Genomic DNA, 55,508 nt, shown 5'->3' with positions numbered 1-55,508 from the left:
TCCATTCGCCCTGCTGCAGGCTCTGCAGGATGAGCCCCTTGATCTGCTGGTAGAGCGGGCTGAAGGCCGGCGTCGGCACGCCCGTGCCGCCGGCCGTCGGGGCGGGGCTGTCGGGGGTGGCTGCCGGTGGGGTGGACATGCGGTTCGTGGGGGCTCGGGCGCCGTGTGCGGCGGTCCGCATCATATCTTATATAAGACATAAGACAAATTGACCCTTGTCGGAAATCGGCGGTACACTCGGGAGCTGTTCTGCAGGACCCTGGCTGCTTGGATCGACTGGCGCTGGTGCCCCTGCACCGACACCCGTTCCATCCCATCATCTGGAGTTCCCCTCATGAGCAAGAAGCCCGTCCGCGTCGCCGTCACCGGTGCAGCCGGTCAAATTGGTTACGCACTGCTGTTCCGCATCGCCTCCGGCGAAATGCTCGGCAAGGACCAGCCCGTCATCCTGCAACTGCTGGAGATCCCCGACGAGAAGGCCCAGAAGTCGCTCAAGGGCGTGATGATGGAACTCGAGGACTGCGCGTTCCCGCTGCTGGCCGGCATGGAAGCCCACAGCGACCCGATGACCGCCTTCAAGGACACCGACTACGCCCTGCTGGTGGGTGCCCGCCCGCGCGGCCCCGGCATGGAGCGCGCCGACCTGCTGGCCGCCAACGCCCAGATCTTCACGGCCCAGGGCAAGGCCCTGAACGCCGTCGCCTCGCGCAACGTGAAGGTGCTCGTGGTGGGCAACCCCGCCAACACCAACGCCTACATCGCGATGAAGTCGGCCCCCGACCTGCCGGCCAAGAACTTCACCGCCATGCTGCGCCTGGACCACAACCGCGCCGCCAGCCAGATCGCCGCCAAGACGGGCGGCAAGGTCGGCGAGATCGAGAAGCTGACGGTGTGGGGCAACCACTCGCCCACGATGTACGCCGACTACCGCTTCGCCACCATCGGCGGCAAGAGCGTCAAGGACGCGATCAACGACCAGGTCTGGAATGCCGACGTCTTCCTGCCCACGGTGGGCAAGCGCGGCGCCGCCATCATCGAGGCGCGCGGCCTGTCCTCCGCCGCCTCGGCCGCCAACGCCGCGATCGACCACATGCGCGACTGGGCCCTGGGCTCCAACGGCAAGTGGGTGACCATGGGCGTGCCTTCCAAGGGTGAGTACGGCATTCCCGAAGGCATCGTCTTCGGCTTCCCCGTGACCACCGAAAACGGCGAATACAAGATCGTCGAAGGCCTGGAGATCGACGCATTCAGCCAGGAGCGCATCAACAAGACGCTGGCCGAGCTGCAAGGCGAACAGGACGGCGTGAAGCACCTGCTGTAAGGCGGGCCTGCCTGGCGGCTGCCGTACCCGAGATGACCATGAACGACTGGAACCCCGCGCTCTATCGCCGCTTCGAGGACGAGCGCACCCGTCCGGCCCGTGAACTGCTCGCCCGGGTGCCGCTGGCCGCTGCCTCCCATGTGGTGGACCTGGGCTGCGGCCCGGGCAACTCCACCGAACTGCTGGCCGCGCGCTTCCCCGGGGCGCGCGTGACCGGCATCGATACCTCCGCCGCCATGCTGCAGAGCGCCCGCGAGCGCCTGCCCGCGGCGGAATTCCTGGAGGCCGATATCGCCGCCTGGGCGCCGCAGCCGGGCGAAGCGCCCGACCTGCTCTATGCCAACGCCTCCCTGCAATGGGTGGGCGGGCACGAATCCCTCATTCCCCGGCTGTTCGCCGCGCTCGCGCCGGGCGGCGTCCTGGCCATCCAGATGCCGGACAACCGGCAGGAGCCCTCGCACCGCACCATGCGCGAGGTGGCCGCCCAGGCGCCCTGGCGCGACGCCATCGGCGACGTGGCGGCGTTGCGCACGCGCATCCTGGGCATCGCCGACTATTACGACCTGCTGGCACCCATCGCCCAGGGCGTGGATGTCTGGCATACCGTCTACCAGCATCCCATGGCCTCGGCGGCCGCCATCGTCGAATGGGTGAGCGGCACCGGGCTCAAGCCCTTCGTCGATCCGCTGCCCGAAGCGCAGCGGGCCGGCTTCCTGGCCGCGTACGAGCGCGGCATCGACGCCGCCTATCCCGTGCGGGCGGACGGGCAGCGCCTGCTCGCCTTCCCGCGCATGTTCATCGTGGCGCGGCGCTCCGCATGAACTCCGCGGTGGCTGCCCCCTCCAGGCTCCATCCCGCCGAGGTGCTGCTCGGCGCGCAGGCCGCGGCCGCGCGGCTGCCGGTGTGCGACCACTACAGCGGCGTCGAGGTGCGGATGCGCAAGAGCCTGCAATTGCAGGCCGAGATGGCGGCCGAGTTCGGCCGCTGCGTGTTCGACGTGACGCTCGACTGCGAGGACGGCGCTCCTGCCGGCCAGGAGCGCGCCCATGCCGAATTGGTCGCCGCGCTGGCATGCGGCGCGCAGTCCGGGGCCCGGGTGGCGGCCCGGGTGCACACGGTCGATCATCCCGCCTTCGCGCACGACGTCGCCACCATCGCAGGGGAGGCCGGGCACCGGCTGTCCCACCTCATGGTGCCGAAGGTCGAGTCCGTGGACGACGTGCTGCGCGCCGAGCGGGCCGTGAATGCCGCGGGCGCCACCGCGCTGCCGCTGCACGTGCTCATCGAATCACCCGCGGCCGTGCACCGCGCCTTCGAGATCGCCGCCCATCCGCGCGTGGAGTCGATCAGCTTCGGCCTCATGGACTTCGTGTCCGCGCACGGCGGGGCGATCCCCGCGCGCGCCATGGGCGCGCAGGGCCAGTTCGAGCACCCGCTCGTGGTGCGCGCCAAGCTCGAGATCGCGGCCGCCTGCCATGCGCACGGCAAGGTGCCCTCGCACTGCGTGGTGACCGAGTTCAGCGACGCCGCGGCCCTGCGCGCCGCCGCCGGCCGTGCCGCGCGCGAGCTCGGCTACACCCGCATGTGGAGCATCCACCCGGCCCAGATCCGTCCCATCCTGGAGGCCTTCGCACCCGCCCGGGACGAGATCGTCCAGGCCGCCTCCATCCTTTCCGCCGCCGAGCACGCCGCATGGGCTCCCATCAGCGTGGACGGCGTTCTGCACGACCGCGCCAGCTACCGCTATTTCTGGCAGGTGCTGGAGCGTGCACACCAGACCGGCCGCGCGCTGCCCCCAGGGGCGCGAGGCTGGTTCGATTCCACCGCGGCAGCGGTCGCCTGACGCACCGGCTGCCCTCCACGCCCCCCGTTCCCACGACCCCACTCCCTTGCTGGAGCTTCCATGAAACAACTCGTCGCTTCCGCCCTGATGCTGCTGAGCCCCGTCCTGGTGATGGCGCAGGATGCCGCCCCGGCTCCGGCCAAGCCCGCTCCCAAGGCCGCTGCGAAGGCCGCGCCTGCCAAGGATTCCAAGGAGGCCAAGAAGCCTGCCGCCAAGTCCACCCAGAGCGCGAAGGCCGCCCCTGCCAAGGATGCCAGGAAGCCCGTGCACGTGGCCAAGGCGCATCCGCAGAGCAGCCGCGCCCAGCTCAAGAGCGCCACCAACCAGGTGGCCTCGGGCCTGATTGCCGCCGAGGCGGCCCTCAGCCCTGCGGAGCTCGAGATCGCCCAGCGCGTGCATACCGGCCACATCCCCTGCGAACTGGGTGCCTCGGTCAACATCGAGGCCGATCCCAAGTCGCCCGGGTACTTCGAGGTCGCCGGCAGGAACTTCCACTACCGCATGACGCCCGTGGCCACGAGCACCGGCGCGGTGCGCCTGGAAGACCAGAAGGCCGGCGCGGTCTGGATCCAGATCTCCAACAAGTCCATGCTCATGAACCAGAAGCTGGGCCAGCGCCTGGCCGACGAATGCATGAGCCCGCAGCAGGTCGCCGTCAGCGAGACCATCCGCAAGAACCCGCAGCCGAGCCTGCTGGATGCGCCCGCTCCGGCACCGGCCGCCGCTGCCGCTCCGGCGGCTGCGCCCGCGGCCGAAGCGCCCGCCAAGTAAGCGCTGCGGCGTCCTGGCCTGCGATGGACGGGCGCCGCTCGCGGCGCCCGCAGGACTGGCTTTGCCCCGAAAAATCCAACGATCGAACCCACCGGAGAACACCATGTTGAAAGCCTACCGTGACCATGTGGCCGAGCGCGCCGCCCTGGGCATCCCGCCCCTGCCGCTCGACGCGAAGCAGGTCGCCGATCTGATCGAGCTGATCAAGAATCCGCCCGCCGGCGAGGATGCCTTCCTGCTGGACCTGCTGACGCACCGCGTGCCCCCGGGCGTGGACGATGCCGCCAAGGTCAAGGCCAGCTTCCTGGCCGCCGTGGCGCACGGCGACCTGAAGGTGGGCCTGATCTCCAAGGCCAAGGCCACGGAGCTGCTGGGCACCATGGTGGGCGGCTACAACGTCCATCCCCTGATCGAGCTGCTGGACGACGCCGAAGTGGCGGGCGTGGCGGCCGAAGCGCTGAAGAAGACGCTGCTGATGTTCGACTTCTTCAACGACGTGGCCGAGAAGGCCAAGGCCGGCAACGCCAAGGCGAAGGAAGTCATGCAGTCGTGGGCCGACGCCGAGTGGTTCACGAGCCGCCCCGAAGTCGAGAAGAAGATCACCGTCACCGTCTTCAAGGTGCCCGGCGAGACCAACACCGATGACCTCTCCCCGGCGCCCGATGCGTGGAGCCGCCCGGACATCCCGCTGCACTACCTCGCCATGCTGAAGAACACGCGCCCCGACGCGGCCTTCAAGCCCGAGGAAGACGGCAAGCGCGGCCCGATGCAGTTCATCGAGGACCTGAAGAAGAAGGGCCACATCGTGGCCTACGTGGGCGACGTGGTGGGCACGGGCTCCTCGCGCAAGTCGGCTACCAACAGCGTGATCTGGGCCACGGGCGCCGACATCCCGTTCGTTCCGAACAAGCGCTTCGGCGGCGTGACGCTGGGCGGCAAGATCGCGCCCATCTTCTTCAACACGCAGGAAGATTCGGGCTCGCTGCCGATCGAGGTCGATGTCTCCAAGCTGGAGATGGGCGACGTGATCGACGTGCTGCCCTATGAAGGCAAGCTGCTGAAGAACGGCGAGACCGTGGCCGAATTCCAGCTCAAGAGCGACGTGCTGCTCGACGAAGTGCGCGCCGGCGGCCGCATCAACCTGATCATCGGCCGCTCGCTGACCACCAAGGCGCGCGAGTTCCTGGGCCTGCCTGCATCCACCGCGTTCCGCCTGCCCCAGGCACCTGCCGAATCCAAGGCCGGCTTCACGCTGGCCCAGAAGATGGTCGGCCGTGCCGTCGGCCTGCCGGAAGGCCAGGGCGTGCGCCCGGGCACCTACTGCGAGCCCAAGATGACCACCGTGGGCAGCCAGGACACCACCGGCCCCATGACCCGCGACGAGCTGAAGGACCTGGCCTGCCTGGGCTTCTCGGCCGACATGGTGATGCAGTCGTTCTGCCACACGGCCGCCTACCCGAAGCCTGTGGACGTGAAGACGCACCGCGAGCTGCCGGCCTTCATCAGCAACCGCGGCGGCGTGGCCCTGCGCCCCGGCGACGGCGTGATCCACAGCTGGCTGAACCGCCTGCTGCTGCCCGACACCGTGGGCACCGGCGGTGATTCGCACACCCGCTTCCCGATCGGCATCTCCTTCCCTGCCGGCTCCGGCCTCGTGGCCTTCGGCGCCGCCACCGGCGTGATGCCGCTCGACATGCCTGAATCCGTGCTGGTGCGCTTCAAGGGCGAACTGCAGCCCGGCGTGACACTGCGCGACCTGGTGCATGCCATTCCGCTGTACGCGATCAAGCAGGGCCTGCTGACGGTGGCCAAGGCCGGCAAGAAGAACATCTTCTCGGGCAAGATCCTGGAAATCGAAGGCCTGCCGGACCTGAAGGTGGAGCAAGCCTTCGAGCTGTCCGACGCCTCCGCCGAGCGTTCCGCCGCCGGCTGCACCATCAAGCTCAACCCCGAGCCGATCAAGGAATACCTCACCAGCAACGTCGTGCTGATGAAGAACATGATCGCCGACGGCTATGCCGATGCCCGCACCCTCAAGCGCCGCATCGAGAAGGTCGAAGCCTGGCTGGCCAAGCCCGAGCTGCTGGAAGCCGACAAGGACGCCGAGTACGCCGCCGTGATCGAGATCGACCTGGCCGACATCACCGAGCCGATCGTCTGCTGCCCCAACGATCCGGACGACGCCAAGTTCCTGTCCGAAGTGGCCGGCACGAAGATCGACGAGGCCTTCATCGGCTCGTGCATGACCAATATCGGCCACTTCCGCGCAGCCGCCAAGCTGCTGGGCGGCCAGCGCGACATCCCCGTCAAGCTGTGGGTCGCCCCGCCGACCAAGATGGACCAGAACGAGCTGATCAAGGAAGGCCACTACGCCGCCTTCGGCACGGCCGGCGCGCGCACCGAAATGCCGGGCTGCTCGCTGTGCATGGGCAACCAGGCGCAGGTGCGCGAGGGCGCGACGGTGATCTCCACCTCCACCCGTAACTTCCCGAACCGCCTGGGCAAGAACACCAACGTGTTCCTGGGCTCGGCCGAGCTGGCCGCCATCGCCTCGCGCATCGGCAAGCTGCCCACCAAGGAGGAATACCTCCAGGAAATGGGCGTGATCGATGCCGACAAGGCGAGCGTCTATCGCTACATGAACTTCGACCAGATCGAGGAATACGCGGACGCCGCCAAGTCCGTGGCGGCCTGACGGCCGGGCGGCCGGGCGGCCGGGCGGGCCACGGGGCCCGCTCGCTTCCGATGCCGCACTGAAGTGCCGCACCACTGCAAAGGCCCCGGGGAGCGATCCCCGGGGCCTTTTCCTTAGGCGGGGCTGAAGCGGCCGGCCCGCCATGGAACATTTACAGTCCAGGCGGCGTCCGACGCCCAAGAACCACGACAACGCGCACCGCCATGTTCAAGTCCTTCTTTCTCTCCCGCCGGTGGTGGGCCTGGTCGATCGCCGGCTCCGTCTTCATCCTGCTCGCCACCTGGTACCGGGTCGAGCTCGACGTGCAGATCAACGACTGGTTCGGCAGCTTCTACGACCTGATCCAGAAATCGCTGGGCCACCCCGGGAGCATCACGGCGGGGCAGTTCTGGGGGCAGCTCTCCACCTTCTCGCGCATCGCCATGGTTTACGTCACTACGGCGGTGGTGGTGGACTTCTTCTGCAAGCACTACATCTTCCGCTGGCGCCAGGCGATGAACGAGCACTACATGGCCGCCTGGCCGCGGCTGCGCCACATCGAGGGCGCGGCGCAGCGGGTGCAGGAAGACACCATGCGCTTCGCCACCACCATGGAAGGCCTGGGCCTGACGTTCCTGCGCAGCCTGATGACGCTGGCGGCCTTCGTGCCCGTGCTCTGGGTGCTGTCGGACAAGCTGACCGGGCTGCCGGTGATCGGCGCCGTGCCGCATTCGCTGGTCTGGGTGGCGCTGTTCTGGTCCGTGGGCGGCACCTTGCTGCTGGCCGTGGTGGGCGTGCGCCTGCCGGGGCTGGAGTTCCACAACCAGCGCGTGGAAGCCGCCTACCGCAAGGAACTGGTGCTGGGCGAGGACGACCATGCGCGCGCCGCTCCGCCCACCGCCGCCGCGCTGTTCGCCGACGTGCGCCGCAATTACTTCAGGCTGTTCTTCAACTACCTGTACTTCGACGTGGTGAAGTGGTCGTACCTGCAGGTGAGCGTGCTGGTGCCGCTGGTGGCCCTGGGGCCCACGCTGATCGCCGGTGTCATCACGCTGGGCGTGATGCAGCAGATATCGCGGGCGTTCGACCGGGTGCTGGAATCCTTCCAGTTCCTGGTGCAGAACTGGAGCACGGTGGTGGAGCAGATCTCCATCCACAAGCGGCTGCGCGCGTTCGAGCGGCAGATGCTGGCGGATACGGCGCCGCTGCCGGAGGTGGTGCCGGTGTCCGTCGCCCCCTGACCGGGCCCCCGGTCAGTCCCCGGCCGCCAGGCGCGCCAGCGCCTGGCGCGTGGCATCGTCCGCCGGAAAGAACGACTCCACGGCGAGTTCCTGCAGCGTTACGTCCACCGGCGTGCCGAACACGGTGATCGTGGTGATGAAGGACAGGATGCCGGCGGTGGTGCGCAGGCGCAGCGGCAGGGCGATGCCCGCAGCCGGCCCGGACCATGCCGATGGATCGCCGTCCGATGGCGACGGCTGCACCGGATAGCCGGCGAGTTCGTTCCGCAACGCCTGCAGGTGTGCATCGCCGTGCGCCGCGATCTGCTGGTCCAGGCGGTGCAGCAGGTGCGCCTTCCAGTCCGCGGCATTGGCCAGGCGCGGCCCCAGGCCCTCGGGGTGCAGCGACAGCCGCAGCACGTTCACGGGTGGTGCGAGCAGGTGGCTGGCCACTCCCTGCAGCAGCAGCGGCACGACAGCATTGGCGGCGACCATGTTCCAGTGCCGGTCCACGGCGAGTGCCGGGTAGGGCTCATGGCCGCGCAGCACCAGATCGACGGCTTCGCGCGCGGCGCGCATGTCGGGGTGGTCGAGCCCGCGCGCCGCGTACATGGGCGCGAAGCCGGCGGCAACCAGCAGGGCGTTGCGTTCTCGCAGGGGGACGGACAGGCGTTCGGCCAGCCGCAGCACCATGTCGCGGCTGGGTGCGGCGCGGCCCGTTTCCACGCAGCTCAGGTGGCGGGTGGACACCTCCGCCTCCAGTGCCAGGTCCTGCTGGCTCAGCCGGCGCTGCCGGCGCCAGTGGCGCAGGTGGTCCCCGAAGGGCGACTGCATGCCGGGGACCGGGGCGGGACGTGCGGGCCGGTGGGAGCCGGCTTCAGGGGCGGAGATCATGGTAGGCATCGTATCGGCGCGGCGCATGCGGTCCATGACCTGCCAGGTCATGGACCCGCGGAGGAGCCGCACGGACCATGCGGTCTCCTCTTCACCACGCAAGGAGCCTTCCATGTCTCTCTCCCTCTTCGCCTCGCCCCGCTTCCTTCCCCGCGTCCTCTGGGTGGACGCAGCCGGGTGCGCGGCAACCGGTGCGGTGCAGTGCGCCGCTGCCGCACCGCTCGGCGCCGCCACCGGCCTGCCTTCCGCGCTGCTGACCGCCACCGGATGGTTCCTCCTGGCCTACGCAGCGGTGGCCGCGGTCATCGCGACCCGGCGCACCATGCCGTGCGCGCTGATCCTCCTGCTGGCCATCGGCAACCTGGGATGGACCGTGGGCTGCATAGCCCTGGCCTTCGCCGGTCCGTGGGATCTGCCGGGCCACGGTGTCGCCTGGCTCATGGCCCAGGGCGCCTTCGCGCTGGTGCTGGCCGAACTGCAGTGGATGGGGCTGCGCCACCAGGGCCCGGCCGGCTTCGGGGCAGGGCAGCCGCGCACGGCGTGATCCTGCCTGTGCGCCGTCAGGGCTGCGCCTGTGCAGTCTCCGCGGTGGAGGCCGGGTCGAGGATGCGCGCGAGCATCGCGCCTTCGGCCGGGCCTTCCAGCGGAATGCGCACGCGCAGCGGGCTGCCCGCGGCCACGTGCAGCGGCTCGCCGCTCGCGGCCGCCTGCATGCGTTCCAGGCAGACCGTGCGGTTGCCCGCGGGGTGGATGATTTCCAGCCGGTCGCCGACCGCGAAGCGGTTCTTGGTCTCCACCTCGGCCCAGCCGTCGCCGCAGGCCACCACCTCGCCCACGAACAGGCTGCGCACGGGCCGTGAGCTGCCGGTGTCGTAGTTCTGCAGCTCCTGCGCCGGACGGCGCTGCAGGAAGCCGGCTGTGTAGCCCCGGTGGGCCAGTCCGTCGAGTTCGGACAGCATCGCCGGGTCGAAGGGCCGGCCGGCCACCGCGTCGTCGATGGCGCGGCGGTACACCTGGGCGGTGCGCGCCACGTAATAGCGGCTCTTCGTGCGGCCTTCGATCTTGAGGGAGTCCACGCCGATGGCCACGAGCCTGCGCACGTGTTCCACCGCGCGCAGGTCGCGGCTGTTGAGGATGTAGGTGCCGTGCTCGTCTTCCATCACCGGCAGCAGCTCGCCCGGGCGTTCCTTCTCTTCGAGCAGGTAGGCGCGGTCGGCCAGCGGATGGCGGGGCGCGCCGCCGCAGGCCGCGAAGGCGCCGTCGGCCCGCGCCTGCTCCGCCTGCGGATCGAAGCCACCTTCCAGCGGCAGCGGACGGACCTCGCCGCTGTCGGTGGCGTCCGTGCCCGGCGATGCGGCATAGCTCCAGCGGCAGGCATTGGTGCAGGTGCCCTGGTTGGCATCGCGCCGGTTGAAGTAATCCGAAAGCAGGCAGCGGCCGGAGTAGGCGATGCACAGTGCGCCGTGCACGAACACTTCCAGTTCGATGTCCGGGCACTGCTGCCGGATGCCCTCGATCTCGTCCAGGCTCAGCTCGCGCGAAAGGATGATGCGCGCCAGGCCCATGCGCTGCCAGAACTTCACGGCCACCGCGTTCACCGTATTGGCCTGCACCGAGAGGTGGACGGGCATGTCGGGCCAGCGCTCGCGCACCAGCATGATGAGGCCCGGGTCGGCCATGATGAGCGCGTCGGGCGCCAGGGCGATCACCGGTTCGATGTCGCGCAGGTAGGTGCGTACCTTGTCGTCGTGCGGCAGCAGGTTGCTGGTCACGAAGAACTTGCGGCCGCGCGCATGCGCCTCGCGGATGCCCTGGCCGATCTGCTCGAGCCGGAACTCGTTGTTGCGCGCCCGCAGGGAGTAGCGTGGCTGGCCCGCATAGACGGCGTCGGCGCCGAAATCGTAGGCCGTGCGCATCCTGTCGAGGGAGCCGGCGGGCAGCAGCAGTTCGGGCGGGCGGAGCGTCATGGGGCGGATGTCGAGGTGGGGCGCGGCGAAGCGCGCGATTGTGGCGCCCGGCCGCGATGCGCTCCTTGACCTGGCTCAGGCTTATGTCCTCAGCCGCCGGCCCCGCGCCATCCGGCAAGGTGGTCCAGCAGCGCGCGGGCATGCCGGGGCAGGGCGCCCGGGGCCCCTCCGTCGTTCGAACGCACGCACAGCACCAGTTCCCGCGCGGCCCAGGCATCGGACAGTGCCACGCGCCGGATGCCGGTGGACCGGGCCAGGCGCACCGCCGCCGCGCGCGGCACGATGGCCACGAGGCCCGCGTCCAGCCCCACGAGGCGGCACACCGCATCGACGTGCTGCAGGCGTGCGCGGTAGCGCAGCCTTTGGCCCTGGCGCCGCGCCTGGCGGGCAAGATGGGCCTGCAGCGCGCTGTCGTCCGGCAGGCCGGCGAAGTCCTCCTGCACCGCCTCCGCCAGCGCGATGCGGCCGCGGCCGGCCAGGGGGTGGCCGCGGGGCACCACGAGATCCAGCGGGTCGGCCACGAAAGGCAGGGCCGCGAGGCCCTGCAGGTCGGCGGAGCGCGAGGCGATGCCGATGTCGCACAGGCCGTCGCGCACGCCGTCGGCCACGCCATCGCTGGAGCGTTCCTGCGCATCCACTGCGATGCGCGGATGCGCCGCCAGGAAGGCCGCCAGCGGCGCGGGCAGGTGCTCGCTCATGGCGGAGGTGTTGCAGAGCAGCCGCACATGGCCGGCCAGGCCGCTGCCGTGCGCGCCGAGTTCGCCGCGCAACTGCTCCACCTGCTGCAGCACGATGCGCGCGTGGTGCGCCAGCGTCTGTCCGGCCGGGGTGGCGCGCACCCCGCGCCGGCCGCGCACCAGCAGCGGCGCGCCGAGCGCCTGTTCCATCGCGAGCAGGCGCTCGCTGGCCGAAGCCAGCGCCAGGTGCGCCCGCTCGGCGCCCGCCGTGATCGTGCCGGCCTCGTGCACGTGGAGGAAAAGCCGCAGGTCCGTCAGGTCGAAGCGCATGCGGCACGCTACCACAGGTGGGACTTCAGGCTCCGGAAAATCCGGAGGCTGGGCACGGAACATCCGCATGGTGTCCTGCGGCGGCCGCTCCCAGAATCGCTGCAGGTGCCTGGAGCGTTGCCGGGTCCGGTGGTTACGGCCAGCGCCGCGCCAACGGGCCATGGCGCGCGGGTGGCCGGTGACTACAGGAGCAAGCATGGCGGAAGCAGGATGGATGCAGGCGTGGGCGCCGGATGCGCTGGCGGTGGCGCTGGTGTTCGTGCTGGCGGGCCTGGTGAAGGGCGTGGTCGGGCTCGGGCTGCCCACCGTGTCCATGGCGCTGCTCGCGCTCTGGATGCCGCCCGCGCAGGCCGCGGCGCTGCTGGTGGTGCCTTCGCTCGCGACCAATATCTGGCAGATGGGGCCCTGGCGCGAGGCGCCCGCGCTGCTGCGCCGGCATGCGGGGCTGCAGGCCGGCATCTGCGCCGGCACCTGGCTGGGTGCATGGTGGCTGGGCCCGCCGCAGGGGGCGGGAGCGCGCATGGCGCTGGGGGCCGCACTCATTGCCTATGCGGGCTGGTCGCTGTCGGGCGCGCGGCTGCCGGCCGTTTCCGGCAGGCATTCCCAGGCGCTGGGGTTCGCCGTGGGGGCTGTTACGGGCGCCGTCACCGCGGCGACGGGCGTGTTCGTGGTGCCGGCCGTTCCCTACCTGCAGGCGCTGGGCCTGCAGCGCGACGCGCTGGTGCGGGCGATGGGTTTGTGTTTCACGGTGTCCACGCTCGCGCTGGGCGCGGGCCTGGCGTCGCAGGCCCGGTTGCCGGCTGCCACGCTGGCCGGTTCGGTGCTTCTGCTCGCGCCGGCCCTGGCCGGCATGGCGCTGGGCGGTCGCCTGCGCAGGCACCTGTCGCCGGAGGTCTTCCGCCGCTGCTTGATGGCGGGGCTGCTGGTACTCGGCCTGGGGATGCTGTTCGGCTAGCCGGCCAGGTCACGTCACACGCGTTGCTTGCCGAGCTTGCGGGTGAGCGTGCGGCGGTGCATGCCGAGGCGGCGTGCGGCCTCGGAGATGTTGAAGTCCGTCTCGGCCAGCACCTCGTGGATGCGCTCCCACTCCAGGGTCTTGATGGAGCTGGACCGGTTGGTGAGCTCCACCTCGGTATTGCCTTCGGAAAGACCGAAGGCGGTCTCGATGTCGTCGGTGTTGGAGGGCTTGGCGAGGTAATGGCAGGCGCCGAGCTTCACCGCTTCCACCGCCGTGGCGATGCTCGCGAAGCCGGTCAGCACCACGATGCGCATGCCGGGGTTGCGGGCATGCAGCTTCTGCACGCAGGCCAGGCCCGAGGCCTCGCCCTTGAGCTTGAGGTCCACGACCGCGTAGCCGGGCTCATGCAGGGGCAGCAGGTCTTCCACGCCGGCCAGGCTGTCGGCATGCAGCACGCGGTAGCCGCGGCGCTCGAAGGAGCGCGCCAGGGTCCTGGCGAGGGCTTCGTCGTCCTCCACGATCAGCAGCAGGCGTTCATCGTCCATGGTGTGTGTGTCCGGTGGATGGCAGCGCGACCGCCGACAGCGGCAACCGGATGCTGACCTCGGCGCCGCGCTCCGGCAGGTTGCGGGCCGTGACGCTGCCGCCGAGGGTGCGCGCCACGTTCATGGCGAGGAACAGGCCCAGCCCGCCCCCCGCGCGCCCCTTGCTCGACTGGTAGGGCTTGCCGAGCCGCGCCAGGATGGCCGGATCGAACCCGGGGCCGGCATCGGCCACGGTGATGCGCAGCAGGTCGGCATCGCGTTCGACGGCCATGCCCACCCAGCCGGGCGAGGCGTCCCGCGCATTGTCCAACACATTGAAAACCATCTGCTGCAGCATGGTGTCCGACACCATGGGCGTGTCGGCGCCAAAGCGGTTGTCGTAGTCGAACGCTGCGATGGCACGCGTGGCCCGCCAGTCCCGCGCGAGCGCATCGACGAAGGTGCGCACCGTGGTCTGCGCGGAGGCTTCGCCGCGCGCCTCGCCGGCCGACAGCAGGATGCCGCTCACGATGCTCTTGCAGCGCTGCACCTGGACCTGCATTTCCGCGATCTCGTCCTGCAGCATGCGGTCGGTGGCGAGCCGGTCGTCGTGCCGCCAGTCGCCCAGGATGACGGCCATGGTGGACAGCGGCGTGCCGAGTTCGTGGGCCGCGCCCGAGGCCAGCAGGCCCATGCGCACGATGTGCTCCTCTTCCAGGGCCCGCTGGCGCGCAGCCGAGAGGCGCGCATCGCGCTGGCGCAGGTTGCGCTCGATGCGGGTGATGAAGATGACCACCAGGATCGCGTTGAGCAGGAAGCACACCAGCAGGCCCAGCAGGTAGGGGCTGGACAGGCCCCGGTGCAGGTCCGCGGGCAGGGGCAGCGGCAGGTTGAAGCGCGACAGCGCCGCGAAGCAGCCTGTGGTGATCGCCACGATCGACCAGATGTAGCCGCCGCGCAGCAGCACCGCGCCCACGGCGATCTGCAGCAGGTAGAGGAAGACGAACGGATTGCCGGTGCCGCCGCTCAGGTAGAGCTGCACCGTGAGCACGGCCACGTCGATCAGCAGCGCGAGGAACAGCTCCACGTTCCGCACGCCGTGCCCGGTGCGCCAGCGCACCAGGCTGACGAGGTTGAACAGCACCAGGCAGCCCACGACCATGAGCATCTCGCGCACCGGCAGCGACAGCCCGAGGCTGTAGTAGGCGACCTCGATGGTGAACACCTGCCCGATGGCGGCCACCCAGCGCAGCTGGATCAGCTGGTGCAGGTTCTTGAGCCCCGCGGCGGCGTTCGCGTAGCGGGCATTGCGCACTGAGGGCGCGGCGGGCCCGGCCGGAGGCGGCTTGGTGCCGGGCACCGCGGAGGGCGTGGCGCCCGGGCCGGGATCAGAGTGTGGAGCGGTCGGAGGGGTGGAGGGCACGGTCGGCTGCGCGCGGACGAAACTCGTAGCGTGCCACATACCAGCCCGCGCCGACAACCATCAGCGCCAGCCCGTACCACGTGATCGCGTACACGAGGTGGCTGTTGGGGAAGCGGATCACGGTCATGCCGGCACGGGGCCAGGGGCCGGCGCTGGCGGCCGCGCCCTCCGCGATCACCTGCGGCGGCCGCTGCGCGGGCAGGCCGGCGTCGATGAAGAACGGCGCGGCGCGCGGCAACTGCCGGTCGGCGGCGATGGCCGCGACATCGCGCGAGTACCAGCGCTGCGCGACGGGGTCGTTGGCGCGCAGCAGGCTGCCGCCCGGCTCGCTCATGCGCAGCAGGCCCTGCACGGAGACCTGCGCGCCGCCCGCGTCCGCGGCGGCCAGCGCTTCGCCGCCCGGCAGCCAGCGCGCGCGCTGCTCCTGCGGCACGAAGCCGCGGTTGACCAGCACCTGCGTGCCATCGGCCTGCTGCAGCGGCGTCATCACCCAGAAGCCCGAGCCGAGGTCGGTGGTGGCCTGCGCGAGCACGGTCCGGTCGGAGAGCCAGCGGCCCGTGGCGGCGACGGGCAGGTATTCATGGCCGGCGGCGTCCACCTGCGGCCATTGCGCGGGCGGCGGCACGGGCACGGGCGCGGCATGCACGCGCTGGTCCACGCGCTCGATCAGCGCCAGCTTCCAGGCCCGGCGCTGCACCTGCCAGGTGCCCAGGGCCAGGAAGCCCAAAAACAAGGCGATGCCCACCAGGATGAGCATCGCCTTCAGGAGGGGGGAGCGCCGGCGCGGGCCGGCCTCCGTGTTGCCTTGCGCCACCGCGTCGTCAGGGCGCGTTGTTCACCGGCGGGGGCAGGGGCGCCGTGGATGCGGGCATGTTGTGCTCCGGCATCATGTTCGTGTTCATGTGGAACATCACCCACAGCGTGCCGGCGATGGCGATGGCCACGAACACCACGGTGAAGATGGTGGACAGCATGGTCCAGCCGCCTTCCACCTTGCCGTTCATGTGCAGGAAGCAGACCATGTGGACCAGGATCTGCACCACGGCGAAGGCGCCGAGCACCAGCACGGCCGTGCTGCGGTCTGAGATCACCTTGGCCATGACGAGCCAGAACGGGATGGCCGTGAGGATGATCGACAGCACGAAGCCGACCATGTAGCCCGAGAAGGTGCTGTGCGGGCCGTCGTCGTGGTGGTGGTCGTCATGCCCGGCGTGGGCATGTGCGTGTGCGTGCGAATTCTGTGCGCTCATTTTTACAGCACCCCCATCAGGTACACAAAGGTGAAGACGCCGATCCAGACCACGTCCAGGAAGTGCCAGAACATCGACAGGCACATCAGGCGGCGCTTGTTCTCGTGGATCAGGCCATGCTTGCTGATCTGGATCATCAGCACCACCAGCCAGATCAGGCCGAAGGTGACGTGCAGCCCGTGGGTGCCCACCAGCGTGAAGAAGGCCGACAGGAAGGCGCTGCGCTGCGGGCCCGCGCCTTCATGGATCAGGTGGTGGAACTCATAGAGTTCCAGGCCCAGGAAGCACAGGCCGAACAGGCCCGTGACCGCCAGCCAGCCGAGCGTGCCGCCCACGTTGCCCTTCTGCTTCTGCAGCATGGCGAAGCCGAAGGTGATGGACGACAGCAGCAGGAAGGCCGTGTTGATGGCCACCAGCGAGAGGTCGAACAGCTGCGCGCCGGTCGGGCCGGCGGCGTAGCTGCGGCCCAGCACGCCATAGGTGGCGAACAGCGCGGCGAAGATGAGGCAGTCGCTCATCAGGTAGAGCCAGAAGCCCAGCGCGGTGCCGTTCTCTGGATGGGGCTCCTCCGCGAGGTGGTAGTCGCGGGAAGCCAGGGCGCCTGCGGCGCCGGCTTGGTAACGGATATCAGACATGGGAGCGGGCGAGTTGGAGTGTGCGGGCTTCTTCGGTCGTGTTGACTTCATCGGCAGGGATGTAGAAGTCGCGCTTGTAGTTGAACGTGTGGATGATCGCGGCCAGCACGATGCCGGCGAACGACACGCCCGCGAGCAGCCACATGTGCCAGATCAGGGCGAAGCCGAGCACCAGCGAGAACGCGGAGATCACGGCGCCCGCACCGGTGTTGGCCGGCATGTGGATCGGCTGGAAGCCGGACAGGGGGCGCGTGTAGCCATGTTTCTTCATGTCCCACCAGGCATCGATCTCGTGCACGCGGGGCGTGAAGGCGAAGTTGTACTGGGGCGGGGGCGAGGAGGTGGCCCATTCCAGCGTGCGGGCGTCCCACGGGTCGCCCGTGAAGTCGCGCAGCTGGTCGCGCTTGAGGTAGCTCACCACGAGCTGCATCAGGAAGCAGCCGATGCCCAGGGCGATGAGGCCCGCGCCGGCGGCGGCGATCACGAACCAGATCTGCAGGGACGGATCCTCGAAGTGGTTGACGCGGCGCGTCACGCCCATCAGGCCCAGGATGTACAGGGGCGCGAACGCCACCCAGAAGCCCACCACCCACAGCCAGAAGGAGCGCAGGCCCCAGGTGCGGTCGAGCTTGTAGCCGAAGGCCTTGGGGAACCAGTAGTTGATGCCGGCGAACAGGCCGAACAGCACGCCGCCGATGATCACGTTGTGGAAGTGGGCGATCAGGAACAGGCTGTTGTGCAGCACGAAGTCGGCCGGGGGCACGGCCAGCAGCACGCCGGTCATGCCGCCGATGGCGAAGGTGGCCATGAACGCCACGGTCCACATCATGGGCAGCTCGAAGCGGATGCGGCCCTTGTACATGGTGAACAGCCAGTTGAAGATCTTCGCGCCCGTGGGGATCGAGATGATCATCGTCGTGATGCCGAAGAACGTGTTCACGCTGGCGCCGGAGCCCATCGTGAAGAAGTGGTGCAGCCAGACCAGGTACGACAGGATGGTGATCACCACCGTGGCATAGACCATGGAGGTGTAGCCGAACAGGCGCTTGCGGCAGAACGTGGCGACCACTTCGGAGAAGATGCCGAAGGCGGGCAGCACCAGGATGTACACCTCGGGGTGGCCCCAGATCCAGATCAGGTTCACGTACAGCATCGGGTTGCCGCCGAAGTCGTTCGTGAAGAAGTTCGTGCCGACGTAGCGGTCCAGCGACATCAGCACCAGGGCGGCCGTCAGCACCGGGAAGGAGGCCACGATCAGGGCGTTGGTGCACAGGGACGTCCAGGTGAAGATGGGCATCTTCATCAGGTTCATGCCGGGTGCGCGCATCTTGATGATCGTGACGATCAGGTTGATGCCCGAGAGCGTGGTGCCCACCCCCGCGACCTGCAGCGCCCATATGTAGTAGTCGAGCCCGGTCCCCGGGTTCTGCGCCCCCAGGTTGGAGAGGGCCAGCCAGCCGGAGGTGGAGAACTCGCCCAGGAACAGCGAGATCATCACCAGGATGGCACCGGCGGTGGTCATCCAGAAGCTGAAGTTGTTCAGGAACGGGAAGGCCACGTCGCGCGCGCCGATCTGCAGCGGCACGACGTAGTTCATCAGGCCGGTGACCAGCGGCATCGCCACGAAGAAGATCATGATCACGCCGTGGGCAGTGAAGATCTGGTCGTAGTGGTGCGGCGGCAGGTAGCCCATGTTGTCGCCGAAGGCGATGGCCTGCTGCAGGCGCATCATCACCGCGTCGGCGAAGCCGCGCAGCAGCATCACGATGCCCAGGATCATGTACATGATCCCGATCTTCTTGTGGTCGATGCTGCAGATCCAGTCGCGCCACAGCGGGCCCCACAGGCGGAAGCGCGTGACCGCGGCGAAGACGGCGAGGCCGCCCAGCATCACGGCGATGAAGGTCCACAGCACGATGGGTTCGTGCGCCATCGGCACGGAGTCCCAGGTGAGCCGTCCCAGGGCCCAGTGGGACGCGGTAATTTGTTCGGAGGACATATCGGGTTTCTTCTGGTGGGGGCCGGCGCCGCTCGCGCGTCAACGGCCCTGCAGGATCATTGCGGGGTGGTGGCGGTCGCGGTCTCGCGCGGCGTTTCCAGGGAGGCGATCACGCGCGCGGAGTTCTCGGCCGTGCACACGTCCTGGGGCAGGTTCAGGCCGGCGGCCTTGAGGTAGGCCTCGCCGCCGTTGGCATCGATGGCCATCATGTGGTGCATGCACATCTTGCCGTCCTCGACGCAGCGGTTGAGCACCTTCTCGTAGAGCCCGGCTTCCACGGAGGCGAAGCGCTCCACGGGGTTGCGCTCGCTGGGCTTGGCGAGGGCAAGGTAGGTCTTGCTGTCCAGCGCCTTGCCGGAACCCTTGGCATCGGCGACCCACTTGTCGAAGTCGCCGTCGCTCAGGCCGTGGAACTTGAACGTCATGCCCGAGAAGCCCGGGCCGCTGTAGTGCGATGAGAAGCCGTGGTACACGCCCGCCTTGTTGATGATGGCGTTCAGCTCGGTCTGCATGCCGGGCATGGTGTAGATCATGCCGGCCAGGTCGGGCACGTAGAACGCGTTCATCGTGGACGTGGACGTCAGCTTGAAGACGATGGGGCGATCGACGGGTGCAGCGACCTCGTTCACCGTGGCGATGCCCTGCTCGGGATAGAAGAAGGCCCACTTCCAGTCCATGGCCACCACCTGGATCTCCAGCGGCTTGACGCTGGCGGGCAGCGCGCGGGCCGCGTCGATGCGGTCGAGGGGACGGTACGGGTCCAGCTTGTGGGTGCTGATCCAGGTCAGCGCCCCCAGGGCGATGATGATCATCAGCGGCACGGTCCAGATCACCAGCTCCAGCGTGGTGGAGTGGTGCCAGTCGGGATCGTACTCGGCCTCGGTGTTCGACTGGCGGTACTTCCAGGCGAAGAGGAAGGTGAGCAGGATCACCGGGACGATGATGATCAGCATCAGCAGCGTGGCGGTGACGACCAGCTGGCCTTGCTGCGCGGCGACGTCACCCGCTGGATTGAGGACGACGGCCTTGCTGCAGCCGGCGAGGCCTGCAGCCAGGGCGGCCGCGCCGAGCCATGCGGGCCCGCGGAGTTTCATGGTTTTCAGCATGCTTTTGGGGGGCGTAACGAAAAGCGCGTTTAGGGCAAACGCGGATTACAGGACGGGCCAAATGTAATACTTTGGAAGGCTCTGTCGATTGGACATTTTGTCCAAGGTCAAAGTACGGCCCGCCATCACGGGCTGGCGCGGGTTGCAGACCGACGAGCGCAAAACCATGGTCCGTGTAAGGGTTTGTCCGACCCACCCTCAGGGAAAAGTCGCCTTGTAGGGGCCACGGCAGGGGTGTAGAACGGAAGCCGTGTTCAGCATGAATCGAGGAGCGTTCATATGAGTGGGCTTGCTGCTTCCCCTTACCCCGCCGGGAATTTCCATCACGAGGAATCCCTGTCCCATGCGGACACCCATGAAGAAGCCACTCCCAGCGAGATCGCGGTCGGCGTGATCATCGGGCGTTCTTCCGAGTATTTCGACTTCTTCGTCTTCGGGATCGCCTGCGTGCTGGTGTTCCCGTCGTTCGTCTTTCCCTTCATGACGCGCCTGGACGGCACGCTGATGGCCTTCGCGATCTTCGCGCTGGCCTTCGTCGCGCGCCCGGTCGGCACGGCCATCTCGATGGCGGTGCAGCGGCGCTGGGGACGCGGCACCAAGCTCACGATCGCCCTGTTCCTCCTGGGCGCCTCCACGGCGGGCATGGCCTTCCTGCCGAGCTACAACAGCGTGGGCCACATCGCCATCATCGCCCTGGTCGTTCTGCGCCTGGGCCAGGGCCTGGCGCTGGGCGGCACCTGGGACGGGCTGCCGTCCCTGCTGGCCATGTCCGCCCCGCAGGAGCGGCGCGGCTGGTACGCCATGATCGGGCAGCTGGGCGCGCCGGTCGGCTTCGCGCTCGCAGCCAGCCTGTTCGCCTATCTCTACAGTAACCTGTCGGTTCAGGAGTTCCTCGACTGGGGCTGGCGCTTCCCCTTCTTCGTCGCCTTCGCGATCAACGTGGTGGCGCTCTTCGCCCGCCTGCGCCTGATCGTGGGCCAGTCCTATACCGAGATGCTGCAGCAGCGCGAGCTGGCGCCCGTGGGCGTGCTCGAGCTCATGCGCAGCGAGGGCCGCAACGTGTTCCTGGGCGCCTTCGCCGCACTGGCCAGCTTCGCGCTGTTCCATGTGGTCACGGTGTTCCCGCTGTCCTGGATCTCGATGTATTCCGAGCAGTCGATCACCCACGTGCTGGGCGTGCAGATCGCAGGCGCCTTCTGCGCGGCCATCGCCATCGCGATCTCCGGCCGGCTGGCCGACCGGGTGGGGCGCCGCAACACCCTGGGTGCCATGGCCTGCCTGATCGGTGTGTTCAGCCTGGTCACGCCGTGGCTGCTCAGCAGCGGCACGGTGGGCAACAACATCTTCATCCTGGTGGGCTTCGTGCTGCTGGGCCTGTCGTACGGTCAGGCCTCCGGCACAGTGACGGCCAATTTCTCGCCGCGCTTCCGCTACACGGGGGCCGCGCTGTCGGCCGACCTCGCGTGGCTGGTCGGTGCCGCGTTCGCCCCGCTGGTCGCCCTGGGCCTGTCGGCCAAGTTCGGGCTGATCGCGGTCAGCGTGTACCTGCTGTCCGGCGTGGTCTGCACGCTGCTGGCGCTGCGGATCAACCGCCTGATCGAGCGCCGCGAATGAACCTTTGAGGGATCGGTGCGCCCCGGGGCGTGCCGCCGCACGGGGAGAAGCGCAGAAAGGAAAAGCCCGCGGCATGCGGGCTTTGTCCTTTGTGGGCGGTGCAGCCGGCCGGCCTTCGGGGGCCGGACGCTGCGGGGCGCGCGTTACTGCAGGATCTGCGTCAGGTCCAGGGCCGACGTCAGGTCGCCCATGGGCTGGCCGCCGTTCTTCACCAGGGCCGCGTCGCGCTGCGCCAGGCCCGGCAGGGTGTCCAGGCCCCAGCGGCGCGTGATGAAGCGCAGGATGGATGCCGTGTCGTACTGGGTGTGGTCCACCACGCCGTGTTTGGCCCAGGGCGAGATGATCAGCGCCGGGATCCGCGTGCCGGGGCCCCAGAGGTCGCCCTTGGGCACGGCCTTGTGGTCCCAGAAGCCGCCGTTCTCGTCATACGCCACGACGATCAGCATGTTCTTCCATTGCGGGCTGGCCTGCAGCTGGGCGATCACGCTGGCGATGTGCGCATCGCCGTCGGCCACGCTGGCATAGCCCGGGTGCTGGTTGAGGTTGCCCTGCGGCTTGTAGAAGCTCACGGCCGGCAGCTTGCCGGCGGCGGCGTCCTGCAGGAACTGCGCGTCGAAATCCTTCAGGTGCTGCGCGCGGTAGGCCGCGGTGGCGGATTGGGTCGGATCGAACTTCGCGTAGTAGTTGAACGGCTGGTGGTGGAACTGGTAGTTGGGCGAAGGCCGGCCGAAGGCGCGGTCCGTGGTGGCCGATGCCAGCGTGGCGTTGTAGCCGCCTGCATACCAGGCCCAGCCCACGTTCTTCCTGTCGAGCAGGTCGGCGATGGTGGTGGCCGTCTGCGGGGGCAGCGTGGTGGCCTTGCCCGGGTCCGCGGTCAGGTTGCTCGCGCCGCTGGCCGGGGCGTTGGAGCTGGGCTGGTAGGCCGGCTGCATCGTGTTGATCGCGTAGAACTTGCCGTCGCCGGCGTAGTTCTTCGGGGCGATGTTGCTGCTGTTCACGAAGACGGGCGGGCCGGAGATGGCGGATGCGGGCGAGTTGGCCGCCACGGTGAGGCGCGGCAGGAAGTTGCCGGAGGCGTCCTGGTCCACGGCCGAGATCGAGCCCTTGGCGACCGAGGTGTCGGCATTGGGGTATTCCGGCGCGCAGGCGCACACCAGGTACTGGTGGTTCAGGAAGGAGCCTCCGAAGGCACCCATGAAGAAGTTGTCGGCCAGCACGTATTTCTGGGCCAGCTTCCACAGCTGCATGTTGCTGCCGTCGTAGTAGCCCATGGTGAGGCCGCCGGAGTCGGCCCAGGCGGCGAACTTGTCGTTGCGGCCGCCGTTGATCTGCATCTGGTTCTCGAAGAAGCGGTGGTACAGGTCGCGGGTGATCACGTTCGGCCCGACCTGCACGCCGGTGGTCTGGAAGCCGGACGCGGCGTCGATCTGGAAGGGGCGGTTGTCCTGGCTTGCGGTGCTGCCTTCCGGCACGGTGACCGACTGGCCCGAAGCGGTGACGCCGCCCCAGACCTTGGGCAGCTTGGCCAGCACGGTACCTGCTGCGTCGCGGTCCACCTGCGGCAGGTAGCTGCCGGAGGCAGACGGGTTCACGCCGGGGATGCCGTCGGCGCCGGGGTAGAGGCCGTAGAGGTTGTCGAAGCCGCGGTTTTCCGCGTAGATGACCACGACGTTCTGGATGCGTTGCTGCAGCAGGCTGTCGGTGGAGGTGCCGTCGCTGCCGCCGCAGGCGGACAGCAGGGCGGCCGCGGCGGCGGCCAGGGGGAGGAGGCGAAGGGTGGGTTTCATGGTGGTGCGCTGTTGTGAATGGTTTTATGCGGGGCGCATTGTGGTGGCGCGGCTGTGTCCGGCGCATGACAGATGGCCGTCATGAAGCTGACATGGCCGGGGCGCATGCTGGCGCGCCGCGTTTTTTGCGGCTTCCCTCTCGCCCCATGACTTCTCCTGCACGCGTGTTTCCGGCCTCCCGGCGTTTTCTTCGATGGAGCGGCCCGGCCTGCCTGCTGGGCGCTGCAGGTGTGCTGGCCGGCGTGGGGGTGTGGATGGGGGGCGCCGCCGCATCGGGCGTGGCGCCGGGGGCGGCAAGGCCTGCGGCGTCGGCCGGTGCCGCGCCGCCCGATGCGAACCGGATGCAGATGGCGGCGCAGCCGGACTTCGCTCGCATGCAGGCCGTGGGGCAGGCCATGTTCTTCGACAAGGGGCTGTCGGCGTCGGGCCGGGTGTCCTGCGCGAGCTGCCATGATCCGGCGCATGCCTTCGGGCCGCCCAATGGCCTCGCGGTGCAGCCCGGCGGCGCCGACGGCGCGGTCCTGGGCGTGCGGGCGGCGCCGTCCCTGCGCTACCAGCAGAACGTGCCGCCTTTCACCATGCACCGTTTCGACGACGATTTCGACGAAAGCGTGGACCAGGGCGCGTCGGGCGGCCACACCTGGGACGGCCGCGCGAGCACGCTGCACGAGCAGGCGGCCATCCCGCTGCTGGCGCCCCACGAGATGGCCAATGCCGGCGCCGCGGCGGTGGTGGCGCGGCTGCGGCGGGCACCCTATGCGGCGCAGTTCCGGGAGACCTTCGGTGCCGACGCGCTGGACGACGATGTCCGGGGCTTCCAGTGGGCCACGCTGGCGCTGGAGATGTTCCAGCAGGATCCTGCCCGCTTCTACCCTTACAGCAGCCGGTACGACGACTACCTGCGCGGCAAGGCGGCGCTGTCGGCGCGCGAGATGCGCGGGCTCGCGCTGTTCAACGACGTGAAGAAGGGCAACTGCGCGTCCTGCCACCTGAGCGAGGTCAGTCCCAACAACGGGGCATTCCCCGCCTTCTCGGATTTCGGGCACATCGCGATCGGCGTGCCGCGCAACCGCACGCTGCCGGCCAACCGGGACCCGTCATTCCATGACCTGGGCACCTGCGCGGCCTTGCCGGCCAGGACGGACTCGAAGGAGCGCGCGGCGCTCTGCGGCGCGTTCCGCACGCCGAGCCTGCGCAACGTGGCGGTGCGGCAGGCCTTCTTCCACAACGGGGTCGTCCACAGCCTGGAAGAGGCGGTGCGCTTCTACGCCACGCGCGACACCGACCCGCAGCGCTGGTATCCCTATCCGGCACGCGCGCGGGGCGCGCATCCGCGCTACGACGACCTGCCCGCCGAATATGCCGGCAACGTCAACCGGGAAGCGCCGTTCGACCGCGGGCCCGGCGAGGCGCCCCGGCTGACCGAGGCCGAGATCGGGGACGTGGTGGCGTTCCTGCGCACGCTGACCGACCAGGATGCGGTGCCGGCCATGGAGGCGGTGGCACGGGGCGGACGCCGTTCCGCCGTGGCCCGGGTGGGGGGGCGGGGCGCCGCGGCAGCGCACTGAACCGGACCGCGGCCCTGCGCCACCGTCCCGCAGCCCCTCAGCTCCATAGCCCGCAGCGGCCCGCCCGGCGAGGGCGGCGCCCGCGGGTCAGTCCTTGGGCCGGAAGCCGATGACCAGCGAGGAGGGCACGCGGCCGTCCACGTCGCGCGGCAGGGTGTCGGTCTTCTCGAGCGCGCGCACCACGGCGTCGTCCCAGGACTTGTTGCCGCTGGACTTGGTGACGCGGATGCCCACGATGGTGCCATCGGGCGAGGCCCGCACTTCCACCTCGGTGCGCAGGTTGTCGGAGATGGCGTCCGGATAGACGATGTTCGGGCGCACCTTGGCCGCGACCTTGCCGCCATAGCTGCCCGACGGGCCGGAACTGCGCTGGGCATTTCCGGTGGCGGTCTCGCCGCCGGTGGCTCCTGCCAGGCCCTGCATGCGCCGGATGTTGTCCTGGCGAATCGCTTCCAGGCGCTTGGCGTCCGCGGCGTCGGCCTTGCGCTTCTCCTCGGCCTTGCGCTTGTCTTCCGCCTGTTTCTTCTGCAGCTGCTCCTGCCGTTCCTTCTCGGCCTGCTGCTTTTCCAGCTTCTCCTGCTGCTCGCGGCGATCCTTCTCGCGCTGTTCTTTCTCGCGCTGTTGCTGCTGGTCCTTCTCGCGCTGCGCCTTTTCCTTCTGCTGGCGCTCCTTCTTTTCCTGCTCGGCCTGCTCCTTGCGCTCGCGTTCGCGCCGGTCCTGTTCGGCCTGCAGCTGGCGTTCCTTCTTTTCCTGCTCGAGGCGCTTCTTCTCGCGCTCGATGGCGATGTCGGCATCGCGCGGATCGGGCGCGGCCTTCGGCGGCGGTGGAGGTGGCGGGGCCGGCGCGGGCGGTGGCGGGGCAGGGGGCGTGGGCTGCTGCACCGGCTGGGGCGGTGGTGGCGGGGCGACCGCGGCCGGTGCGGCCTGCTGTGGCAGGGCGGACCAGATCTCGGCCTCGATGGCGGGTTGGTCGGCGCTGGTCTTCCAGTTCACGCCCCAGGTCAGGGCGCCGATGAGCGCGGCATGGACCAGGACGGCGAGCGCGATGGCGCGCAGGCGTCCCGGCGGACGCGTGGGGGCGAACTGGTCTCGGTCGTTGTGGGCGTGCATCGCGTTCGGGAACGGCTCCGGGGATCGGCGGCGGGAGAGGTGCCGGGCGTCAGCCGCCCGACTTGACGGTGAGGCCCACGCGCTGCACGCCCGCGCGCTGCAGCGCGTCCATGGCCTTGACCACGGAGTCGTAGGTCACGTTGCGGTCGGCGGTGACCAGCACGGGCGTGCCTTCTTCCTGCGTGGCCTGCCAGGCCCTGGCGGCGGCACCGAGTTCCTTGAGCGTCACGGGGCGCTCGAGGTCGCCCGTCTTGAGCTGCAGGCTGCCGTCCTTCTGGACGATGACCTGGCCGAAGGCCTTGGGCGCCTTGGCGCCCTTGCCGACGGTGGGCACGTCGATCCGGCTGGGGGTGAGCATGGGCGCGGTCACCATGAAGATGATGAGCAGCACCAGCATCACGTCGATGAAGGGGACCATGTTGATCTCGTTCATCGAGCGGCGGCGGCTGCCGCCGCGCGAGGCCATGGTGGGCATGGGAGGCTCCTTCGCGTGCGTGGCGGGTCAGTGGCCCGAGGCGGAGGCCGGGGCCGCGCCCAGGTTGCGCTGCAGGATGTTCGAGAATTCCTCGATGAAGGTTTCCTGGTGGATGGCCACGCGGTCGATGTCGCGCGCGAAGCGGTTGTAGGCCACCACGGCGGGAATGGCGGCGAACAGGCCGATGGCCGTGGCCACCAGGGCCTCGGCGATGCCGGGTGCCACCGTGGCGAGGGTGACCTGCTCCATGCCCGCGAAGCCGGTGAAGGCGTGCATGATGCCCCACACGGTGCCGAACAGGCCGACGTAGGGGCTCACCGAGGCGACCGAGCCGAGGAAGGACAGGCTCGACTCCACCACGTCCATTTCGCGCTGGAAGCTCGCGCGCATGGCGCGGCGCGCGCCGTCGAGCAGGGTGCCGGGGTCGGTGATGCGGCGCTCGCGCAGCTTGTGGAATTCACGCATGCCGCTGGCGAAGATCCGCTCCATGGGGCCGGCGTTCTTGGCATTCTGCGCGGCGCTGGCGTAGAGGTCGTTCAGGCTGGTGCCCGACCAGAACTCGCGCTCGAACTCGTCGTTGAGCGACCGGACGCGCTTGAGCGCGAACAGCTTGCGGAAGATGGCGGCCCAGCTGGCGATGGACACGCCGATCAGCAGCGCCATGACGAGTTGCACCACCCAGCTGGCATTGAGCACCAGGTGCAGGATGGACATGTCTTGCGAATTCATGATGGTGAGAGTTGTTCCAGAAGGTGGCCGGGAATCCGGGCGGGGCGCAGCGTCGCGGCGTCGACCCACCCGATGCGAACGGTGCCCTCGCACAGGGGCGAAGGCTCCGATTCTGTCATGTGCTCCGATTTCAGGAGCGCTCGCTGGCGTATTGTCAGGGATGCCCTTCCACTTTCCTCGAGCGCGGCCGTAACAATCAGTTCATCGTCCAGCCGGGCGGGGCGCAAATAGCGCACGCGCGCGTCGGTTACGACAAACATGCCTCCCGCGAGTTCCCGCAGCCGCTGCTGCTCCACGCCCAGCGAGCGCAGCCATTCGGTGCGGGCGCGCTCGAAGAAGCGCAGGTAGTTGGCGTAGAAGACGATGCCGCCGGCATCCGTGTCTTCCCAGTAGATGCGCACGGGCCATTCGAAGCTCATGGGGCAGTGCCTCGCGCCGCGCGTCAGGCCAGCAGCCGGGACAGCCGCGCCACGGCTTCCTGCAGCTGCGCCATGGAGTTGGCCGTGGAAAAGCGCACGAAGGTTTCCGGCGCATGGCTGCCGAAGTCGCGCCCCGGCGTGAGGGCCAGGTGGGCGCGGCGCATCACCTCGTGGGCGAAGTCCCAGCTGCCCTCCACGCCCAGGCGCCGGGCGGCGGCGGTGCAGTCGGCCCAGGCGTAGAAGGCGCCGTCCGGCCGCACGGGCACGGACAGGCCCAGGGATTCGAGCGCGGGAATGAAGTAGTCGCGGCGGGCCTTGAACTCGGCCCGGCGGCGCTCGTACTCGGCGATGCTGTCCGGCTCGAAGCAGGCCAGCGCGGCATGCTGCGCCACGGTGCTCGGGCAGATGAAGAGGTTCTGCGCCAGCCGCTCCACGACCGGGACCATGGCCTCGGGCACGACCATCCAGCCCAGGCGCCAGCCCGTCATGTTGAAGTACTTGCTGAAGCTGTTGATGCTGACGATGTCCTCGCCGATCGCGAGTGCGGTGTGCCCGAAGGCCTCCTCGTAGGAGAGGCCGAGGTAGATCTCGTCGATGAGGGTGAAGCCGTCGCGCGCCTGCACGGCGGCGTGGATGCGGCGCAGTTCATCGGGCGCGATCGAGGTGCCCGTGGGGTTGGAGGGCGAGGCCAGCAGCACGCCGCGCGTCTTCGGGCCCCAGTGCGCGGCGACCTTGTCGGCGCTGAGCTGGAAGCGCTCCGCGGCGGTGGAGGGCACGAGCACCGCGCGGCCGTCCGCCGCGCTCACGAAATGGCGGTTGCACGGGTAGCTCGGGTCCGGCATGAGCACCTCGTCGCCCTGCTCGATGAGCGCCAGGCAGGCGAGCTGCAGGGCACCGGAGGCGCCTGCCGTGACCACGATGCGGCGCGCCGGCACCGCCACGCCGAAGCGCTCGGCGTACCAGCCGCTGATGCGTTCGCGCAGCGCGTCCAGGCCGAGGGCGTTGGTGTACTGCGTGGCGCCGCTGCGCAGGGCGCGGTCGGCGGCCTCGCGCACCAGCGGCGGGGCGGTGAAGTCGGGCTCGCCGATGTTCAGGAAGATCATCGGCTCCGGGCCGCCGGCCACCTCGCGGGCCAGGGCCTGCGCGGCCTTGGCGATCTCCATCACGTAAAAGGGTTCGATGCGCTCGGCGCGCCGGGAGAACTTCATGGGAGGGATGTCCGAAGGGGGGCTGGGGCGCCGCGCCGCTCCCGCAGGGAGCCGGGCGGCAGCCGGGGCGGGCGAAAGAGGTGGGCGCGCGGCCCGGGCTCAGTCCGTGTGGTCCGCAGCGGATCCGGGCGTGCGGTCGGCGGCGACCTCGGCCGCCCGCAGCGTGGGCGCGAGGCCGTTGAGCACCCCGTTCACGTACTTGTGGCCGTCGGTGCCGCCGAATTCCTTGGCCAGCTCGACGCATTCGTTGATGACCACGCGCCACGGCACGTCCAGGCAGTGCTGGAACTCGTACACGCCGATCCACATGGTCGCGTGCTCGATGGGGGAGATCTCTTCCAGCGTGCGGTCGAGCTTCGGCGTGATGAGCGCGTCCAGCGCGTCAGCGTTCTCGATGCAGCCGTGCAGCAGGGCGTCGTAGTGCGCCGCATCGGCCTTGTGGAAGCCGGAGAGGTCGCGCGTGAACACGTCGATCGCCGTGGCCTCGTTGCGGCCCACGATGTGCTGGTAGAGGGCCTGCAGCGCGAAGGCGCGCGAGCGGCTGCGGGACGACTTGGACGCGGCCTTGCGCGCACCCGTGGAGGTGGTGCCGGTGCGTGCCTGCCGCGGCGGGCGTTTCGCGCCGCCGGGTGCCGGGGTGGAGGCGGAATCGTCGCTCAAGACAGCTCCTCCAGCAGGTTCGCCATTTCCACGGCCACGCGCGCCGCGTCGCGGCCCTTCTCGGTCTGGCGGGCGACGGCCTGCTCCAGGTTCTCGGTGGTCAGGATGGCGTTGGCGATCGGGGTCTGGGTATCGAGCGACACGCGTGTCACGCCGGCACCGGATTCGTTGGCCACCAGCTCGAAGTGGTAGGTCTCGCCGCGGATGATGCAGCCCAGCGCGATGAGCGCGTCGTATTCGTCCTGCTCGGCCAGGGCCTGCAGCGCCAGGGGCACTTCGAGGGCGCCGGGCACGCGCACGTGGCGGATGTTCTTTTCCTGCACGCCCAGGGCGAGCAGCTCTTCGCGGCACGCGGCCGCCAGGGCCTCGGTGATGCCCTCGTTGAAGCGGGCCTGCACGATGCCGATCTGCAGTTTCCTGCCGTCGAGCCTGTCCGCGGTTCCTTTGTCTGCGCCAAACATAATTTTGCCTATTCCTTGGGGATGTATCCGGTGATCTCGAGGCCGTAGCCGGTCATGCTGGGCAGGCGGCGCTGCTGGCCCATGAGCTGCATGCGCGTGACGCCGCATTCGCGCAGGATCTGCGCGCCCACGCCGTAGGTGCGCAGGTCCATGCGGCCGCGCTCCGGCGCATGCGATGCGCGGGCCGTGCCGTCGAACTGGGCCAGCAGCTGCTCGGCGCTCTCGCCGCAGTTCAGCAGCACGGCGACGCCGCTGCCGTGCTGTGCGATGTGGCGCAGGCTGGCGTCCAGGTCCCAGGAGTGCATGTCGCGGCCGACCTCCAGCGCGTCCAGCACGGACAGGGGCTCGTGCACGCGCACGGGGACGCTGTCGTGCTCGCCCCAGGTGCCGCGCACCAGCGCGATGTGGACGGACTGGCTGGGGCCGTCGCGGAAGGCATGGGCGATGAATTCGCCGGCCGCCGTCTGCAGCGGGCGGGTGCCCACCTTCTGCACCAGCGTTTCGTTGCGGCTGCGGTATTCGATGAGGTCGGCGATGGTGCCGATCTTCAGGCCGTGTTCGGCGGCGAAAAGCTGCAGGTCGGGCAGGCGGGCCATGGTGCCGTCGTCCTTCATGACCTCGCAGATCACGGCGGACGGGCTGCAGCCGGCCATGGCGGCCAGGTCGCAGCCGGCCTCGGTGTGGCCGGCGCGCATGAGCACGCCGCCATCGACCGCCTGCAGCGGGAAGATGTGGCCGGGCTGCACCAGGTCGGAGGCCTTGGCATCCCGTGCCACGGCGGCCTGCACGGTGCGGGCGCGGTCGGCGGCGGAGATGCCGGTGGTCACGCCCTCGGCGGCCTCGATGGAGGCCGTGAAGGCCGTGCCCATCTTGGTGCCGTTGCGCGCCACCATGGGCGGCAGGCGCAGCAGCTCGCAGCGCTCGCGGGTGAGGGTGAGGCAGATGAGGCCGCGGCCGAAACGCGCCATGAAGTTGATCGCTTCGGGGGTGACGTGGTCGGCTGCCAGGACCAGGTCGCCTTCGTTCTCGCGGTCTTCCTCGTCCACGAGGATGACGATGCGCCCGGCGCGCATCTCCGCCACGATGTCTTCGACGGGCGAGATGGACGCGGGGGGGAGGGGGGTGTTCATGGGGGCGGGCTTTCGGTGGTCCGCGGCGGCCGGACCGCGCCGCCGGGAAAGGGGAGATTTTAGTGCAGGCGGCCTGCCCCCGCGGCGGAGTCCCGGCGCGCGCGTTCCGGGCCTGCCAGCGCGCCCTGGCACAGCACGGCCGCCAGCAGCGCCAGGCAGGCGAGCTTGGCGGCGCAGAAGACGGCGGCGGCAGTGCCCCATGGCGCCCCGGCCACGTGCAGCAGCGTGTAGTTCTCCGCCAGGTCCGTGGCCGCCAGGAGGCCCATGAACCAGTGGGCGTGGCGCGGCAGCCATGCGAGCCGGCGCCCGCGCGGCACCGCGCGCGCCACGAGGCGGCGCAGGGCCCAGGCCATCGGGTAGGGCAGCCACAGGGTGTAGGCGAGCACGAAGGCGCAGTCCCAGGCCAGCGTCTCGCGCAGGGCGGCGGGGCTGCATGGCGCGCCCGCGGCCGCCTGCCAGGCCGCCGCGAGCTGGGTCAGTGAGGGCAGAGCGCGCATCCAGCCCGGGGCGCCGTCCAGCACGCAGGCGCCGCGTCCGGCCTGGGTGGTGGCCGCGAGCAGCAGCGCGACCACCACCGGAAGCACCCATCCCAGGGTGCGCCAGGGCTGGGTGCGCGGGATGTGTTCCGCGGGCACCGCGGCCGCGATGGGCAGGGCGCTGGCGTCGATGGTGTCGTCGGGTTCGCGTTCGCGCGCGTCCAGCCCGGCCCAGGCCCAGTACGGGCAGTCGTAGGCCTGGTCGTGCATGGGCGTGTGCGGGTCGCCGGGCTGCAGCTGGCTGCGGTCCAGCCGCAGCCCCTGCGCGAAGGCCTCCTCGGCCATCCAGCGCAGGGTGGTGCGCGACAGGCCGTCCCGGGCATAGGAGCCGCCCACGTCGCTGTGCACGCCGCGGAACCAGCGCTGCGCGAAGCTGCGGTGCACGCGCTCGCGGTCGGAGAAATACGGATCGTCGTAGCGCCGGGGCGTGTAGGGGATGCGCGACTCGTGCAGGGACATCGCATGCCGGACATGGGCGAAGCGCTTGCAGGCGAGGCCGGCCGAGTTGGTGATCTTCAACCCGCCCAGCAGGCCGATGCCGATGGATTCGACGGTGTCCCAGACGCCCACGAAATGCACCAGGGGCAGGCGGCCCAGGGAAAAGTTCTCGACCACGTCGCGCGCGAAGTCCTCGCGATCGCGCGAGCCCGAGGGGTTGCGGCGCAGCGGCGGCGCGAAATAGGTGCGCACCAGGCTTTCCAGCAGCGGCAGGCCTTCGGGGTGGACGAGCCCGTACATGTTGACCATGCCGGCCACGGCGCGCGCGGTGAACGCTCCCCGCGAGAAGCCCAGCAGGTAGATGCGGTCCCCCGGCCGGTAGTTGCGGGCGAGGAATTCGTAGGCGCCCGCGATGTTGTGGAAAACACCGCTGCCGAGCGCCAGGCCCGAGAGCCGGTCGCCGGCCTGCCGCAGCCGGGCGGCGACGTTGGCCGGCGGGAACAGGTTGGCGGTGCCGACGCCCGGGTCGTAGTACACGAGCTGTTCGGGGCCGCCGTCCGGCGCTGCGGGGCCCTTGTCCAGCATGCGCAGCAGCTTCACGACGTTGGTGTCCTGCTCGTTGCCCAGGATGTTGCCCGTGCCGTCGAAGAGCAGCACGAGGTTGCGCCCGGGCGCGGCGGCCCAGCGGGCATCGGCCTCGGCGCATTCGCGCAGGATGTCGGCGCGCGTGGGCGCGCCAGCGCCGCGGGCGCCTGGCCGGCGCGCCGCCTCGGTGGTGTCGTTCATGGTCCTCTCTCCCTCTTTTATCCCCGCAGGGTGGGACCATTCTGGCGAAGGTGGGCACCGCCCCGCAAGGGGGGCAGGGCCGCGTGTCAGCCGGTGGGCAGGCTCAGACCGCGGAGGTCTCGAGGTGCACGTCGCTGGTGGGATAGGCCACGCAGGGCAGGATGCAGCCCTCGGCCTTTTCCTCGCGCGAGAGGCCCGGCCACTCGATGGCGTAGCGCACGGTGCCCTCGGAGAGCATGCCGATGCAGGTGCGGCAGGTACCGTTGCGGCAGGAGCTCGGCCAGTCGATGCCGCCCTGTTCCATGGATTGCAGCAGGGTCTGCTCGGGCCAGGCATCGCATTGCGTGCCGTCGGTGCCGACGCGGGCGATGAAGAACGGTGGCGTGGGGGCGGGAGACGTCATGGGAGGAACCGCCGGATGGGCGGTGCAGGGTGGAATCGGCGACGGATCGCGGCGCCATGGATGTGTGCAGCGAGGGTTTCCCACTGCACAATTTTTGGGCAATGGGAATGAATGCCTTATGGATCAACCACTTGCAAACGCCATACAGCGCTGCTCCCGTGTTATCCACATTGTTGTCCCATGCGGTGCGGGATAACCGGGTGCCGGCCGGAGCTGCATTGCACAAAATTTGGGCAGCGAGTGGGTTTTCCAGGAAAATCAATCACTTGCGACGGCCGTACAGCGCCGTTCCCGGGTTATCCACATGATTGTCCAGTGCGGGCAGGGATAACCGCGGAACGTTCAGGCCTCGACCTTCACGCCCTTCCAGAACGCGAAGCGGCCGCGGATCTGCTCGGCCTCGGGGTGCGGGTCGGGGTAGGTCCAGGCGGCATCCGGATTCAGTTCGCCGTTCACCAGCAGCGAACGGTAGGCGGCCTGGCCTTTCCAGGGGCAGGTCGTGCGGTGGTTGCTGAAGGTGAAGTACTCTGCCTTGAGCGCGCTTTCGGGGAAGTAATGGTTGCCCTCGACGAGGACCGTGTCGTCGCTTTCGGCGACGACCACGCCGTTCCAGGTGGCTTTCATGGGGTATGGATCTCGGTGGAAGTGGGTGGCGCTCCACCATACCCGAGTTCGTGCGCCGCCGGGGCGCCCGGAGCCCTTCTCAGAGCGACCCGGGGACGGTATCTGCCGGCCCGCGGACGGGAAGCTCGATGCGGAAGACGGCACCGCCTTCCACGTTGCGTGCGTGGATGCGGCCGTCCAGCGCTTCGACGATCTTGCGGCAGATGGCCAGGCCCAGGCCCGTGCCGCCGGAGCGGTTGCGCGTGCGGCTCGACTGGGCGAAGGCGTCGAAGATGCGGTCCAGCTCGGTGGGCGGTATGCCGGGGCCCTGGTCCTGCACTTCGATGCAGATGGTGTCGGTGTCGCCGGCATCCATGCCGGCGCGCAGCTGGATGCAGGAGCCGTCCGGAGAGAACTTGATGGCGTTGGCCAGCACGTTGCGCACGACCTGCTGGAAACGCCGCGGATCCGCCCGGGCCACCAGGGGATGCAGCGGGAGGTCGATGCGCAGGTCCTGCCCGCGCGACGCGACCAGGGGGCCCAGTTCGCGCGCCACCGTGCGGATGTGGCCGCGCAGGTCGGTGCGTTCCAGGTGGATGGTGCCGATGTCGCTCTCGATCTTGGCCACGTCGAGCAGGTCGTTCACCAGCGCCAGCATGCGCTGGCCGGCGGCGAGGATGTCGGTGAACATCGCGCCCAGGCGCTCGTTCTGGCTGCGCGCCGATCCCAGCTCCGCGAAGCCGATGATGGCCTGCAGCGGCGTGCGCAGCTCGTGGCTCATGTTGGCCACGAACTGGGAGCGCGTGCGCGCCGCCTCCTCGGCGGCGTCGTGCGCCTCGCGGGTGGCGCGCTCGGCCTCGCGGAATTCGCTGATGTCCACCAGGATGCTGAGCACGCCCGTGACGTCGCCGTGGTCCCCGTGCACGGCGGCCTTGAGCACGCGCGTGGCGCGCCGGGCGCCGTCGCCGTAGGGCAGGTCGCGCTCCAGCGTGGTGCCGCCGCCGGCCGAGAGCGCGGCATTGTCCGCTTCCTCGCCCGGGTAAAGGGGGCGGCGTTCCCCCACGATGCGCTCCCGCGTGCAGCCCATCGCCTGCTCCCAGGCGCGGTTCACGAGTACCACGCGGTGGCCCAGGTCGGTCAGCATCATCGGCTGGGGGCTGGTCTCCAGCAGCAGGTTCTGGAAGGCCAGCTGCGCGCGCAGGCGCTGGTCGGCCCGCTCGCGCTCGGTCACGTCCACGGCGCTGCCGGCGAAGGCGAGCACCTGGCCGCCTGCGGCGCGCAGCGGCACCGCGGCCACGTCGAGCACGCGTTCGTCGCCATGGGGCGAGCGCACGCGCAACTGGCGCGTGCGCAGCGCGGCCTGGGAACGGGGGTCCAGCATCGCCGCCACCCGTTCCTGGCCTTCCGGGTCCACCAGGTCCTGCAGCCGGCGACCGATCGCCGAGGCGGGCGGCTCCCCCCAGAGAGCGCTCCAGCGGGCGTTCACATAGGTCAGCACGCCCTTGCTGTCGGTGCGGAAGATCAGCTCCTGCACGCTGCGCAGCAGCAGCGCGAGGTCGCGCTCGCTGCGCGCGATGCGGTCCTGCGCGGCATCCACCGCGGCCCGTGCCGCCTCGCGTGCGCGGAGGCTGCGCCAGGCAATCCAGGTGAGCGCCAGCGCCAGTGCCACCAGTCCCAGTTCCATGGCCAGGAACGGGTAGGATTCGCGCAGCCAGCGCATGAAGGCCTCGTGCTCGGGCTCTTCCACGATGACCACCAGCGGCTTGCTGCGGGACGCGCGGTAGGCCACGATGCGCTCCGGTCCCTGCACGCCCGGGCCCATGTAGCTGCCGTGCTCGCCCAGCGGCAGCAGGCGCGTGAATACCGGCAGCGAGGCGATGTCCCGGGCGCCCGGATCGGGCAGGGGCACCGACGAAGCGAGCAGGTGCCCGTCGTCCGTGGCGATCACCGCGTCGTAGCTGAGCGATTCGAGCGCCAGGTACTGGAAGTTGGAGAGCGCGTCCGGGTTGACCAGCGCCACCAGCATCATCGGCGTCCCCTCGTGGTCGCGGAATCCGTGCAGCAGCGGCACGAAGGCCAGGCCCGGCGGGGCGGGGGGCGGGGACACCCCGCGCTGCAGGCTCTCCAGCCCGCGCCCGGGCAGCCGGGGGCCGATGTACTGGCCGCCCGCTTCCTGCCAGGGCCCCAGGCGCTTGCGGTCGATGTCCATGCCGCTGGCGGCGGAGTCGGTGCTCGCCAGCACCCGTCCACGCTCGTCCACCATGGAAACGCTGCGGATGAAGGGCAGGGCGGTGAGCGCCTGCCGCATGGACTCGCCGGCGCCGGCGTAGGCGTGGCGCCCGGCGCCGCCATGGGTTTCGGTGGCCTGCGCATGTGCCAGGGTCGCCAGTACCATCTCGGCCGAATCGAAGGTGCGCGTCGTCTGGTCCTCCAGCACCCGGGCGAGCAGGCGGGCCTGGCCCTCGCTGGTGGTCATCGCGCTGCGCAGGTCGCCGATGCTCACCACGAGCGCGCTGGCCACGGCCCCCACTGCCGCGGCGAGGCCGGCGATGAGCACTGGGGTGCCGGCGGGCCATGGGGACAGGCGCCGCGCGAGCGCACCGAGTGCCCGCGGCAGGAACGGCAGGCGCATCAGGGCACCGCCATCCCGTCCAGGCCATGGCGCCTGGTCGCTTCGCGCAGCCGGCCGTCGCGCTTGATGCGCGTGACGAAGGCATCCACCGTGGACAGCCACTCTGCGTCGCCCGGGCGCACCGCGTAGCCCGCCGGAACGGTGAAGGAGGGGCGCGGCGGGGCGACGATCTGCACCCAGTCTGCCCGCATGGCGAGCTGGCGGGCATAGACGCTGGTGGTCATGAAGGCATCCACCCGGCCCGAGAGCAGCTCGCGCTCGCGGGTGTCGGGCAGCCGCACCGGGACGACGCGTGCATGCTTGAGTTGCTGCTCCGCCTGGAACTGGATGGCGGCTCCGCTCTGCACCGCGACCGCGATGCCCGGGCGGTCGAGGTCGGACCACTGGCGCACCACGGAGCTGCCCTTGGTGGTGACTGCGAGCACGCTGCTTCGCAGGTAGGGCTGGCTGAACTGCAGTTGCTGGAGCCGGGGCAGCAGGATGCCCAGCGCGAACATGGCGATGTCGCAGCGGTCGTCCACCAGGTCGCCCACGATGCTGTCCATGGACGAATCGACGTAATCCACCTGCACGCCCAGTTCCCGAGCGAAGTGCCGCGAGAGGTCGATGTCCATGCCGCTGAGCGCGCGTGTTCTCGGATCGCGGTAGGTCACTCCCTGGTAGCTCGGCCAGATGCAGACCCGTACCGTGCCGCGCGCCTGCACCCTTTCGGCGACCGGGCCGGCGAGCAGGGCCGGGGACGCCGCTGCCAGGGCCACGGCCGGCAGCAGGGCCGCGGCGCGGCGCCGCAGCAGCCGTTCCAGGCCACGCAGGTGGCGCTGCATCAGCCGCCCGCCGGACACGCCCTGGCGGCGTCGACGCGCCGCATCGTATCGACGACGCGCGCAGGGCTGAAAGGCTTGGCGATGAACTCGCTGGCGCCTGCTTCCAGGCCTGCCGCCCGGTCGTGCAGGCCGTCGAGCGCGCTCAGCATGATCACGCGGGTGTGCGAGAGGCCCGGGTCGGCCCGGATGCGCCGGCAGACCTCCATCCCGTCGAACGCGCCGGGCATCATCACGTCCAGCAGGACGAGGTCGGGCCGTTCGGCCCGCGCCACCGCGAGGGCGGCCTCGCCGCTGGCCGCCTCGTGCAGCGCCACGTCCTGGTTCTCCAGCGTCATGCGCAGGAGGCGGCGGATTTCCGCATGGTCGTCGACGATGAGTACGGTCTTCATGGGGGCGCGCAGTCCCGTTGCAAAGGGTGAATCATATTTATTAGATTTTCCCTTTGCAAGTCCAGTGCCTTGCACGCGACACATACTGGATACATCCTGGGTCCCGCATAAAGGCACAATGCCGCCTATGCCGAATTCCGACGACGCTCAGAACGACCACTACACCACCCTCGAAACCGCCAAATTGCTAGGCATGGCCGTGCGTTCCATCCAGCTCATGGTGGACAGGGGCGAACTGGAAGCCTGGAAGACGCCCGGGGGCCACCGCCGCATTTCGCGCGACTCGGTGGAACGCTGGCTGCGTTCCCGGGAAGTGGGCCGAGGCAGCACCCCGGGCGGCACGGCCACGGTGCGCAGCACTTCCGCGGGCCGCCCCAAGGTGCTGCTGATCGAGGATTCCGTGCATTACCAGAACCTGATCCGGCTGCTGCTGGACCAGCAGTTCCCGGAGGTGTCCCTGCACATTGCCAGCGACGGCATCGCCGGCCTGGCCATGTGCGGCAAGCTGGAGCCGGACGTGCTGATCGTGGACATCCTGCTGCCGGGCCTGGACGGCGCGGCGCTCATCACCAGCCTGCGGTCGCATGTGCAGTTCGCCCGCGTGCAGCTCATCGTGGTGACCTCGCTCTCCGAGGCGGAGCGCGAGCCCTATGCCTTCGCCCTGCAGGGCCTGCCGGTGATCCACAAGCCCGCCATGGTGGCGCAGCTGCCGGACGCGCTGCGCACCAGCCTCGCAGCCCGGGGCTGAAGGCGGGAAGAAAGGCAGCCCGGCCATGGACCAACCTGTCGTGCTGCTGGTGGAGGACGATCCCTCCGTCGCGCGTTTCGTGTCGATGGCGCTGGAGATCCTGCCGGTGGCGGTGGAGGTGTGCCCCTGCGTCGAATCCGCGCTGGCATGGCTGCAGGGCCACCGTGCCGCGCTGATCATCACCGACCTGATGCTGCCCGGGGAATCCGGCATGGGCCTGTTGCGCCGCCTGCAGGCCGAGCCCGCCCTGGCGGCGGGGGCACGCATCGTGGTGCTCAGCGCGGGCCTGGACCACGCCGTCCGGCAGGAACTGGCAGCGAGCGGCGCATGGCGTGCGCTGGACAAACCCGTGGCGGTGGCGGCGCTCGAACAGTGCGTGCGGGAAGCGCTGGCGGATCCACTGGCACCGCCCGGCCCTGCCGTGCCCACGCCCTCCGCATCGCCGGTACCCGGAGTGCGGGAGAGTGGCACGCCCGATGCGGAGGCCGCGGCCATCCAGGAGTATTTCGGCGGCGACGCCTTCCTGTTCCGCGCGTACCGCGACGCCTGCCTGTCGCAGTTCGGCCGCGATGCCGCCGAAGGCGACCGTGCGCTGCAGTCGTCGGACCTGGCGGCGCTGCGCAGGCTCTGCCACAGCCTGGCGAGCGTGTTGCGCACCCTCGGCCGGACCGATGACGGGGCCCTGGCGCGCGAAGTGGAACTGGCCGCCCGGGACGGCCGTGCGGAAGCTGCGCAGGCCTCCTGGAAAGCCCTGCGCGTCCGCCTGGGCGACTGAAGGGGTGGATCGGGGCGCGGGCCGGCCGCGTGCCACATCACACTAGCCACGGTTCCGTCTTGGGGAATGTGCAGTAATTCCGAGTAGAAGATGTGACGCAGGTCACGGATTGATAAAAACAAATTCCCGAGTTTGCGGGATGTTTGTATCATTTTGTTCATCCTGCGGTCTTGCACTGGCGGGAGGCCACTTCCAAAGGAAACCCAACGATGACTGTCTTTTCCCGTTACGGCATTGCCCGGCAGCTGTATGCCGTGTCGATGCTGCTGATCTGCGCGCTCGCCGCGGCGGCCTGGCTGGCCTGGTCGCAACTGGGCAACGTGGGGCGGCTGGCCGAAGCGACGGGCGAAACGCGCGTTCCGCAGCTCACCCGCATTGCGAGCACGGAGCTGGGCATCACCCAGATTTCGCTGCAGATCCGGCACGCCATGCTGGTGCGCTCGCCGGAGGCCCTGAAGGAAACGCTGGCCGACATCGACACCAAGTACAAGCGCATCGCGGACAACGACGCCGCCTTCCTGGCAGAAGTGAAGGACCCGCGGGCGCGCGAGGACTTCACCAATGTCTGGCAGAAGCTGGAGCAGGAGTTCAGGCCGATCGCGGACCGCAATCTCCGCCTGGTGGTGGAAGGCCGCAAGGACGAGGCGTTCGAGGTGCTGGTGGGCGAGACGATTCCCACGCGCAACCGCCTGCTGGCCTGGCTGGCCAAGGAGCGCCAGCGCCAGACGGACCTGCTGCACTCGGAACTGTCGGACATCCAGAAGGAGGCCTTCAAGACACGCAGCCAACTGTCGCTGCTGGTGGTGGCGATCGCCGCGGGCCTGCTGGCGTTTTCCTGGTACATCGCCAACCTGCTGCAGCGCCGCGTGGAGCAGTCGCGCGGGGTGGCCGAGCGGGTGCGCGACGGCGACCTGACGGTGCCGGTGGTGGACACGGCCCGCGACGAGTTCAGCCCGCTGCTGGGCGCCCTGGGCGATATGCAGCAGGCGCTGACACGGGTGGTGTCCACGGTGCGGGAGGGATCCGACAGCGTGGCGACGGCATCTGCCGAAATCGCGCAGGGCAACAACGACTTGTCCGCGCGCACGGAACAGCAGGCCAGTGCGCTGGAGGAAACCGCCGCGTCCATGGACGAGCTCGGCGCCACCGTGCGGCAGAACGCGGACAACGCGCAGCAGGCGAGCCAGTTCGCGCAGGCCGCCTCCGACGTCGCAACCCGGGGCGGCGAGGTGGTGTCGCAGGTGGTGGACACCATGCGCGGCATCGACCGCAGCAGCAGCAAGATCGCAGAGATCATCGGCGTGATCGACGGCATCGCGTTCCAGACCAACATCCTGGCGCTGAACGCGGCGGTGGAGGCGGCGCGTGCGGGTGAGCAGGGCCGCGGCTTCGCGGTGGTCGCGGGCGAGGTGCGCAGCCTCGCGCAGCGCAGCGCCGGCGCCGCCCGGGAGATCAAGGAACTGATCACGGCCAGCGTGGCCCAGGTGCAGAGCGGCACCGCCCTGGTGGATCGGGCGGGAACGACCATGGCCGAAGTGGTGGACTCCATCCGCCGGGTGACGGACGTGGTGTCGGAGATCAGCGTCGCGAGCCGCGAGCAGAGCGCGGGCGTGAGCCAGGTGGGAGAGGCCGTCACCCAGATGGACCAGGCCACGCAGCAGAACGCGGCGCTGGTGGAGCAGAGCGCCGCGGCGGCGAACGCGCTGCGCTCGCAGGCCGAACAACTGGTGGAGGCCGTGGCGGTGTTCCGGGTGGGCGGGCTGGCGGATGGTGCGGCGGCGCGCCTGCAGAGACTGCCGCAGGGAGGCTTCGCCCGGCTGGGCGCCTGAGGCCGGGCGGCCGGCGGGCTACTTCGCCGGGGCCGTGCCCGCGGAGCCCGCGGGGTTCGCGGCCAGGTGGGCCCGCAGGATGCGCCGGATCTCCAGGATGGCGGCGGGCTGCTCCTGCACGCTGTGGCCGGAGGCAATGATGCGCTCGGACACGGCGCCTTCCAGGTGTGCGCTGGCATAGGGCACGACGCCATCGGTCGATGCCGACAGCGGGCCGTCTGCCGACTCCCGGCCCATGATGGAGTGGTAGGGCACGCGCGGCGACACCGGCAGGCGCGCGGCGGCCTGGACGAAGGCATCGGTGTCGCTCAGGTTGTCGATGCTGTTGGGCAGGCGCACCACGCTGCTGCCGCCTTCCGGCGCCTCGGTGCGCGAGAGCCGCCGGGTGACGTCCGCGAACCGCTCCATGGTCGCCAGGGGCAGGGTGACGAGGTTGGAGAGCCAGCGCGTGATCCGGTGCCGCGCCACCGGCGTGCCGCGGTGGGGTGCGGCGATGAAGATGGCCCGGCCGACCTGGGGTAGCGCCTGGAAGCGCAGGAGCGGGTCCAGTTCGGGCTGCAGTGCCTGCCGGTCTTCCAGGGACAGGGGGTGCTCCGCGAGCAGGGTGTCCCACAGGGCGTCGCCGGAGTCCGATACCAGCAGCCGCGCGAGCACGCCGCCCATGCTGTGGCCCACCAGCACCATGCCGCGCGACGCGGGGGCCGTGCCCGCCGGATCGAAATGGGCGAGGGTGCGCTCCAGCGCCTCCTCGATCGCCTGGCGGTTCACCCAGAGCGGCAGGTTGGTGGGGTAGTACACCTGCCACACCTGGTAGTTCTGGCGCAGCGTCTCGTCGCCCAGCACCTCGTTGGCGACGTTGATCCACGCCTCCGGGCTGCTCGCGAGGCCGTGCAGCATGACAATGGTGCGCCGCGAGGGATCGTAGGGCTGCATGAGGTGGATGCGCGGTGCCGACAGGCCGTCTTCCATGCCCAGCAGGCTGCGCATGGCCTGCACCGCGAACCCCGAGCGCGCGAGCCACAGACCGTAGCCCGCCGTGAAATTGCCGGCCAGCGGCACCTGGCGCCCCGCGAGCACGACCTGCGCCGTGTGGTAGGGATCGTAGAGCTCCACCTGCACGTCGTGCGTTTCCAGCACCTCGCCGAGCGTGTTTCCTTCGAAGCGCAGCAAGGCGGTGGCGGCGGGGTAGGGCATCTCGCGGAAGGGCTGCCCCGCTTCCGATGCCACCTGCAGCGCGCTGCGGCGCGGGACGCGGGGCAGGGACGCATCGCCCGCCGGCTGCATGGCCGTGACCAGCTCGGCGCCGAAACCGTCGCGGCGGTAGGTGTTGCGCAGGCCCGAGAACCGCAGCGTGGACGCAGCGATCAGCTCGCTGGGTTCGGGGGCCCCGCTGGGCAGGCGCAGGTCGGAGGTGTCGCTGCGCACGCGCCAGCTGCCCCACTGCAGGCGCCGGCCGGGCGCCAGGTCGCCGCCCTCCGCCGCCACGGTGCGGCGGTAGCGCGAGAACATGCCCGCCAGGGCTTGCTGGGTGGCGAAGTTGTAGTAGTCGCGCACCTGTGTCTGCCGGTCTTCGAAGGCGCGCGCTTCCGGGCCGCGCGGCGTGAAGAACAGGTAGGCCCAGGCGTGGCGGGCGGTTTCCAGCCAGGCGTCCAACTGCTGGTCCTCGTTGGCAGGGGCGGGGGCGCTGGCACCGGGGCCGGCGGCCCTGCGATCGCCGCTGGCCCGCAAGGCGGCGAGCAGCCAGAGCTCCGCCAGGGTGGACAGGCGCTGCTCCTCATCGACACCGGTCGAGGCCGCGAGCATCTGCCGGCAGGCGGGCATGTCCTGGTCGCAGGCATCGCCGTCGGTGCCCAGCACGCGCAGCACCTCCTCGGAGGCCTCGCTCAGCCGCCCGGTGGTGAGCACGTCGCCGCGGCGCTGCGCGAGGTAGTCGCGCGGCGATACGGCCGAGACGGTGACGCCCGCGCATCCTGCCAGCAGCACGGCGAGGCAGAGCAGCGTGGTCCAGAAAGCCAGTCGCCGCACCGCGGGCGAGCCGTCGGCCGGGCCCGCGGCACGGCGGTGAAAGTGGGGGGCATTCTGCAGGCAGGAAGTCACTTGCGGGACACGGGCGGAGCTGAGGGGAGGGGCTTTGCAGCCCGGCCGTGCGCATGCTACACGCGGCGCAAGCCCCCGGGACGGCTGGGGGCGCACCGCTGCAGTAACCTCGGCGGGATATGAGGCTTTATCCGAGTCACCGCCTGCGGGCGGCCGTGCGCGTGGCGCTGAGCCACTATGTGGCCAACGGGGTTTCCGTGGCGCTGGGCCTGCTGCTCATCTCCGCGGCCGTGCATCTCTGGCTGGGGGCCGCGGCGGCGGCGGCCGCGTCGGTGGGCGTGATCGTCTGCTCGCCGCCGGACCTGCCCGGGCCGCGCCGCGGCAAGCTCTGGCAGATGCTGCCCGCGCCGCTGCTGGGCATTCCTCTGTTCTTCGCGGTGCAGTGGCTGCACCGCGATCCGCTGCACCTGGGCCTGCTGCTGGTGCCCGGCACCTTCCTGGCCTTCCTCGCCATGGCCTGGGGCCGGCGCGGCATCCCGATCGCCGTGGCGGTGATGTTCTCCATGATCTTTTCGATGGCCGCTGCCCCGCGCGTGCCGCCGGGCGGAGACCCGCTGCCCGCCGCGCTGGCGATCACCGCCCATTTCGCCCTGGGCGCGGGGCTGTACGTGCTTTACGCGGTGGTGGCGAACCGGCTGCTCAACGCGCGCTACCGGGTGCAGCTCGTGGCCGACACGCTGTATTCGCTGGCGGCGCTCATGCGCGTGCAGGCGCGGCTGTTCGACAGCGCGCCGGCCGGCACCACCACGTCCGCGCAGGGCGCGGAGGACGAGGCCGCGGCGCATGGCGGCGCGGCGGAGGCGCCCCATGCCCTGACCCGCCTGCTGCTGCGCCGGCAGGCAGCCCTGGCGGAGCAACTGCAGGGCGCGCGCAACATCGTGCTGGAGTCGCCCTCCACGCCGTCCCGCCAGCGGCTGGCCGCCATGCTGGTGCAGGTGCTGGAGACGCGGGACCACCTGCTGGCTTGCGAGCTGGACGTGGAGGCCCTCAAGGCGCACCCGGGCCATGTGCCGGTGCTGCATGCGCTGCGCGGCGTGCTGCTCGATGCGGCAGCGGAATTCGCCCGGCTCGCGGACGCCCTGCTGCGCGGCAGCCGGCCCGCGCCCTTCGCCGATGCCCGGCCCGCGCTGGCGGAACTGCGCTGGAGCGATCCGCTGCCGCCCGCCGCGGTATCGGGCCCGTCGCCGTACGCGTTGGCCCGCGGGCTGGCGGACCGGGTGGGGCACATCAACGACGAGGCGCTGCGGATGAATGCGCTCGCGCGCGGCGAGGCCCCGCCGGACCTGGCGGTGGTCCGCGCCAGCTGGCAGATGTTCGTCAGCCCCACGGCCTGGTCGTGGGCGCCGCTGGCCACGCTCTGGCGCTGGGACGCGCCGCCGCTGCGCCATGCGGTGCGTGCCGCGCTGGCCATCGCCGCGGGCTTCCTGGTGGCGCAGGCGCTGCCCTGGGGCACGCATGCGTACTGGATCCTGCTCACCATCGTGGTCGTGCTGCGCGGCAGCCTCGCGCAGACGCTGGAGCGCCGAAACAGCCGCGTGGCGGGCACGCTGCTGGGCTGCGTGCTGGCGGCGGCCCTGCTGGCGGCGCACCTGTCGTCGTGGCAGCTGGTGCTGTGCCTGACGGTGGCGCAGGCCGTGGCCCATGCCTTCGCGGTGCGGCGCTACCTGGTCACCGCGGTGGCGGCCACGGTGCTGGGCCTGGTGCAGTCGCACATGCTGCACGGCGGGGCCGTGAGCCCGGCCTTCGACCTGCTGGAGCGCCTGGCCGACACGCTGATCGGCACCGGCATCGCCTGGGCGTTCTCCTATGTGCTGCCCTCGTGGGAGCGCTCGCAGATTCCCGCGCTGGTGCAGCGCACGCTGGTGGCACAGGCGCGGCACGCGCGCGAGGCGCTGGCGCTGGGCCAGCTGCACGCGGTGGACAATGCGCCGGAGCTGGCCTGGCGGCTGGCGCGGCGCGAGGCCTACGACAGCCTGTCTGCCCTCGTGCAGGCCACCGAGCGGGCCATGGCCGAGCCCCGGGCCGTGCAGCCGCCCGTGGTGGCGCTGGAGCACCTGCAGGCGCGCTGCTACCAGTTGCTGGCACAGCTCACCGCGATCAAGACCATGCTGCTGCTGCGGCGCGGGCGCCTGGATGCCGGGGCGCTGCAGGTCTCGCTCGCGCAGACGGCCGAGGCGATCTCCCGCCGGCTGGAAGGGCGGGAGGACGCCGCTGCCACCGCGGCGGATGCCCCGTGGCCGCCACTGCCCGGCGACGCGCAGGCCTGGCCCGATCCGCACGATGGCGACCTCGGCCCCTGGCTGGTGCGCCGCCTGGCGCTGGCCACCGAACGGGCCGGGCAGGTGCGCGCCGCGGCGCGCGAGGCCGGGACGGCCGGCTGAGCCTGGCGGCGGACGGCGAGCGGTCCGCCCGCAGCGGACATCACCATTCCGCGAGGCTGCCGTCCCGGTGGCGCCATACGGGGTTGCGCCAGCGGTGGCCCTGACGGGCGCGCTCGCGCACGTAGTCTTCGTTGACCTCGATGCCCAGGCCCGGACCGCCCGGGATGGCGACCATGCCGTCCTGGTAGGCGAAGACCTGCGGGTTGGACACGTAGTCCATCAGGTCGTTGTCCTGGTTGTAGTGGATGCCCAGGCTCTGCTCCTGGATGAAGGCGTTGTAGCAGACCGCATCGAGCTGCAGGTTGGCCGCCAGCGCGATCGGGCCCAGCGGGCAGTGCAGGGCCAGGGCCACGTCGTAGGCCTCGGCCATCGAGGCGATCTTGCGCGTCTCGGTGATGCCGCCGGCATGGGACGGGTCGGGCTGGACGATGTCCGCGTAGCCCTCCTGCAGCACGCGCTTGAAGTCCCAGCGCGAGTACAGCCGCTCGCCGAGGGCGATGGGCGTGGACGAGATGCGCGCGATCTCTTTCAGCGCCTCGTCGTGCTCGCTGAGCACGGGCTCCTCGATGAACATCAGCCGGTAGGGCTCCAGTTCCTTGACGAGGATCTTGGCCATGGGCCGGTGGACGCGGCCGTGGAAATCCACGCCGATGCCCACGTGCGGGCCCACGGCCTCGCGCACGGCGGCCACGTTCTGCAGGCAGCGCTCCACCTTGTCGAAGGTGTCCACGAACTGCATTTCTTCCGTCCCGTTCATCTTCACCGCGGTGAAGCCACGGCCCACGGCGTCGCGGGCCTGGCGCGCGGTCTCGGCCGGCCGGTCGCCGCCGATCCAGCTGTAGACGCGGATCTTGTCGCGCACGTTGCCGCCCAGCAGCTCGGACACCGGCACGCCCAGGGCCTTGCCCTTGATGTCCCACAGCGCCTGGTCGATGCCGGCCAGCGCGCTCATGTGGATGCCGCCGCCGCGGTAGAAGCCGCCGCGGTAGAGCACCGTCCAGTGGTCCTCGATGTTGCGAGGATCCTTGCCGACGAGGTAGTCGGCGAGTTCCTCCACGGCGGCGGCCACGGTCTGGGCACGGCCTTCGAGGACGGGTTCGCCCCAGCCGTCGATGCCTTCGTCGGTTTCGATCTTCAGGAAGCACCAGCGCGGCGGCACCAGGAACGTGGTCAATCGGGTGATCTTCATGGCAGGGGAAATCTCAGGAAACGGTGGCTGCGGTGGGCGAGGAACGGGTGGCTGCCGCGGCGGCCGGCGCGGAGCCCTGCCCGCACGTGCGGGCCATGCCATAGGCGTCGTGCCAGGCCTGGATGAAGGCGACGGCCTTGCGGGCCACGTCGGCCGCGCTGTTGCCGGGGCGGTAGAGGGCCGAGCCCAGGCCGAAGCCGCTGGCGCCTGCCGCCGCATAGGGCGCGATGCTTTCCGGCGCGATGCCGCCGACGGGGGCCAGCGCCACGCTGGGCGGGATCACCGCGCGCCAGGCCTTGAGCACGGCGGGAGGAAGCGCTTCCGCGGGGAAGAGCTTGAGCAGGTTGGCGCCGGCGGCCAGCGCGGCATAGGCCTCGGTCAGCGTCGCCACCCCGGGGGCGCAGGCCAGGCCGGCCGCGCGCGCGGCGCGGATCACGGCCGGGTCGCTGTGCGGCATGACGATGATCTGCCCGCCGGCCTCGGCCACGTCGGCGCAGTCGTGCGTGGAAAGCACCGTGCCCGCGCCCACCACGCAGTCGGTGGGCAGGGCATCGCGCAGCGCGCGGATGCTGGCCAGGGGCTCGGGGGAGTTGAGCGGCACCTCGATGATGCGGAAGCCCGCGTCGTACAGGGCGTGGCCGATCGGCACGGCCTCATGGGGCTGGATGCCGCGCAGGATGGCGATGAGCCCGCAGCGCTGCAGGGCGTGGAACAGGGTGTGGTCGATGGTGGTCATGCTGCAAGGCTCTCCGCGGATGAGGGTTGGGGCGCTCCCCCGGCCGGCAGGCCGGCGGCCCGGGCGATCTGCCAGAGCCCGGTGGGCGTGGCCTGGGCGGCGATGGCGGGCTCGGCGAAGCCCTGCAGCCGCAGGGCCAGCGCGTAGCGGCGGCACAGGTCCGGCTCGCCGCAGAGCAGCGGCTGGACGGGGGCTGCGGTGCCGCCCGGCGGATGCACGCGGGCGAGGGCGGCGACCTCGTGGCCGATGAGCAGGCCCGAGAGGTAGTCGGCCTGGGCGCTGGCGGGCAGCACGCCCGTGAGCCCCAGGGTGCGGGTGCTGAAGATGTGCGAGAGCAGGCCCAGGCCGGCGTCGCTGCCGCCCGCCACCCGCAGGCCGCGCACGAAGGCATCCTCATCCGGCAAGGCGCCGTCCTGCGCGCCCGCCGGGGCCATGGTCCGTCCCAGGATGGTGTGGCCGCGCAGTGCGGCGAACACCTCGCCCGTCATGAAGGTGTGGAAGCCTGAAATGCCGCCGCGCTGCGCCACCACCCACTTGCTGTGGGAGCCGGGCAGGCCCACCAGCCAGGGGCCGGCGTCTTCGGCGGGCCGCAGTGCCAGTACGCCCAGTACCTGGGTCTCTTCGCCGCGCATCACGTTGGGCAGCTCGCCGGGCTGCAGCAGGCCGGGCACGATGTGCAGCGGCTGGCCGCCGGGGCGGTCCACCTGGGTCAGCCCGTGCGCCAGCGCGTCGAGCGAGGAGGGCGTGTGCAGGTAGCGCGCCTCGCGCCAGCCCTGGGCGCTGCCCACCATGCCGCAGGCCAGCAGCGGAAGGTGCGGCGCGGCAGCCAGCCAGTCGCCGCAGGCGTCCTGCAGGGCGCGCTCGAAGGCGGCATCCGTGCCGGCGCCTTCATCCTCGGGCGCAGGCGGCAGGTGCATGATGCCCCAGGGCCGGTGGCGCAGCTCCAGCACGCGGCCCCCGTCGCCCAGGCGGTAGGCGCGCAGCGAACTGGTGCCCCAGTCGAGCGCGACGAGGCGGGTGGCGGAAAGATCGGCGGCGTGGTCGTTCATGGCGGCAGCCGGCTCAGCGGGCCCAGCGCAGCACCAGCGGGTCGAGCCGGCGTGCGATGTCGATCAGGCCCCGGCGCACCTCGGGGTGCATGGGCGGGAAGGGGTGGCGGCCGGCTTCGCAGGCGATCACGCCGCCTTCCTTCATCAGCGCCTTGGCGGTGAGGATGCCGCCCTGGCGGTTCTCGTGGTTGATGAGCGGCAGCCAGCGCTGGTAGAGCGCGAAGGCCTGGTCCATGTCGCCCGCGCGGTGGGCCTCGATGATGGGGCGGATGCCGTCCGGGAAGGCGCCACCCGTCATCGCACCGGTGGCGCCCGCGTCCAGGTCGGCCAGCAGGGTGATGGCTTCTTCGCCGTCCCAGGGGCCCTCGATGGCGTCGCCGCCCAGGCGGATCAGCTCGCGCAGCTTGCTGGCGGCGCCGGGCGTCTCGATCTTGAAATAGGCCAGGTGCTCGATCTCCTGCGCCATGCGGGCGAGGAAGGGGGCGGACAGCACCGTGCCGCTGGCCGGGGCGTCCTGCACCATGATGGGAATGTCGATCGCGTCGGACACCCGGGCATAGAACGCGTGGATCTGCGCCTCGGGCACGCGGAAGGTGGCACCGTGGTAGGGCGGCATCACCATCACCATGGCGGCGCCCATGTCCTGCGCGGCGCGGCTGCGCTCGGCGCACACCCGGGTGCCGTAGTGGGTGGTGGTGACGATCACCGGCACCCGGCCCGCGACGTGCTCCAGCGACGTGCGCGTGAGGACTTCGCGCTCGGCGTCCGACAGCGAGAACTGCTCGGAGAAATTGGCCAGGATGCACAGGCCATCGACGCCGGCATCGATCATGAAATCCAGGCAGCGCTTCTGGCTCTCCAGATCGAGGCTGCCGTCCTCGTGGAACGTGGTCGGCACGACCGGGAAGATGCCGCGGTAGCGTGGATTTTGGGCAGAGTGTTTTGTAGGCATAAGGTCACGAAGTCATGTTGAAGTCAGGCCTGCTCGGCGCCTCGCTTGGAGCACAGCCCCGGCAACTGGCGCGGCCAAAGGCCAGGGCCGCCGCGCAAGGGCCGCCCCGCCGCGCCGGCTGCGTCCCCCTGCCCGCAACGCGCAGCGTTGCGAGAGCGGGGGGAAGGCGCATAGCGCCGCAGGGGGGTGTTCATCTCAACTTGCAGCAATGCGAGAGCGGGGGGAAGGCGCGCAGCGCCTCAGGGGGGTGTTCATGGTCAATGCGAGTGGCGGGGGACGGCCGCACCGCGGCACCCCACCAGGAAATCGAAATCGCAGCCCTCGTCGGCCTGCAGCACGTGATCGACGTAGAGGCGCTGGTACCCGCCGCGGCCGCCGTGGTCCGTGGCGGCCAGTTCGGCCAGGCGCGCGGCCAGTTCCTCGTCGCTGATGTCCAGGTGCAGGCGGCCCTGCTCGCAGTCCAGCTCGATGAAGTCGCCGTCGCGCACGGCGGCCAGGGGCCCGCCGGCCGCGGCCTCGGGCGCCACGTGCAGCACCACGGTGCCGTAGGCGGTACCGCTCATGCGCGCGTCGGAGATGCGGACCATGTCCTTCACGCCCTGCCGCAGCAGCTTCGGCGGCAGGCCCATGTTGCCCACCTCGGCCATGCCGGGGTAGCCCTTGGGGCCGCAGTTCTTCATGACCATCACGCAGCTCGCGTCGATGTCCAGGTTCTCATCGACGATGCGCTCCTTGTAGTGCTCCAGGTTCTCGAACACCACGGCGCGACCCCGGTGCCGGAGCAGTTCGGGTGTGGCGGCCGAAGGCTTGAGCACCGCGCCGCGCGGCGCCAGGTTGCCGCGCAGGATGCAGATGCCGCCGTCCGCGATCAGCGGCTTGTCCAGCGGGCGGATCACCTCGTCGTTGTAGAGGGGAGCTTCGCGCACGTTGTCCCAGAGGCTCTTGCCGTTGACTGTGAGCGCGTCGGGGTGGGGCAGCAGTCCGTTCTCGCCCAGGCGGCGCAGCACGGCGGGCAGGCCGCCCGCGTAGTAGAACTCTTCCATCAGGAAGCGGCCCGAGGGCTGCAGGTCCACCAGGGTGGGCGTGCCGCGGCCGATGCGGGTCCAGTCCTCCAGGTCGAGCTGCACGCCGATGCGGCCGGCGATCGCCTTCAGGTGGATGACGGCATTGGTCGATCCGCCGATGGCGGCGTTGGTGCGGATGGCGTTCTCGAAGGCTTCGCGCGTCAGGATCTTCGAGAGCGTGAGCCCTTCGTGCGCCATCTCGACGATGCGCCGGCCGGACATGTGCGCCAGCACGTAGCGGCGCGCGTCCACCGCCGGAATCGCCGCGTTGTGCGGCAGCGAGGTGCCCAGCGATTCGGCCATGCAGGCCATGGTGCTGGCCGTGCCCATGGTGTTGCAGGTGCCGGCCGAGCGCGACATGCCGCCTTCGGCCGCGAGGAACTGGTGCAGCTCGATCTCGCCCGCCTTCAGGGATTCGTGCAGCTGCCACACGGCCGTGCCCGAGCCGATGTCCTTGCCGGCCAGCTTGCCGTTGAGCATGGGCCCGCCCGTGACCACGATGGCCGGCACGTCGCAGCTGGCCGCGCCCATCAGCAGCGCGGGCGTGGTCTTGTCGCAGCCGGTGAGCAGCACAACGGCATCGATGGGGTTGCCGCGGATGGCTTCCTCCACGTCCATGCTGGCCAGGTTGCGCGTGAGCATGGCGGTGGGGCGCAGGTTGGATTCGCCGTTGGAGAACACCGGGAATTCGACCGGGAAGCCGCCGGCTTCGTAGATGCCGCGCTTGACGTGTTCGGCGATCTTGCGGAAGTGCGCGTTGCAGGGCGTGAGTTCGGACCAGGTGTTGCAGATGCCGATGATGGGGCGGCCGTCGAACTCATGGTCGGGGATGCCCTGGTTCTTCATCCAGCTGCGGTACATGAAGCCGTTCTTGTCGGCCGTGCCGAACCATTCGGTGGAGCGGAGTTTGCGCGGAGGAGTGGTCATCGTGGGAGCTCGGGAGGGATGCTGGAAACGGAAAGCGAAAAGGGGCGGTGGCGGGTTCAGCGGCGCCGGCCGGAGCGGCGCGTGAGCAGGCGCTGCAGCAGGCAGAAGACGAACAGCAGCACACCGACGGCGATGCGCGTCCACCACGAACTGAGCGTGCCGTCGAAGGAAATGAGCGTCTGGATGATTCCGAGCATCAGCACGCCGAAGAGCGTGCCGGCCACGTAGCCCACGCCGCCGGTGAGCAGCGTGCCGCCGATGACGACGGCGGCGATGGCGTCCAGCTCCATGCCCACGGCATGCAGGCCGTAGCCCGAGAGCATGTAGAAAGTGAAGACCACGCCGGCCAGGGCCGAGCAGAAGCCCGACAGGGTATAGACGCCCACCAGCGTGGAGCGCACCGGCAGGCCCATCAGCAGGGCCGAGTGCTCGCTGCCGCCCACGGCATAGACCGCGCGGCCGAACGGCGTGCAGTGCGCGATGAAGATGCCGGCCAGCACTACGGCGATGGCGATCAGCGCGCCCAGCGAGATGGAGGCGGTCTCGGTCAGCTGCAGGCGCCATTGCGCGAGTTCGGAATAGCCTTCGTGCGTGATGCTGATCGAGTCGATGCTGATGAGGTAGCACAGGCCCCGCGCGAGGAACATGCCGGCGAGCGTGACGATGAAGGGCTGCAGCCGGAAGCGCTCGATCAGGAAGCCCATGAACGCGCCGAAGCACGTGCCCATCAGCAGCACCACGGGCACGGCCGCTGCCGGGCTCCAGCCGTGGCGCTCCACCAGCGACGCGAACACCATGGTGGTCAGCGCGACCACGGCGCCCACCGACAGGTCGATGCCGCCCGAGAGGATGACGAAGGTCATGCCCACCGCGACGATGATGAGGAAGGCGTTGTCGATCAGCAGGTTGAGGAACACCTGGGCCGAGAAGAAGCCCGTGTAGCGCACCGAACCCAGCGTGGCCATGGCCACGAAGAGGGCGATGGTGGCGGCCAGGGGCAGGTACCGGGCGTTCAGGCGCGGGCCGCGCGCGCCGGGGGGCGTGGCCGTGGCCGGGGTCATGACGGCGCTCATGGCAGGGCCCTCCCGGCGGCGGGGCGGCGCGCGAGCAGGCCCGCCTGGGCGCGGAACTCGGGCGACTGCAGCAGCATGACGACGAACACCACCACCGCCTTCACCACGAGGTTCACCTCGGGCGGCACGCCCAGCGAATAGATGGCGTAGGTCAGCGTCTGGATGATGAGCGCGCCGATCACGCTGCCGCCTAAGCTGAAGCGCCCGCCCGTGAGCGCCGTGCCGCCGAGCGTGACGGCCAGGATGGCGTCCAGCTCCATCAGCTGGCCGGCGTTGTTGCCGTCCGCGCTCTTCACGTTGGAGCTGATGAGCAGGCCCGCGATGCCCGCGCACACCCCGCAGAACACGTAGGCCGCCAGGATGAGCCGCCCCGCCTGCACGCCGGCCACGCGCGCCGCCGTCGGGTTGACGCCCACGGCCTGGATGAAGAGCCCCAGCGCCGTGCGCGTGATGGCGAGGTAGAGCACCGCGAACACCGCCGCTGCCACGAAGAGCGAGAACGGCAGCCCGGCCAGGTAGCCCCCGCCCATGAAGAAGTAGGGCGTGTAGTAGATGGTGATGATCTGCCCGTCGGTGATGAGCTGGGCGATGCCCCGGCCCGCCACCATCAGGATCAGCGTGGCGATGATGGGCTGCATGCCCACCCGGGCCACCAGCACGCCGTTCCACACCCCGCACAGCAGCGCCACGCCCAGGGCACCCAGGATGGCGACCGGCAGCGGAAAGCGGCTCTCGGTGGCCGATACCGAACCACCGATCAGCCAGGCCGCCACGGCCGCGGCGATGGCCACCGTGGCGCCCACCGAGATGTCGATGCCGCGCGTGGCGATCACCATGGTCATGCCCAGCGACACCAGCACCAGGGGCGCGGCGCGGTTGAGGATGTCGATCAGGCTGCCGTAGAAGTGGCCGTCGCGCCATTCGATGTGCAGGAAGCCCGGGTTGAAGGCCGCGTTGATCGCCAGCAGGAGCAGCAGCGTGATCACCGGCCAGGCCAGGCGGTGGCGCAGCAGTGCGGCGGGGGCGAAGGGGGAAGGGCGCTGCTCAGGCATGCTCGTGATCTGCGATGAGTGCATAGATGGCGTCCTCGCTGCTGCCGGCGGGCAGTTCGCCCACCTTGTGGCGGTCGCGCAGCACCACGATGCGGTGGGCCACGCGCACCACCTCGCTCATTTCCGAGGAGATGAAGAGCACGGCCATGCCGGCCTGCGCGAGGCGCAGGATCTGGTCCATGATTTCCTGCTTGGCGGCCACGTCGATGCCGCGCGTGGGCTCGTCGAGGATCAGCAGGCGCGGCTCGGTCGCCAGCCAGCGCGCCAGGATGGCCTTCTGCTGGTTGCCGCCCGACAGCAGGCCGATGGGTGTTTCCACGCTGGCGGTCTTGATGCCCAGCAACTGCACGTAGCGTTCCGCCAGGGCGGTTTGCTCGGCGCGCGGCAGGAACCTGCCCACGCCCATGCGCGCCTGCAGCGCCAGGGCGATGTTCTCGCGCACCGAGAGCTCGGCCACGATGCCGTCGGTCTTGCGCTCTTCGGGGCACAGTGCCAGGCCCTGCCGGATGGCGTCCATGGGGTTGGAGAAGGCCACCGCGCGGCCGTCGATGCGCAGCATCCCGCGGTCGGGCTGCTCCAGCCCGAACAGCAGGCGCGCCAGTTCGGTGCGGCCCGCGCCCAGCAGGCCGGCCAGCCCGACCACTTCGCCGGGGCGGATCTGCAGGTCCAGCGGCTGCAGCTGCCCGGCCTGGCCCAGCCCCTCGGCCTGCAGCAGCGCGGGCGCCTGCGTGCCAGTGTTCTGCGGTGCCTGCGCGCGGGCGGCCTGCGCGGCCAGTTCGCGGCCCAGCATGGCGGCGATCAGCGCCTGCGGGCCCAGGTCCTTCGCCAGCCATTCGCCCACCCACGTGCCGTTGCGCAGCACGGTGATGCGGTCCGACACGGCATAGACCTGGTTCAGGAAGTGCGTCACGAAGACGATGGACAGGCCCTCGGCGCGCAGGCGGCGCAGCACCTCGAAGAGCTTCCTCACCTCGTCGTCGTCCAGGCTGGACGTGGGTTCGTCCAGGATCAGCACGCGTGCGTCGATGGACAGCGCCCTCGCGATCGCCACCAGCTGCTGCACCGCGACGGGGTAATCCGACAGCTGGCACGCCACGTCGATGTCCAGGCCGATGCGGGCGACCAGCTCGGCCGCGCGCCGGTGCATCCGTGCCCAGTCGATGCGCCAGCCCTGCGCCAGCCCGTGGCGCGGGTAGCGGCCCGCGAAGATGTTCTCGGCCACCGAGAGGTTGGGGCAGAGGTTGACCTCCTGGTACACCGTGCTGATGCCCAGGCGCTGGGCGGCCAGCGGCGAGTCGGGCCACGCCGGCCGGCCGGCCAGGCGCATCTCGCCGCCGCTGGCCTTGAGCACGCCCGTGAGCACCTTGATGAGGGTGGACTTGCCCGCGCCGTTCTGCCCCATCAGGGCATGGATCTCGCCGGGATAGAGGCGCAGCTGCACGTCCTGCAGCACCGGCACGCCGGAGAACTGCTTGCGGATGCCCGCCAGCTCCAGCACGGGCGCGGTGCCTGGTGCGGGAGTGATCGCGGGGGCTGGCGTGGGCGTGGTCATGGTGTCTGTGTTGCGGGGGACGGGCAGGGCGCTGGGCCGGGTCAGGGGGGTCAGGCCTTGTTCTTGTGATAGACATCGACCAGCACGGCGGCCAGCAGCACCACGCCCTTGATGACCTGCTGGTAGTCGATGCCGATGCCCAGGATGGACATGCCGTTGTTCATCACGCCCATGATGAAAGCGCCGATCACCGCTCCCATGACCTTGCCCACGCCGCCCGAGGCCGAGGCCCCGCCGATGAAGCAGGCCGCGATCACGTCCAGCTCGAAGCCCAGGCCCGCCTTGGGCGTGGCGGTGTTCAGCCGGGCCGCGAACACCAGGCCCGCGAGCGCCGCCAGCACGCCCATGTTCACGAAGGCGTAGAACGACAGGCGCTCGGTCTTGATGCCCGAGAGCTTGGCGGCCTTCTCGTTGCCGCCCATGGCGTAGATGCGGCGGCCGATGGTGGTGCGGCTGGCGACGAAGTCGAACAGCACGATCAGCAGCGCCATCACGATCAGCACGTTGGGCAGGCCCTTGTACGAGGCCAGCAGGTAGCTGAGGTACACGAGCAGCGCGGTGAACACCGCGTTGCGGGCGATGAAGAAGGCGGCGGGCTCCACCTGCACGCCGTGGCGCACGCGGTTGGCCCGGGCGCGGATGCCCGCCACCACCAGGGCGGCGGCCACGGCCGTGCCCAGCAGCAGCGAGGTCACTTTCAGACCCTGCATGCTGAACAGG

General features: G+C 70.2%; 50 protein-coding genes (2 of these 50 cut by a window edge). 14 read left to right on the top strand and 36 right to left on the bottom strand.

From position 1 onward, the window contains the following. Positions 1-139 carry the beginning of a GntR family transcriptional regulator gene (locus T336_RS0115790; protein ID WP_026433282.1) on the bottom strand. 653 nt of this gene lie to the left of the window's left edge, so only the first 139 of its 792 coding nucleotides appear in the window; its start codon is at positions 137-139; the stop codon falls past the left edge of the window. A gap of 195 nt (positions 140-334) precedes the next feature. On the opposite strand from T336_RS0115790, the gene T336_RS0115785 reads away from it, so the two are divergent. The 6 genes from T336_RS0115785 to T336_RS25270 all read left to right on the top strand — a co-directional run bounded on the left by T336_RS0115785 (position 335) and on the right by T336_RS25270 (position 7,850). Then, positions 335-1,321, top strand: a complete 987-nt coding sequence (locus tag T336_RS0115785) for a malate dehydrogenase (protein WP_026433281.1) — start codon at positions 335-337, stop codon at positions 1,319-1,321. Between the two features lie 38 nt (positions 1,322-1,359). Continuing rightward, positions 1,360-2,142, top strand: a complete 783-nt coding sequence (gene tam / locus T336_RS0115780) for a trans-aconitate 2-methyltransferase (protein WP_026433280.1) — start codon at positions 1,360-1,362, stop codon at positions 2,140-2,142. Next, positions 2,139-3,164, top strand: a complete 1,026-nt coding sequence (locus T336_RS0115775; RefSeq protein WP_026433279.1) for an HpcH/HpaI aldolase/citrate lyase family protein — start codon at positions 2,139-2,141, stop codon at positions 3,162-3,164. Before tam ends, T336_RS0115775 begins: the two co-directional genes overlap by 4 nt. 60 nt (positions 3,165-3,224) lie before the next feature. Then, complete coding sequence (locus tag T336_RS0115770; protein WP_026433278.1) at positions 3,225-3,935, top strand: hypothetical protein; 711 nt, start codon at positions 3,225-3,227, stop codon at positions 3,933-3,935. Positions 3,936-4,038: 103 nt separating this feature from the next. Then, complete coding sequence (gene acnB, locus T336_RS0115765; RefSeq protein ID WP_026433277.1) at positions 4,039-6,630, top strand: bifunctional aconitate hydratase 2/2-methylisocitrate dehydratase; 2,592 nt, start codon at positions 4,039-4,041, stop codon at positions 6,628-6,630. A 203-nt stretch (positions 6,631-6,833) separates the two neighbouring features. Further along, a complete protein-coding gene (locus T336_RS25270; protein ID WP_051647247.1) occupies positions 6,834-7,850 on the top strand; it encodes a putative transporter in 1,017 nt (338 codons plus the stop codon). Between the two features lie 12 nt (positions 7,851-7,862). Here T336_RS25270 and T336_RS0115755 read toward each other — a convergent pair whose 3' ends face one another. After that, positions 7,863-8,723, bottom strand: a complete 861-nt coding sequence (locus tag T336_RS0115755) for an MmyB family transcriptional regulator (protein WP_404821590.1) — start codon at positions 8,721-8,723, stop codon at positions 7,863-7,865. 112 nt (positions 8,724-8,835) lie between these two features. On the opposite strand from T336_RS0115755, the gene T336_RS0115750 reads away from it, so the two are divergent. Continuing rightward, positions 8,836-9,267 (top strand): hypothetical protein, encoded by a 432-nt coding sequence (locus T336_RS0115750; RefSeq protein WP_026433275.1) that lies wholly within the window; start codon positions 8,836-8,838, stop codon positions 9,265-9,267. A gap of 16 nt (positions 9,268-9,283) precedes the next feature. Here the strand turns inward: T336_RS0115750 and trhP are convergent, their stop codons facing one another. Together trhP and T336_RS0115740 are read right to left on the bottom strand one after the other, a co-directional pair. Next, positions 9,284-10,690 carry a prephenate-dependent tRNA uridine(34) hydroxylase TrhP gene (gene trhP / locus T336_RS0115745; RefSeq protein WP_026433274.1) on the bottom strand — a complete coding sequence of 469 codons (1,407 nt, stop codon included), beginning with the start codon at positions 10,688-10,690 and terminating at the stop codon, positions 9,284-9,286. Positions 10,691-10,779: 89 nt separating this feature from the next. Then, a complete protein-coding gene (locus T336_RS0115740; protein WP_026433273.1) occupies positions 10,780-11,697 on the bottom strand; it encodes a LysR family transcriptional regulator in 918 nt (305 codons plus the stop codon). A 196-nt stretch (positions 11,698-11,893) separates the two neighbouring features. Between T336_RS0115740 and T336_RS0115735 the strand changes: the two genes are divergently transcribed. Beyond that, positions 11,894-12,652, top strand: a complete 759-nt coding sequence (locus tag T336_RS0115735; protein WP_019701169.1) for a sulfite exporter TauE/SafE family protein — start codon at positions 11,894-11,896, stop codon at positions 12,650-12,652. Between the two features lie 14 nt (positions 12,653-12,666). Here the strand turns inward: T336_RS0115735 and T336_RS0115730 are convergent, their stop codons facing one another. From T336_RS0115730 to cyoA, 7 genes are read right to left on the bottom strand one after another with little or no spacing between them, the layout of a single operon-like run. Then, positions 12,667-13,200, bottom strand: a complete 534-nt coding sequence (locus T336_RS0115730; protein WP_013595321.1) for a response regulator transcription factor — start codon at positions 13,198-13,200, stop codon at positions 12,667-12,669. Continuing rightward, positions 13,190-14,602, bottom strand: coding sequence for an ATP-binding protein (locus tag T336_RS0115725; protein WP_026433272.1), 1,413 nt, complete (start codon positions 14,600-14,602; stop codon positions 13,190-13,192). The genes T336_RS0115730 and T336_RS0115725 overlap by 11 nt, the downstream gene beginning before the upstream one ends. Continuing rightward, a complete protein-coding gene (locus T336_RS0115720; protein WP_026433271.1) occupies positions 14,568-15,416 on the bottom strand; it encodes an SURF1 family protein in 849 nt (282 codons plus the stop codon). The genes T336_RS0115725 and T336_RS0115720 overlap by 35 nt, the downstream gene beginning before the upstream one ends. 7 nt (positions 15,417-15,423) lie before the next feature. Further along, on the bottom strand, positions 15,424-15,852 hold the full coding sequence (gene cyoD, locus T336_RS25265) for a cytochrome o ubiquinol oxidase subunit IV (protein WP_035226196.1): 429 nt from the start codon (positions 15,850-15,852) through the stop codon (positions 15,424-15,426). 2 nt (positions 15,853-15,854) lie between these two features. After that, positions 15,855-16,487, bottom strand: coding sequence for a cytochrome o ubiquinol oxidase subunit III (cyoC, locus tag T336_RS25260; RefSeq protein ID WP_013595317.1), 633 nt, complete (start codon positions 16,485-16,487; stop codon positions 15,855-15,857). After that, positions 16,480-18,486, bottom strand: coding sequence for a cytochrome o ubiquinol oxidase subunit I (gene cyoB / locus T336_RS0115700; protein ID WP_013595316.1), 2,007 nt, complete (start codon positions 18,484-18,486; stop codon positions 16,480-16,482). The genes cyoC and cyoB overlap by 8 nt, the downstream gene beginning before the upstream one ends. A gap of 56 nt (positions 18,487-18,542) precedes the next feature. Then, the gene (gene cyoA, locus T336_RS0115695; protein WP_026433269.1) at positions 18,543-19,592 is read right to left on the bottom strand and encodes a ubiquinol oxidase subunit II; all 1,050 of its coding nucleotides are present in this window, start codon (positions 19,590-19,592) and stop codon (positions 18,543-18,545) included. Between the two features lie 279 nt (positions 19,593-19,871). On the opposite strand from cyoA, the gene T336_RS0115690 reads away from it, so the two are divergent. Next, the gene (locus tag T336_RS0115690; protein WP_019701163.1) at positions 19,872-21,206 is read left to right on the top strand and encodes an MFS transporter; all 1,335 of its coding nucleotides are present in this window, start codon (positions 19,872-19,874) and stop codon (positions 21,204-21,206) included. A gap of 143 nt (positions 21,207-21,349) precedes the next feature. On the opposite strand, the gene acpA is transcribed toward T336_RS0115690, so the two are convergent. Continuing rightward, positions 21,350-22,993 carry an acid phosphatase gene (gene acpA, locus T336_RS0115685; RefSeq protein ID WP_026433268.1) on the bottom strand — a complete coding sequence of 548 codons (1,644 nt, stop codon included), beginning with the start codon at positions 22,991-22,993 and terminating at the stop codon, positions 21,350-21,352. Positions 22,994-23,139: 146 nt separating this feature from the next. On the opposite strand from acpA, the gene T336_RS0115680 reads away from it, so the two are divergent. After that, positions 23,140-24,561, top strand: a complete 1,422-nt coding sequence (locus tag T336_RS0115680) for a cytochrome-c peroxidase (RefSeq protein ID WP_026433267.1) — start codon at positions 23,140-23,142, stop codon at positions 24,559-24,561. 87 nt (positions 24,562-24,648) lie between these two features. On the opposite strand, the gene tolA is transcribed toward T336_RS0115680, so the two are convergent. The 14 genes from tolA to T336_RS0115610 form a co-directional block, all read right to left on the bottom strand. Continuing rightward, a complete protein-coding gene (tolA, locus tag T336_RS0115675; RefSeq protein ID WP_026433266.1) occupies positions 24,649-25,671 on the bottom strand; it encodes a cell envelope integrity protein TolA in 1,023 nt (340 codons plus the stop codon). 49 nt (positions 25,672-25,720) lie between these two features. Continuing rightward, positions 25,721-26,146: an ExbD/TolR family protein gene (locus T336_RS0115670; RefSeq protein WP_019701159.1), complete on the bottom strand. Its 426-nt coding sequence runs from the start codon at positions 26,144-26,146 to the stop codon at positions 25,721-25,723. 27 nt (positions 26,147-26,173) lie between these two features. Beyond that, positions 26,174-26,875 carry a protein TolQ gene (tolQ, locus tag T336_RS0115665; RefSeq protein WP_011795341.1) on the bottom strand — a complete coding sequence of 234 codons (702 nt, stop codon included), beginning with the start codon at positions 26,873-26,875 and terminating at the stop codon, positions 26,174-26,176. Next, positions 26,872-27,294, bottom strand: a complete 423-nt coding sequence (ybgC, locus tag T336_RS0115660; RefSeq protein ID WP_013595309.1) for a tol-pal system-associated acyl-CoA thioesterase — start codon at positions 27,292-27,294, stop codon at positions 26,872-26,874. Before ybgC ends, tolQ begins: the two co-directional genes overlap by 4 nt. A gap of 23 nt (positions 27,295-27,317) precedes the next feature. Beyond that, positions 27,318-28,502: a pyridoxal phosphate-dependent aminotransferase gene (locus tag T336_RS0115655; protein WP_026433265.1), complete on the bottom strand. Its 1,185-nt coding sequence runs from the start codon at positions 28,500-28,502 to the stop codon at positions 27,318-27,320. A 99-nt stretch (positions 28,503-28,601) separates the two neighbouring features. Further along, the gene (gene nusB / locus T336_RS0115650) at positions 28,602-29,162 is read right to left on the bottom strand and encodes a transcription antitermination factor NusB (RefSeq protein ID WP_026433264.1); all 561 of its coding nucleotides are present in this window, start codon (positions 29,160-29,162) and stop codon (positions 28,602-28,604) included. Beyond that, entirely contained in the window at positions 29,159-29,623 is a 465-nt protein-coding gene (ribH, locus tag T336_RS0115645; RefSeq protein WP_019701156.1) for a 6,7-dimethyl-8-ribityllumazine synthase, read from the bottom strand. The genes nusB and ribH overlap by 4 nt, the downstream gene beginning before the upstream one ends. 8 nt (positions 29,624-29,631) lie before the next feature. Next, complete coding sequence (gene ribBA, locus T336_RS0115640) at positions 29,632-30,753, bottom strand: bifunctional 3,4-dihydroxy-2-butanone-4-phosphate synthase/GTP cyclohydrolase II (protein WP_026433263.1); 1,122 nt, start codon at positions 30,751-30,753, stop codon at positions 29,632-29,634. A gap of 59 nt (positions 30,754-30,812) precedes the next feature. After that, entirely contained in the window at positions 30,813-32,513 is a 1,701-nt protein-coding gene (locus tag T336_RS0115635) for a T6SS phospholipase effector Tle1-like catalytic domain-containing protein (RefSeq protein ID WP_026433262.1), read from the bottom strand. A gap of 103 nt (positions 32,514-32,616) precedes the next feature. Beyond that, complete coding sequence (locus T336_RS0115630) at positions 32,617-32,916, bottom strand: 2Fe-2S iron-sulfur cluster-binding protein (protein WP_026433261.1); 300 nt, start codon at positions 32,914-32,916, stop codon at positions 32,617-32,619. Positions 32,917-33,258: 342 nt separating this feature from the next. Further along, positions 33,259-33,540 (bottom strand): DUF427 domain-containing protein, encoded by a 282-nt coding sequence (locus T336_RS0115625; protein WP_013595302.1) that lies wholly within the window; start codon positions 33,538-33,540, stop codon positions 33,259-33,261. A gap of 79 nt (positions 33,541-33,619) precedes the next feature. Further along, a complete protein-coding gene (locus T336_RS0115620; protein WP_026433260.1) occupies positions 33,620-36,151 on the bottom strand; it encodes a sensor histidine kinase in 2,532 nt (843 codons plus the stop codon). Then, positions 36,151-36,975: an ABC transporter substrate-binding protein gene (locus T336_RS0115615; RefSeq protein ID WP_026433259.1), complete on the bottom strand. Its 825-nt coding sequence runs from the start codon at positions 36,973-36,975 to the stop codon at positions 36,151-36,153. The genes T336_RS0115620 and T336_RS0115615 overlap by 1 nt, the downstream gene beginning before the upstream one ends. Further along, the gene (locus tag T336_RS0115610; RefSeq protein WP_026433258.1) at positions 36,975-37,364 is read right to left on the bottom strand and encodes a response regulator; all 390 of its coding nucleotides are present in this window, start codon (positions 37,362-37,364) and stop codon (positions 36,975-36,977) included. The genes T336_RS0115615 and T336_RS0115610 overlap by 1 nt, the downstream gene beginning before the upstream one ends. Positions 37,365-37,491: 127 nt before the next feature. On the opposite strand from T336_RS0115610, the gene T336_RS0115605 reads away from it, so the two are divergent. The 3 genes from T336_RS0115605 (at position 37,492) to T336_RS0115595 (ending at position 40,716) form a co-directional block, all read left to right on the top strand. Next, complete coding sequence (locus T336_RS0115605) at positions 37,492-38,112, top strand: response regulator (protein WP_026433257.1); 621 nt, start codon at positions 37,492-37,494, stop codon at positions 38,110-38,112. A 25-nt stretch (positions 38,113-38,137) separates the two neighbouring features. Continuing rightward, on the top strand, positions 38,138-38,887 hold the full coding sequence (locus T336_RS0115600; RefSeq protein ID WP_026433256.1) for an Hpt domain-containing response regulator: 750 nt from the start codon (positions 38,138-38,140) through the stop codon (positions 38,885-38,887). Between the two features lie 209 nt (positions 38,888-39,096). After that, positions 39,097-40,716 carry a methyl-accepting chemotaxis protein gene (locus tag T336_RS0115595; RefSeq protein WP_026433255.1) on the top strand — a complete coding sequence of 540 codons (1,620 nt, stop codon included), beginning with the start codon at positions 39,097-39,099 and terminating at the stop codon, positions 40,714-40,716. Between the two features lie 18 nt (positions 40,717-40,734). Here the strand turns inward: T336_RS0115595 and T336_RS25255 are convergent, their stop codons facing one another. After that, on the bottom strand, positions 40,735-42,813 hold the full coding sequence (locus T336_RS25255) for an esterase/lipase family protein (RefSeq protein WP_244883968.1): 2,079 nt from the start codon (positions 42,811-42,813) through the stop codon (positions 40,735-40,737). Positions 42,814-42,932: 119 nt separating this feature from the next. Here T336_RS25255 and T336_RS0115585 point away from each other — a divergent pair, with 119 nt between their 5' ends. Next, complete coding sequence (locus T336_RS0115585) at positions 42,933-45,194, top strand: FUSC family protein (RefSeq protein ID WP_026433254.1); 2,262 nt, start codon at positions 42,933-42,935, stop codon at positions 45,192-45,194. A gap of 40 nt (positions 45,195-45,234) precedes the next feature. On the opposite strand, the gene dgoD is transcribed toward T336_RS0115585, so the two are convergent. The 9 genes from dgoD to mmsB all read right to left on the bottom strand — a co-directional run. After that, positions 45,235-46,383 (bottom strand): galactonate dehydratase, encoded by a 1,149-nt coding sequence (gene dgoD, locus T336_RS0115580; protein ID WP_026433253.1) that lies wholly within the window; start codon positions 46,381-46,383, stop codon positions 45,235-45,237. A gap of 13 nt (positions 46,384-46,396) precedes the next feature. Continuing rightward, positions 46,397-47,119, bottom strand: coding sequence for a 2-dehydro-3-deoxy-6-phosphogalactonate aldolase (locus T336_RS25250; RefSeq protein WP_051647245.1), 723 nt, complete (start codon positions 47,117-47,119; stop codon positions 46,397-46,399). Then, a complete protein-coding gene (locus T336_RS0115570; protein ID WP_026433252.1) occupies positions 47,116-48,168 on the bottom strand; it encodes a 2-dehydro-3-deoxygalactonokinase in 1,053 nt (350 codons plus the stop codon). Before T336_RS0115570 ends, T336_RS25250 begins: the two co-directional genes overlap by 4 nt. Before the next feature lie 13 nt (positions 48,169-48,181). Next, a complete protein-coding gene (locus tag T336_RS0115565) occupies positions 48,182-49,120 on the bottom strand; it encodes a dihydrodipicolinate synthase family protein (protein ID WP_026433251.1) in 939 nt (312 codons plus the stop codon). A gap of 257 nt (positions 49,121-49,377) precedes the next feature. Continuing rightward, entirely contained in the window at positions 49,378-51,111 is a 1,734-nt protein-coding gene (locus T336_RS0115560) for an IlvD/Edd family dehydratase (protein WP_026433250.1), read from the bottom strand. Positions 51,112-51,167: 56 nt separating this feature from the next. Then, on the bottom strand, positions 51,168-52,184 hold the full coding sequence (gene yjfF, locus T336_RS0115555; RefSeq protein ID WP_019701205.1) for a galactofuranose ABC transporter, permease protein YjfF: 1,017 nt from the start codon (positions 52,182-52,184) through the stop codon (positions 51,168-51,170). Further along, entirely contained in the window at positions 52,181-53,236 is a 1,056-nt protein-coding gene (locus tag T336_RS0115550) for an ABC transporter permease (protein ID WP_026433249.1), read from the bottom strand. The genes yjfF and T336_RS0115550 overlap by 4 nt, the downstream gene beginning before the upstream one ends. After that, positions 53,229-54,788, bottom strand: a complete 1,560-nt coding sequence (locus T336_RS0115545) for a sugar ABC transporter ATP-binding protein (RefSeq protein WP_051647243.1) — start codon at positions 54,786-54,788, stop codon at positions 53,229-53,231. The genes T336_RS0115550 and T336_RS0115545 overlap by 8 nt, the downstream gene beginning before the upstream one ends. Before the next feature lie 50 nt (positions 54,789-54,838). Then, positions 54,839-55,508, bottom strand: partial view of a multiple monosaccharide ABC transporter permease gene (gene mmsB, locus T336_RS0115540; protein ID WP_026433247.1) — the 3' portion only. It continues 575 nt past the right edge of the window; only the last 670 of its 1,245 coding nucleotides appear in the window; the start codon falls outside the window, past its right edge; its stop codon occupies positions 54,839-54,841.

The organism is Paracidovorax oryzae ATCC 19882, assembly GCF_000687165.1.
GTDB lineage: Bacteria > Pseudomonadota > Gammaproteobacteria > Burkholderiales > Burkholderiaceae_C > Paracidovorax > Paracidovorax oryzae.
This window is presented reverse-complemented; position numbering and strand designations above follow the sequence as displayed.

What these genes read in the sequence shown, in the direction of transcription:
- T336_RS25250 (WP_051647245.1), bottom strand. Translation starts at nt 47,119, where the DNA reads ATGACCACCATCGACCACACCCTGTTCCACGCCCTGCAGCGCTGCGGG.
- T336_RS0115625 (WP_013595302.1), bottom strand. Translation starts at nt 33,540, where the DNA reads ATGAAAGCCACCTGGAACGGCGTGGTCGTCGCCGAAAGCGACGACACG.
- ribH (WP_019701156.1), bottom strand. Translation starts at nt 29,623, where the DNA reads ATGTTTGGCGCAGACAAAGGAACCGCGGACAGGCTCGACGGCAGGAAA.
- tolQ (WP_011795341.1), bottom strand. Translation starts at nt 26,875, where the DNA reads ATGAATTCGCAAGACATGTCCATCCTGCACCTGGTGCTCAATGCCAGC.
- acpA (WP_026433268.1), bottom strand. Translation starts at nt 22,993, where the DNA reads ATGAAACCCACCCTTCGCCTCCTCCCCCTGGCCGCCGCCGCGGCCGCC.
- T336_RS0115550 (WP_026433249.1), bottom strand. Translation starts at nt 53,236, where the DNA reads ATGCCTGAGCAGCGCCCTTCCCCCTTCGCCCCCGCCGCACTGCTGCGC.
- T336_RS0115770 (WP_026433278.1), top strand. Translation starts at nt 3,225, where the DNA reads ATGAAACAACTCGTCGCTTCCGCCCTGATGCTGCTGAGCCCCGTCCTG.
- T336_RS0115680 (WP_026433267.1), top strand. Translation starts at nt 23,140, where the DNA reads ATGACTTCTCCTGCACGCGTGTTTCCGGCCTCCCGGCGTTTTCTTCGA.
- T336_RS0115785 (WP_026433281.1), top strand. Translation starts at nt 335, where the DNA reads ATGAGCAAGAAGCCCGTCCGCGTCGCCGTCACCGGTGCAGCCGGTCAA.
- T336_RS0115560 (WP_026433250.1), bottom strand. Translation starts at nt 51,111, where the DNA reads ATGACCACTCCTCCGCGCAAACTCCGCTCCACCGAATGGTTCGGCACG.
- T336_RS0115755 (WP_404821590.1), bottom strand. Translation starts at nt 8,723, where the DNA reads ATGATCTCCGCCCCTGAAGCCGGCTCCCACCGGCCCGCACGTCCCGCC.
- T336_RS0115600 (WP_026433256.1), top strand. Translation starts at nt 38,138, where the DNA reads ATGGACCAACCTGTCGTGCTGCTGGTGGAGGACGATCCCTCCGTCGCG.
- T336_RS0115610 (WP_026433258.1), bottom strand. Translation starts at nt 37,364, where the DNA reads ATGAAGACCGTACTCATCGTCGACGACCATGCGGAAATCCGCCGCCTC.
- cyoB (WP_013595316.1), bottom strand. Translation starts at nt 18,486, where the DNA reads ATGTCCTCCGAACAAATTACCGCGTCCCACTGGGCCCTGGGACGGCTC.
- T336_RS0115740 (WP_026433273.1), bottom strand. Translation starts at nt 11,697, where the DNA reads ATGCGCTTCGACCTGACGGACCTGCGGCTTTTCCTCCACGTGCACGAG.
- T336_RS0115690 (WP_019701163.1), top strand. Translation starts at nt 19,872, where the DNA reads ATGAGTGGGCTTGCTGCTTCCCCTTACCCCGCCGGGAATTTCCATCAC.
- ribBA (WP_026433263.1), bottom strand. Translation starts at nt 30,753, where the DNA reads ATGAACACCCCCCTCCCCCCCGCGTCCATCTCGCCCGTCGAAGACATC.
- acnB (WP_026433277.1), top strand. Translation starts at nt 4,039, where the DNA reads ATGTTGAAAGCCTACCGTGACCATGTGGCCGAGCGCGCCGCCCTGGGC.
- ybgC (WP_013595309.1), bottom strand. Translation starts at nt 27,294, where the DNA reads ATGAGCTTCGAATGGCCCGTGCGCATCTACTGGGAAGACACGGATGCC.
- yjfF (WP_019701205.1), bottom strand. Translation starts at nt 52,184, where the DNA reads ATGAGCGCCGTCATGACCCCGGCCACGGCCACGCCCCCCGGCGCGCGC.
- dgoD (WP_026433253.1), bottom strand. Translation starts at nt 46,383, where the DNA reads ATGAAGATCACCCGATTGACCACGTTCCTGGTGCCGCCGCGCTGGTGC.
- T336_RS0115775 (WP_026433279.1), top strand. Translation starts at nt 2,139, where the DNA reads ATGAACTCCGCGGTGGCTGCCCCCTCCAGGCTCCATCCCGCCGAGGTG.
- T336_RS25270 (WP_051647247.1), top strand. Translation starts at nt 6,834, where the DNA reads ATGTTCAAGTCCTTCTTTCTCTCCCGCCGGTGGTGGGCCTGGTCGATC.
- cyoA (WP_026433269.1), bottom strand. Translation starts at nt 19,592, where the DNA reads ATGCTGAAAACCATGAAACTCCGCGGGCCCGCATGGCTCGGCGCGGCC.
- trhP (WP_026433274.1), bottom strand. Translation starts at nt 10,690, where the DNA reads ATGACGCTCCGCCCGCCCGAACTGCTGCTGCCCGCCGGCTCCCTCGAC.
- T336_RS0115750 (WP_026433275.1), top strand. Translation starts at nt 8,836, where the DNA reads ATGTCTCTCTCCCTCTTCGCCTCGCCCCGCTTCCTTCCCCGCGTCCTC.
- T336_RS0115595 (WP_026433255.1), top strand. Translation starts at nt 39,097, where the DNA reads ATGACTGTCTTTTCCCGTTACGGCATTGCCCGGCAGCTGTATGCCGTG.
- T336_RS0115620 (WP_026433260.1), bottom strand. Translation starts at nt 36,151, where the DNA reads ATGCGCCTGCCGTTCCTGCCGCGGGCACTCGGTGCGCTCGCGCGGCGC.
- cyoC (WP_013595317.1), bottom strand. Translation starts at nt 16,487, where the DNA reads ATGTCTGATATCCGTTACCAAGCCGGCGCCGCAGGCGCCCTGGCTTCC.
- T336_RS0115630 (WP_026433261.1), bottom strand. Translation starts at nt 32,916, where the DNA reads ATGACGTCTCCCGCCCCCACGCCACCGTTCTTCATCGCCCGCGTCGGC.
- T336_RS0115570 (WP_026433252.1), bottom strand. Translation starts at nt 48,168, where the DNA reads ATGAACGACCACGCCGCCGATCTTTCCGCCACCCGCCTCGTCGCGCTC.
- T336_RS0115735 (WP_019701169.1), top strand. Translation starts at nt 11,894, where the DNA reads ATGGCGGAAGCAGGATGGATGCAGGCGTGGGCGCCGGATGCGCTGGCG.
- tolA (WP_026433266.1), bottom strand. Translation starts at nt 25,671, where the DNA reads ATGCACGCCCACAACGACCGAGACCAGTTCGCCCCCACGCGTCCGCCG.
- T336_RS0115545 (WP_051647243.1), bottom strand. Translation starts at nt 54,788, where the DNA reads ATGACCACGCCCACGCCAGCCCCCGCGATCACTCCCGCACCAGGCACC.
- T336_RS0115635 (WP_026433262.1), bottom strand. Translation starts at nt 32,513, where the DNA reads ATGAACGACACCACCGAGGCGGCGCGCCGGCCAGGCGCCCGCGGCGCT.
- T336_RS0115670 (WP_019701159.1), bottom strand. Translation starts at nt 26,146, where the DNA reads ATGCCCACCATGGCCTCGCGCGGCGGCAGCCGCCGCCGCTCGATGAAC.
- T336_RS0115615 (WP_026433259.1), bottom strand. Translation starts at nt 36,975, where the DNA reads ATGCAGCGCCACCTGCGTGGCCTGGAACGGCTGCTGCGGCGCCGCGCC.
- T336_RS0115730 (WP_013595321.1), bottom strand. Translation starts at nt 13,200, where the DNA reads ATGGACGATGAACGCCTGCTGCTGATCGTGGAGGACGACGAAGCCCTC.
- T336_RS0115565 (WP_026433251.1), bottom strand. Translation starts at nt 49,120, where the DNA reads ATGCCTACAAAACACTCTGCCCAAAATCCACGCTACCGCGGCATCTTC.
- T336_RS0115585 (WP_026433254.1), top strand. Translation starts at nt 42,933, where the DNA reads ATGAGGCTTTATCCGAGTCACCGCCTGCGGGCGGCCGTGCGCGTGGCG.
- tam (WP_026433280.1), top strand. Translation starts at nt 1,360, where the DNA reads ATGAACGACTGGAACCCCGCGCTCTATCGCCGCTTCGAGGACGAGCGC.
- T336_RS0115655 (WP_026433265.1), bottom strand. Translation starts at nt 28,502, where the DNA reads ATGAAGTTCTCCCGGCGCGCCGAGCGCATCGAACCCTTTTACGTGATG.
- T336_RS0115605 (WP_026433257.1), top strand. Translation starts at nt 37,492, where the DNA reads ATGCCGAATTCCGACGACGCTCAGAACGACCACTACACCACCCTCGAA.
- cyoD (WP_035226196.1), bottom strand. Translation starts at nt 15,852, where the DNA reads ATGAGCGCACAGAATTCGCACGCACACGCACATGCCCACGCCGGGCAT.